Consider the following 57,671-nt stretch of genomic DNA (forward strand, 5'->3'; position numbering starts at 1 on the left):
GGATCCCGATTTACTGCACGACAGTTTGCTATTTTTCTTCAATTCATTTCCAGAGAAATGGACGATTCCCGAAGGGATGGCTTTTCTGCTCAGTTATTCTTCTGCTTATTCCGTTGGGGATCTACAAATACCTTCCCACGCTGCTATCAAAGACATGGGCGACGCCCTTGGAGGCAATTGGGCTGCCTCTTGGAATATCCTTTTTCACCTTTCAGGCCCTCAGCTATTTGGTAGACGTTTCTCGCCTCTCTATTTCTGCGCGACCTCGATGGATGAATCTGTTCCTTTATCTGCTGTATTTTCCCAAAATGCTTGCGGGACCAATTGAAAGAGCAGGAAGCTTTTTTGAGCAACTCGATCGGAAATCATCTAAATCATCTAAATCATCTATTTCTTACGACCAATCACGAAGTGGATTTTGGCTCCTCAGTCTCGGCTTTTTTAAGAAATATGCTTTGGCCGATCCTCTCTTTCCATTGGTCGACACGATATTCCGGAATCCTCAAAACTCGAGTTTTGGAACGATTTTGATGTGCCTTGTGCTCGCTCGTTATCAGATTTTTTTCGATTTTTCCGGATACACTGATATCGCACGTGGGATATCGAGGCTTTTGGGTATTGAGCTGATGTCCAACTTTGATGCTCCTTATCAAGCAACCAATATATCTAGCTATTGGCGTCGATGGCATATTTCTCTTTCCAGTTGGATTCGTGACTATGTCTTCGTGCCCCTCGCACTTTACTGCAGGCATAAGTGGCAGATCTGGCTCATTGTCGTCTTTAGTTTTATCGTCCTGGGCCTGTGGCACGGACCAAGTTATAACTTCATTATCTATGGATTGATCCAGGGCCTTTTGATTGCCGGCTTCGAGTTAATTAGGCCTATTCTGGACAGATTTAAAAACAAAGTTACATTTCCCTTCTCGAAAGCGGCCTACTCAGTGATGGGATGGGGAGTTACATTCTTTCTATTCGTTTGCCCGCCCGTCGTTTTTTTCTGGCTCAGAGATCTCGGAATGATTAAGGACGTGTACACACAACTGTGGATAAGCTTGATCTCCAACAAATTGCCGAGCCCATCTAATCTCGCATGGCATCAAGATTTTTATAGGTTTTTTATTTTTATTTTCTTTGTCGAAGCAATGCAGTTTCTTCACCGACGCCATCCGATAGACACTTGGCTAAAATCACAGCCCCTCCTTATTCGCTGGGGAATCTATTGGCTTGGCCTTGTCTTGTTCTTCCTTTTTGTTGACCTCGGAAGTCCAATGACATTTTCATATTCGCGCTTCTAGATGCAGAAATCCGAACGGGACCGCGGCCGATGTTCCCAGGCGTATTCCCAGATATGTTCTCCAATGCCCCTTCTATGTATTCTGTCACGAGCTCATTGATTCTCTTAGCAATCAGGCGATGACCTGCATCGACGTAGTGATTTGGGTCAGAATAGACCTGTTCGTGGTGAGGATTAAATAAGCAGGTAAAATCATGAAAGTTGGCCTTTTTTGAATCCCTAATCTCATCCCTTAAAATAGAAAATATCTTTTGAGAACTAGAGATATAGTCATTCCAGCTTAGCTTCCACACCTCCCGCTCGAAAAATGACTTCATCGAGTTTTCACTTTCAAGAAGAACTTCACCAGAGCAAATATCCATCTGAGGATTTAGTACCCATAAAAAGTCAGCGCCCACAGATCGAGAAACAGCCTCCATTTGGATAATTTTCGAAATAAAGAGTGAGCCATAAGGCATTTTTGGATAGTTACTTTGTCGGTATCCGTAAACGGCTTGGTGCGATCCCTTGATAAGGTAGCTCAAAAAGACTGACGTGTAGGGAAGTATATTCAAGGGCATAAATATAGTGTCAATTTTTGAAGCCTCTAAAAGAAGCCTTTGGGAGAAATGGGTCGAAAAATCAACAGAGTTGCCGAAAAAATTCAGATGACTCTTTGTCGGGCCGTTAAACGAAATGACCAAGTGAGGATTCCAGTAACTTGTTTCCGCCGATAGTCTTAATACCTCTTGCGCAACATTATGGGAAAACACGGTGGTGTTAAAAACATAGACTCGAGAGATTCCCTTTCGTTTCAGCAATTCAAGGTTGGCGTTGAGGAGACGGTGAAGCTGCGAAGGCCAGGTATTTTCGTTGTTAGATGCACCCCAAATCGAAGTTGAGGAGCCTGAAATAATAACTCTAAAAACTGAGGGGTCTGAAACAATTTTGGACAAATCGTAATCTTGATCTTCGATTTTAGACGTGTGAGAAATCAAACCATATTTGTCGGTACGAAATCCATTCGGAGAGTAAATCGCCTTCCCATTCTCATTTGGAATGATTGCGAAGACCTCGGCGTTTGACTTGAAACGAATGCCCAGGATAGGATCTACGACAAAATAATCCATTCTCTTCCTATTTAGATCTGAAGTTCTAAGTAGCGAATTGTAATTTTTCTCTGTGAAATCTACGATGGGCGTACGATGAGCCGATGAGGGCGCATTTTGTCGACCAGTCGGAGACCAATAGAACCAAACGGCAGATCCCAATTCAATGAACACAAGAACCACGAAAACGGCAGCTAGAAAATTGATAATGACTCTGAATAATTTCATCCATAGAATTTAACATGCTTTTTGTCAGCGGCCAGTTTTTAATTTTTCTTACGGTCGTAATCATTTTGTTCATTCTTATCCCGTGGACGAAGGGACGGCGACTTTTGCTGCTCGCGGCCAGCTACTATTTTTACGGTTGTTGGGGATTGCGATTCATTGTCTTTCTGTCTGTTATCACTCTTGTTTCTTATGTGACAGGTCATCTTGCCCTTCGCATGGAATCCTCGAGGACGAAGTTTCTCATCAAGGCTGTGGGAATAGGCATTGTTGTTCTGGTCGTGTTTACCTGTAAAATCCCATCTTCAATCATTGACGCCGCGTTTGAGTTTGCCAGTCCGACCTTCGATTCCAAAAGATTGTCTCTCCTCTTTCTCCTTCCGGCAGGGCTCTCATTCTACTCTTTTCAGGCGATCTCCTATATTATTGATCTTGAGAAAAAGGTGCCAAAGAATCATAGCTTTCTCGATTATGCTCTTTATCTCAGTTTTTTTCCTCAAATCCTTGCTGGACCCATTGAAAAGCCTGACAATATCATCAGCCAATTGATCGGCCCAATGCAATTTTCAAGACACGACTTTTATGCTGGCCTCGAAATTATTCTTCTTGGTCTATTTAAAAAAGTGGCGATTGCCGATCAACTTTTGTTTCTCACTCAACCACGATTGGCCTCCTACTCTAGCCTATCCCTGCTTGAAGCCTGGGAGTTGATGATTGCATTTGCCCTTCAAATATATTTTGATTTTTCTGGATACACCAACATAGCAAAGGGTGTAGCTCTGATGTTTGGCATTCGTTTATCAAACAATTATTATGCCCCATATATGGCAAGAAACATTTCTATCTATTGGCAAAGAAGACACATGACACTTTCTCGCTGGTTCCGCGATTACCTGTACTTTCCGTTGGGTGGCAATCGCAGAGGTCCCATTCGCCAAGTGGGAAATATTTATTTTATCATGCTGCTCTCTGGGATATGGCACGGTTTCCAAATGGGGTACGTCGCTTGGGGTTTACTTCATGCCACAGGCATTTCTCTAAATAAGATTTACTCCAGATTCAAAACCACCTTGATGAAATCACCGAAGGCAGTCGCACGGAGGGGAGCCGCATTTAGACTATTGGGTTTTCTGGGACCACAAATTCTTACATTTCTCTTCGTTGTCTCCTTTTTTTCCTTCTTTTCCGCAGTTAAATTCACAACAGGATGGATGATATTTGGAGATTTATTTTGGAACGATCGATTGGGTGATTCTCGTCATCTTTTCACTATTTTCGGTCTCATGTTCATCCTCTACGCCATGGACCTCCCCGCCTTGTTTAAAAAAGATGAATGTTTTACCCAATATCTTTCAGCCCCATCTCGCATCGCAGTGAATGGTTTCATGCTCATTGCGACCGTTTCCTCGCTGGGTTTTGGAGCCCCTCCAGGCCGATTTATGTATTTTGATTTCTGACCACCATCAAAGATGAGGAGAATATGTTGAAACAGATCATTTACCCAACTTTGTCTCTCGCTTTCTCAATTGCTGTTGCTCTTATCGGCGCAGAGATTTTTGTGAGATTAATTTCTCAATATCATCGGATGTACTCAATCGAAATGTTGCGTTATTCAAACCAATTAAAGGTACCCAGTTCAACACCTGGCTTGTCCCACGTGCATAAAAAGGACCAACTGGCCGAATTAATGGGGGTCTCAATAAAAACAAATGCTCTGGGAGCAAGGTCTGAGTCGATGAATACACTTAAGAACAGTAGGCTTCTCGCATTTTATGGAGGATCTATTACCCTGGGATGGGGAGTTTCTCAGGATAAGAATTTTTCTTCTCTGGTCGTCTCCAAGCTAAACGATTCACTGGGAACCCAATTCCTACCAATTAACTTTGGGGTCGGAAATTACAATTTGGAATCTTCGCTCAGGCTCTTATTAGAAACCTCAAAACAATACAACGCAGAACATTTTTTTGTTTGTGTCTATCCCGATGATTTTACGGCCAAGAACCAGGGCGGAAATTCCTATTTCTTCCGCCTTTCTTACTTGGGCAACTTCCTGTTCTATCGCTTTCATCAGATTTCAAATCCTCTTCTACAAGACTCAGAGAAGAGCCAACAGTCCTCTCATGAGGCGGTCCTGAGCAGCGTCCTCCATGGGCTCATCGTTCAAACACATGAATACCTTAAGTCGAGAGGTGCAGGCTTAACATTTGTTTTTTTGCCGAGTTTACTTCTGGGTAGTGAAAACAATGTGGAGGGAAAATCCTTGGCAGAATTCTCTCAAATGGCTAAGGAATTGAATTTCTCCATTTTTGATATTCGAGGGATCCTCTCCAAGCTTAATGATAAAAGGAGCCTGTGGGTGGCTCAGGACGACCCACACCCAAATGAGTTGGGCCACCAACTCATCGCCAATGCCATTTTTGATATGCTCATTCAAGAAACAAATCGTGACCAACACACAAGCCGATTTGAGATGAAATCCCATCACCTGTCGAATTGATGGGACTTTAAAAAAGAGCTATAAACCTACAATTTCTTTGATTAGGCCTTTTGAAAATTCAGAATCGAATTTGTCGTAAACAGGCTGCATTGCCGAACGAAAACGCTGCCGTTCTTTCTGAGACATTTCAACAATTTTTACGCCTCGTTTTTGAATCTGACTGCGAATTTCAGCAGTATCGCTCAAAGTTGTTGCCCGCTCATCACGTCCTGCCTGGATTGCCGCCTTTTTGAGACTTTCCTTGTATTTTGGAGGAAGTTTCTCGTAAAAAGAATTATTAACGAGGATGCCTGTTAAGAATAGTGTATGGAAAGTCTCATTCATGACCGGAGCTTTAGATTCCAAGTCAGAACTATACCGAACATAGGTCGTCTCCAACCCATCGAGCTTTCCCTTTCCGGTCAATTCAGCTCCGGCATCAATCGAACCGGGAACTGAAACTGCGCCGAGACGCCGATAAACTTCTTCGGTAACAGGACTCAAAGCTGTTCTCACCTTCAGACCTTTGAAATCCTCATATCGACTAATCTTCTTTGTCGCAGTTGGAACGACGCGATAGCCACCGCTGTAGGTAAACGCCAGTCCGCGCATGTTATGGGCGACCAGACTCTCCATGAGCCGATTGCCCGTTGGTCCTTCGAGCACACGTGCTGCATGCTCATGGTCTCTGAACAAAAATGGAAGATCGAGCACATAAAAGGATTTCTCCAGCTGGCCCATCTGAAATGTATATGTTTGCGTCATTTGAATCTTGCCGGCCTGTATATCCTTGATCAAGCCTTCGATGGTGGCTCCTTCACCCCCATACTCTTTGAGAGTCATTATCTTTACACTCATCTGTCCTTTGGTTTCATCTGCCAATATCTTTTGAAAATGTACTGCAGCATGCCTGAAAACTGAAGATGGTTCATGGGCAAGCACCCACTTTATCTCAATTTTCTCGGGTTGAGATTCCGCCGCCCAGCCAAAACCAGATCCAGCAATAACAAAAAATAATGCGATCCACAAAAAGCTCAATTGTCTCCCTACTCGATTCTCCATGTTTGCCCCCCAAAAAATTCCAACACCTGACAAGATGCCAAATGCCCGCCACGAACCCATAGATTCTTCTATAAATAAATTCAAATGCCAACAAACAACTTCATTCAGCCTGTTCAGACTGTGCAAATAAGTTCTTTTTTGCCATTGATCCACGAGAGGTTCTAGATCTTGGTCCTGTTTTACCAGAGCAAGGGACAAGTGTTGCTCTGGTCATCCGAATTCCAACTATCTCGCGCGAGAGCTGGTTTTCGTCTTGTTCGGCGCAGATTTTTTATCCGTTTGCTTACGCGTCATCCAGAAAGGCTGCTTAGTCCCATCACTTTTTGCCACATTTTTGCGCGACGAGTCTATGTCTCTCTCGCCGAATAGGCCTTTCTCCTTCTGACGACTTTCAGGCTTTGCGTCTGAATCACGGTAAACAGGACCTCTCCGGCCAATAAGACTTCCCTCTCGACTGATTCGAGCAGTGGTCCGCCCATTCTCTGATCCCCTGCTACTCTCTTGCCCCCGCCAGGCCCCCCCGCCGCTCCTCGCATCACCGCTGCTGCGGCCCTCGGAACGAGGAGACCCACCCAAAAAGGGCCTGCTTCTGCTGCCAGAAGCCTGCTCGCCCCTCCGATGAAGAGGGCGATCTTCACGTTGCTCACGCCCACCCTCTCCGCCCAGAGGGGGGGTCCTAATGTTTCCCCGAGTGTTGCTGTCCCAACCAGCTCGGCCGCCGCTCCCTCGAACGCCACCACGATCCTGGGGATGAGGATGAGATCCGCGGGTTCGGAATTGCTCTCTTCTGGGCTGAAAACGATGTGCACGCTCAGCTTCGCCGCTAATGCCCTGATTTCGATGGCCCCTCTCTCCAGAAGGCCGGTAATCTGCCGATGGTCTCTCTCGGCGCTGACCTCCCGCTGGTCTTTCTACATGATTTTTTTCATGAGAGCCTGATCGTCCTCCCATTGGTAAATCTACACCTTGAATTCGATACTTTTGAGCAATCACTCTCCAAGTTCGCACTTCGTTAGGAAGAACAAAGGTGAGTGCCTCACCGCTCGCTCCATTACGACCTGTCCGGCCAATGCGATGAACATAGTCCTCATCGACCATAGGGAGATCATAGTTAATCACATGCTCGATCGAGGGGATATCCAAGCCTCTTGCCGCAACGTCCGTAGCGCACAAAATTCTAAATTTTCCCTCTCGAAATCCACGAATAACTTGATTCCTCTGTCCTTGAGTGCGCCCGCCATGAATGTAAGAAACTTCGTGACCATAATCCTTCAGAAACTTCGCCAATATGTCTGTCTTTCTTTTGGTCTTAAGAAAAATAATGACAGAACCCTTGCGCTGATTCAATTCATCAAGAAGTTTATCGTTTTTCTCCCCAAGGGTCGTTTGGATGACCGATTGTTTGATGGTCGTGACAGGACGAGAAATCTGCCCAGCAGAAATACTCACAGGCAGATGTAAATAGGACTCTGCCAATTTGCGAACCTTTGGTGTAATGGTAGCCGTAAAAAACAAGGTTTGCCGTTGCTTTGGAAGAAACTTCAAGATCTCATCTAACTGGGGAGCGAATCCCATGTCGATCATGCGGTCCCCCTCATCAAGAACTAAAACTCCCGTGCTTAAGAGATTTATTGATCTCCTATTGAGGTGGTCGATCAGCCTACCTGGAGTCGCAATGACGATGCGAGGCCCACGTTTAAGCGAAGTCAGCTGTCTTCTGATGTCGGCCCCACCTACCAGGGTGCTAGAACTGACTTCCCTCATGTTTATCGTCAAGCGTCTGATCACATCAGACACTTGCTGAGCAAGTTCCCGCGTGGGCACCAGAAATAGTGCGTTTTTCTTTGGATCACTTAACACGCTCAAAATAGCAGGCAGACCGTAGGCAGCTGTTTTTCCTGATCCAGTTTCAGCGCAAGCGATGAGATCCTTCCCTTCGAGAGCGGGGGGTATCGCCTTTGATTGAATTTCAGTTGGCTCAATAAAATTTAGATCCTTTAGCGCCTTTTGTAGGGGCGCCGGGAACGGCATACTTTGAAATGTGGACATTTTTACCTCTGTTTTAGACATTAAGCCGCAAAAAAGAGGTCTGCTGACAAATTGAGCGAACTCTCGATAACGACAGTGCAACCTAACGTGATATATCGCGTCATGTCAAACAGCATTTTGTGTAATCGTAGAAGGTTGAATTGACTTATATTCACCCCATTTTGGCACCTTAAGATGGGAGTTGATTTGAACCAATTTCGATTTGAAGTAAACTTTTTGGGCAAACCGGAAACTTCCTTAAGCTCTCGAGAAAGATCTCGTAAGCGGGACGAAAAAGGCTCACGTAAGTCCTTATGAGTTCGGGGGACATTCCCTCACGTCCCGTCGCCACCATCGCTTCCTCTGCTCTTATCCTCCAGTTAGATATGAAATCCAAACTCTTGGGAGACAGTAGAATAAAACAATCCAACATTTTGTACCAGACTTCATATTTTGGCAAAAATCCGTTGATGGCCCTCATGTGAACCTCGGATATTTGAGAAGAAGCAAGTGGTCTGAAGCCAAGCATCCAACCTTCAAGAAACACAAGCCTCAAAGGTCCTGTCACCTTCGGCCACTCTCCGGTGGATCGACGATCTCCCAATCCTTGAAAAGCCGATTTATCATAACGAGGAATTTGAACCGTACCGGCCTTCCCAAGACCTTTGAGATCGCTCAGCACTTGAAGGCCCAATTCAATGTCATGAGTCCCAGGATATCCTCTCATCTGGAGATACGGATTATCCTTATGTTCTCTCGCCAATGCCACCTGCTGATCTCGACGAAGATAAAAATCGTCAATAGATAAGGATATTGCGTTCTCCCCATCAATTTCAAAGCACTGACATAAGGCCTTCGTCAATGTCGTTTTTCCAATTCCCTGAGGACCATTCAAGCCAACAAACATCGGATAGTTAGGATCGTGATCTCGGAGCATCTTGCGACACCAAAAGTAAACCGGCAAATAAAGTTGAGCGGCCCTCTTCTCAAATTGATCAGACTGATGAGATGGATCAACTTTGGATCTGAAGGACCGCAGAAACCGATCAAATTTCTCCCTTCCTATGGGAGAATCCATTTCAAGTGATTCCAAAAGAAGCCTCACTTGCTGAGACAAAGCCATGCTCAATTGATCCTCAGATTTAGACAATTTGTGCCTGCATGATCCACCGGCTTCGTCCCCTTTCAAAGATTTCCTCATCAATACGGATGGACCAGCCCAACCTCCGCAACTCAGTGCGAACGATTTCAGGTGATTTATTCGGCCCCAATACTAAATTTAAATGCCGAGCCGGTTCCAAACCTGACAAAAATTTAACAATGAGATGAGCGCCAACCCCAGATATCACAATATTTGCTCTCTCTGATGGCATTGCCATTTTTAACATATCCCCAACCCTCAGTTGAAGTGAGGCTCCAAGACTCAGCAGGTCGTACTGATATTTGTTCAGCAAATTCCTCAACGGGCCCAACGCAAGTTCTGACTTATCAACAAATATCACACCGGGAAACCGTCCCGACATCAAACATCTTCTCCCCACCAACCCGTGGTCACAACAAAGGTCCCACACTTCGTAGGCGGGGTCCAATAGTTGATAGATTCTCTCCAATCGTTTACTAAGTGAAAGCCTCCTAACCTCAGTCCTAACCTCAGTCCTAACCTCAGTGCTCTCCTTCAAACTCTCCATTCTGGGGCTACCTCGTTCTTCTCCGTTTCAGCTGGCACTATTCAAAGCCCCCTAGTATATCATTTTTAGCTTTCTATATCCAAGGCTCGGTGTTTTTCCTTATCTAAAAATTCCATTTCTGCAAAAAAACTCTCACTTCATTCAAGATTCGCCACGATCGCAAAGCAGGTTCTGCTTGTTTCTGTAAGCGATCGTGCCCCTCTAATGCCGCTATTACTCCGTAATAGCCCTTATTAAAATCAACAAAGGGATACCAACCAAAAACCCCCGGACACGAACGAACGTTCAGTGTTGAGCAGCCATCTTTGCCACCGGGTTCGCATTCAATCCAATTTCCGAGACCAAAATGATAATTCTTCCCCAAAAGGGTTTTCATTGGAGATGCGTCCAACAACGTGGATATTGAAAATTGGTCTGACATCATTTTGTCCACCAAAGTGTCCGAAATATATCCTTTTCTCTCCGCAATGATTGCTTTAAGAACACGAACATAGTCCATCATGTTGATCACCAAGCCTTCAAATCCGGACGGATTCATTTCACCCTCACGATCAATTGGATCAGTGAAATAGGTTGTCTCAGGCTCCAAGTCCAGTGGCAATATCAGCTCGCTGTTCACTATGTCTTTCCATTTTTTTTCCGTTGCCTTTTCAGCCATAGCCATTGCAACCTGGATGTGAGAGGGGCCATAAGAAAAGGTCTCTCCCTCTTTGCGCAATGGAATTTTTTCCTCATAAAGATTCTTTTTTACTTCCACCGCACAGCCCTGGAGTGTGCGATCAGAACGATTAAAACAATTGAAATTCTCGATTCGCCCTGGCAATCCTGATGTCATACTCAACAACCCACGAAGCGAAATCTTCCCTGCTTCGCCGGCCCATCCCAAGACGGACCCTGTCGTACTGCTTAGCTTCAAATATCCCTTGTCCACTAACCTCAAAAGAACAACCGTTGAAATCCAAACAGAAGATGACCCTGCCGGGATCAAATCGGTCCCAGAGAAAGGCCGCTGCCCGCTCGGACTCTCATTGTGACCAAGAGCTTTTGCAAATATCAGTTGCCCATCTCGACGAAACAAAAACAAGCCCACACCAGTTCGTTTTTCTTTACCCATTTGATCCACGAGGAGAGCTGTCAATTCATCTTTAAATTTCTGATTATCCACTCGGGCTATTTGAGTGGATCCTCCACGACGATGTTTAAGCCATCCTTCGGCTTGCTCTTCTCGCACAGAATGACAAGACAATAGAAAATGAAACAATATTACGGATAAACTGAGAAGAGATCCATTCAAAATATTTTGCCCCTTTTTAAGTTCCTACTGGTTTCCAGGTCATTCCCAACGAAAGAATTTTATCAATAAGCATCGTGTAGCTGAGGCCATAAGCAACTGCTGATGCAGCAAAATCCTCCCCGTTTCCAATATCCGGGTTTGGATTGGCTTCAATGACATAAATATTACCTGCGGCATCCATGCGCATATCGATTCGTGCATAGCCACTCAATCCCAAAGCCGAATATGTTCTCTTCGCCACTTTTTGCATGCAGGTCATAAGGGACTCGTTTAGGTCTTGAGCAGGTCCAGTATCTATTCCAAATTTTCTGCGATACCGAGAGTCCCACTTCACCCTGCGGGTCGCCACCTTTGGCACTCGCTCCGAGGTGTTCTTAAAAGTGAGTTCCCATGGCGGGAAGACCTGAAGTCGTTTATTGCCAATGACTCCTACATAAAATTCTCTTCCGTCTATATAAGATTCTACGATGACATCCGAATCTACTTTTTCTGAAAAATAGGATATTCTCTCTCGTAAATTCGCTTCATTCCAAACAATACTATCCTGAGTGATTCCCATACTGGCCTCTTCGGTCAGCGATTTAACAAACAACGGATATTGCAACTTTTTGGGGAGACGATGGGGGCCCGATTTTGAAAAAACCAAAAAATCAGGTGTTGGAATCCGATGAAATCTCATCAATTTTTTCGCTAAATCCTTGCTCCTTGCGATAACCAATCCACGCGGATTGCAACCCGTATAGCTAACACCTAACATTTCAAGGTAACTCACCACATGTTGATCAAAAGTCGCTTGTCCCGCAAATTCCTCAAGAAGATTGAAAATAATATGAGGATCAAAACTCTGAATTGTCTGACGAATCACATGGGTATCATCTCTGACACCAAGAAGACTGACTTCATGGCCCGCTTCAACGAGGCCCTCCCGAACATCATATTCTGTCTTCCAAGAAACTTCGTCCAAATCCTGACCAACTGAAACCTTCTCCGGAGGAACAAGGTCTTCATGGACGAGCACAAGAACCCTTAATCTTTTCATAGAATTATATGGTGCCGCTTTCCTTCAAAGTCATCAAGGGCCTGAGCCGTTACTATGTCCAGAATAGGACCTATTTTTTGATCTGGAGCGGCCCTCAAGCCAAGCTCTCTCGCTCGATGGGTCAAGCGCCGAATCACTTGATTCACTCGATATTTGTACTCTCCCAACCCCTCAGCCACCTGACCGCAAAGATAGGATCGATGTTCCATGATGAATTGGTCCACCTTTGGTCCATTCAAAGAGGATCGACTAAATGCACTCGATAATTTCTCGTCGAGATCCATGAACTTATCAATACTGAGTTGACGCCGTTTCTTCACAAAATACTGGCCCAAGGTAAGCTGGCTACGATGAAGAGGCTCATAGGTGTTCTTTAGTCGATTTTTCGGCGTACGTCCCTTGATGCTGTTCATTATGGTGTCCATAGCTTCAATTTTCTTGAGAGCAGACCAGCCGATGTATTTGGTTCTCCAGTCTGAAGTCGGGTCTAGCCAGACCGCGAAGGTTTCTGCAAAGTCCTCATCGGGATGACTTTGAGCATAGTTATTTGCCAAATGTCGGACAAACTTCCGACTGTATGGCTTCGGCAAATAAGAGCGAGGGTAGGGAGTCCGAGAGGAGCCAAAGACCTCAACTCTCAAGCGATCCTTGCGGAGTCCGTAGGCATTCTCAATGGCGTGCCCTGATTCATGCCTCAATACTCTCAGAAGTTCCAAAGGCTTTTCTCCCTCAGCAAATCCGATAAATCGCTTTTCTAATTCCAATAATCGAGAATTCAACAGATAGAACGGAATTGAAATTCCTGGAATATAATCGGGACAAAACCACTCTTCTCCAATCCAAAAATGAGGTGCAAATACCAAACCCTTTCTTTGCAACTCACTACGGAGAATTCTTATGCCGCGAACAAGGTTCGGTGTCTCCAGGCTTAACTCAAAGGACCTCAAGGGCTTGCGCAAAAGCTCCTGATCTGAACCTTGAACTCCACTTTGCACTTGCCGACACTTCACAGCTTCTCCTGTTGCCATTCCCATTCCAGGCCACACGCGACCCAGCTCAGACATTGACGATTTAACTCGACCATGTCAGCTGATCAAGTGCGGAGAATCTACCTCTCCCTGGCAAGGACATATCAGGTGCCCAATTGAAAAATTTATTCATTTTTTGATGATCCAAAACACATCTCTTTTGAAAACGATGAAGAGATCTGTTCTGGCGAACTCCAGCCCGGGGAAATTGATATCGTTTCATTTAAAATCGAATGCCTGATTTCGTCGCCCAATCTGTATCAACAAATGGCCCTCATCTCAATGAGGCACTGAATTGTATTATTTTGAGACCCGCCTGAACCCTGGTAGGTCTCCTTAGGGCCCAATACATTGCTTTCATGGATCAACAACGATACCTTCAGAGGAGCAAATAGAATGTCGATAAAGATTCGATGGGTAAAACTAAGACCAAAGTTCTTGTGGCCTCGACAGATCCCGGTTTCCTTCAAGAAACAATGGGCCCTCTCAGGGCTGACTATGATGTCCAGGTGGCTACTTCGACCGAAGCCGCGACTTTTTTAATCAGAGAATGGGAGCCCCTTATCCTATTGATTGACGGCGATTCTCTCATCTTTAATTCTCTTCCTCAGATTCGCCACTTGGTGCCTATTGCTCAAATGGGAATAATGGTTTTAAGTTCTTCCCAAAATCCGGAAAAAGAGGAGAAATCCTTTCGAGACGGTTCGGACTATTTTCTATCATCTAACTCATCGCCCAAAGGATTGCGCCTTAGGATCTCGTCACTTTTGAGAAGAATTTCTTCTGGAAACCCCTCTTTTCCAATTGGCAGCCCTCCTTTATCGATGGGATGGTCCCAGCATGCTGAAAATAATATGATTAATTTTATGGATATCCTCGTTTACCCCAACGATTTCTTGGTCAAAAGAAAAAGTGAAATCATCAACACTACGCCAACTCAATTTAGGTTACTTTTGGCCTTTGTTTCTCGGCCCGACCATCTTCTGTCGCGCCAGTGGTTAAAGGAAAATGTATGGGAGAATGCAAGCATTTCCTACCGGTCAATAGATGCGCAAATCTCAAAGCTAAAACGTCAAATTCCGGAGCTTGAGAACATTTTGATAAATATTTACGGAAAAGGCTACATACTCACGAAGCCTCAAAATCTGGCGGCCTAAGGAAATCTGATCACTTTGGACAAGTGACATCTACGCTGACCGTCGTTCCTGGTGGTGGCTGAGGATTGAAAGTCAATAATCGCTCACTATTTACATTAAAATTTATTTGAGTCCCTGGGGTGGGGGAAAAGGTCACATTGATTTTATCACTGGCCGGCACACATGGAAGTACTTTTATATTGGCATTTACAGCTGCAAGACTTCCGATATCCCCCATTTGGGCACCATAGTCTCCCGCACAAATACTACCTGAACGCCCTGCAAGAAAGCCGGAATGTGCAGCCTTTAACTCAGCATCTTGGTTGGCATTTGCAAGTTTAGCGTATTGATAGCCATAATACCCTTTCACTCCTGTTTGACTATTTTGAATGTTAAAGCAAGAAGAGTCTCCCGGTTGAATAATAACAGTATGAACACTGACCGTTTTATTCGAACCCAACTGAGTATGAACCTTTTGTGCAAAGGTCAGTGGAAGGTCATAGGTTTCAAGCGAATACCCCGATATATTCCCCCCATTTGTCCTTTCATCTTCGTCCGACAAAATCACAACAGCCAAATGTGAATCCTTACGGAAGAATTTCTCATCAACTCGATCCAAGGCCATATTGAGGGCATAAATTCCACGTTCGTCACCAGATGGACACGCACTCCCTGTCGCTGTATCACAGGCCAGGGTTTCGGGACGTTTTATTGTATCCCTAAAAAGCTGAACCACATTTGGAGTCACAGCACTAATAACAGTGTCACCATTAGAAAACTTCAGAAGTTTTCCATCCTGAAAGGCACCGTTACCATTTGCTGGGCGAGGATTACCATTACCTGGGCTGGAGGAAATATCCGTCGTGATAACGGCAATCTGATAATCAAGGCCTGAAATCTCGTCCAGCAAGTTTGGAAACCGATCAGCCATAGAGGTCTGCTCGACATACATGGAACCGGAATTGTCATCAACGAAGAGTATATCCATACGACCAACCTTGAATTCAAAATGGTAGTTCAGCGAACCTGGCGCCTCAAAACAGGAACTGCTGGCCGGATCACTATTTGCTTCCGCACATTGATCACTCGGAACCGACTCAAATTTGACCTCGGAGCATCCCACATAAATCATAATTGCGGCCATTACTATAAGGTGTCTGCTGTATTTTCTAATAAAACTCATATTTGAGCCTTCCTGCTATTACACCTACCTATGTCCAATTGTTGTGCCATTCTCGCGTATTCTGTAACATTCCGTTTTTACTGATGTTTTTCAAACTATCTGAAGTGGACAGGACAAATCAGAGATGTAAACAAACATAAAATGAGCCAATAATTGTCCCATATTAGGACGAGATTTTTCTCCCTTTTGTTCCATTTTGCTCCCCTTCCCCCGTTTCACTACTTCTCGGGGCGAACAACAGCTAGTTGCCATCTCTACTCAACCATTCACCTTGTTAGATGCGTCAGCCAGATCATTGAGACCTAAGTCCGTTCTAGCGGAGTTGGAGCTTGGCATTCTAAGGTACAATTGAGAAAATTAGTCACCACTCCAGCAAGAAAGAGAAGATATCTACAATGCCCAGTTCACAGCTTCTCAGAACTTTGAAAGCAGTTAACAGCATTGCTCCACCCATAGTTATCTTTCTCGCACTCGGGTGGACCTTGAGCTCGCTCTTGACTCAAGCTCAATTTCTGAACTCAACTCAGGTCGAAAGACTCCAATCACTGTGGAACCAAGATGTCGCTAGTTTAGAAAATGTAAAAGCCCTTCCTGAGGGGTGGTATCATATCAAAAGCATAGAATTCTACTCAGGAGACGATGGGGCCCAGAAATGGATCAATGAAAAACTGCGCCCACCACAAAAAACTCAAGATAATGGCACTCACAGATTGGAGATTCTGCTGCTATCGTTTGAAGATGAGGGCAAAATTGGAGCCATCGTCCAGTACAATCTGGTTGATATAAAAACTCAAAATATGGAATGGGAACTCGGTCGAACATTCTACCTAAATAGCAAAAAAAATGAATGGATTGAATGGTTTGAAACTCAAAGGGACAGTATCCAAAATCATTTATCCCACTTTCTTCCCATTACTCAGCAGCCATCAAATCAAAATTCTTCAAAAGCTCATCCATTAGCTCCAAAACCACCAAACACATCGCCATCAAAGAATTCTCCACCGTCAGCAGAAAAAAAAACTCCAAATAATATCTGACTTCATATTCAAAAAGAAATTTTGGACATAAAAAAACCCAACCGATTTTCACCGATTGGGTTCAAAAAAAAGAGCTGGCATCGTGCTACTCTCCCACAGGGTTACCCCTGCAATACCATCGCCGCTGGCGGGCTTAACTTCTGAGTTCGGAATGGGATCAGGTGTACCCCCGCCGCTAGAGACACCAGCAAAACTGCTTAAATTGCCATATTCAATTGTACTCAAGTCATTCTTAGCAAGAATATACCTAAAGCTATAAAAAAAGCCTCACGAACAATTAGTACAGGTCAGCTTAACACGTTACCGTGCGTATACCTCCTGCCTATCAACCTTCTAGTCTCGAAGGAGTCTTAAGGGGGCCGAAGCCCCAGGGAAATCTAATCTTGTGGTTGGCTTCCCGCTTAGATGCTTTCAGCGGTTATCCGTTCCAAACATAGCTACCCTGCGATGCCGCTGGCGCGACAACAGGAACACCAGAGGTTTGTCCATCCCGGTCCTCTCGTACTAAGGACAGCTCCACTCAATTTTCCTACGCCCACAGAAGATAAGGACCAAACTGTCTCACGACGTTCTGAACCCAGCTCGCGTACCTCTTTAAATGGCGAACAGCCATACCCTTGGGACCTGCTCCAGCCCCAGGATGAGATGAGCCGACATCGAGGTGCCAAACACCGCCGTCGATGTGAACTCTTGGGCGGTATCAGCCTGTTATCCCCGGAGTACCTTTTATCCGTTTAGCGATGGCCCTTCCACGCGGGACCACCGGATCACTTTGACCTGCTTTCGCACCTGCTCGACTTGTAGGTCTTGCAGTTAAGCTCCCTTATGCCAATGCACTCGACGCCTGGTTTCCGATCAGGCTGAGGGAACCTTCGTACGCCTCCGTTACTTTTTTGGAGGCGACCGCCCCAGTCAAACTCCCCACCAGACAGTGTCCCTCGCCCAGATAATGAGCGCAGGTTAGATCTCAAAGCCAACAAGGGTGGTATTTCAATGATGCCTCCACCAAGACTAGCGTCCTGGCTTCAAAGGCTCCCACCTATGCTACACATATTGAATCTAAGATCACTGCCAAGCTAGAGTAAAGGTTCACGGGGTCTTTCCGTCCATCTGCGGGAACGCAGCATTTTCACTGCGAGTTCAAATTCGCTAGGCACCTGGTTGAGACACCGGAGAAGTCGTTACGCCATTCGTGCAGGTCGGAACTTACCCGACAAGGAATTTCGCTACCTTAGGACCGTTATAGTTACGGCCGCCGTTTACTGGGGCTTCGATTCTCTGCTTCGCCGAAGCTGACAAATCCTCTTAACCTTCCAGCACCGGGCAGGCGTCAGCATGTATACGTCGTCTTGAGACTTTGCACATGCCTGTGTTTTTGATAAACAGTCGCTACTCCCTAGCCTCTGCGACCACCGAAAGCTTCAGCCGTAAAGGCTTACACTCGCGATGGCACACCTTATCCCGAAGTTACGGTGTCAAGTTGCCGAGTTCCTTAACCAGGTTTAACCTAATCGCCTGAGAATTCTCATCTCACCCACCTGAGTCGGTTTACGGTACGAGCAATCCTGAAAACATACCGAAGATTTTCTTGGAACCATAGATTCTACCACTTCCGGGGATAACCCCCTCGCATTCACGCCTCAGAGTTAATGTGGAGCGGATTTGCCAACTCCACCTCTTACACGCTTACACCTGAATCCAATAACAGGCTGGTATATCTTAGTCCGTCTCTCCTGTACTTACATCAAAATCGGTAACGGAATATTAACCGTTCATCCATCGACTACGCCAATTGGCCTCGCCTTAGGTCTCGACTAACCCTGGGAGGATTATCCTTGCCCAGGAACCCTTGAGTTTTCGGCGGACGGGTTTTTCACTTGTCTTTAAACGCTACTTATGTCAGCATGATCACTTCTAGTTCGTCCAGCCGTCCTCACGGTCGACCTTCAGCCTACGCTAGAACGCTCTCCTACCGCTTATAGAATAGTTTCTATAAGCTCGCAGCTTCGGTAACATACTTTAGCCCCGTTAAATCTTCCGCGCAGAGCCACTAGACCAGTGAGCTATTACGCTTTCTTTAAAGGCTTGCTGCTTCTAAGCCAACCTCCTGGTTGTCTCAGTAGCTCCACAACGTTTACCACTTAGTATGTATTTTGGGACCTTAGCTGGCGATCTGGGCTCTTTCCCTCTCGTCTCATGACCTTATCACCCTGAGACTGCCTCTTGGGATAACTATCACCGGCATTCGGAGTTTGATTGGGTTTGGTAATCTGGTAAAGACCCCTAGCCCATTCAGTGCTCTACCTCCGGGATAGAATTTCCCAAGGCTATACCTAAATATATTTCGGAGAGAACCAGCTATCACCCGGTTTGATTGGCCTTTCACCCCTAATCACAGCTCATCCAAAGAGTTTTCAACCTCAACTAGTTCGGGCCTCCACGTGGTGTTACCCACGCTTCACCCTGGCCATGATTAGATCACCGGGTTTCGGGTCTATTACTGCAGACTAACGCCCATTTCAGACTCGCTTTCGCTACGGCTCCACCTAACGGCTTAACCTAGCGCCTGCAACAATAACTCGCTGACTCATTATGCAAAAGGTACGCGGTCACACTGGCACATTTGTGCATAGTGCTTCCACTGCTTGTAAGCCTATGGTTTCAGATTCTATTTCACTCCCCTCTCGGGGTTCTTTTCACCTTTCCATCACTGTACTAGTGCACTATCGGTCATCAGGGAATATTTAGTCTTAGAGAGTGGTCTCCCCAAATTCCCACCGGGTTTCACGTGTCCGGTGGTACTCGGGATCCTTTCCAGAGGCTAAAGCTTTTTATTTACAGGGCTATCACCTTCTTTGGCCGATTTTTCCAAATCGTTCTACTAAACTTTAACTTTTAACTCTGCGAAGTCATCCTAGCGACTTCCGAAAGTCCCGCGACCCCTCCTGTACAACGCCTAGGAGCTTTAACATACAAGAGGTTTAGACTTTTCCCCGTTCGCTCGCCACTACTGAGGGAATCTCGTTGATTTCTTTTCCTGAGGGTACTGAGATGTTTCACTTCCCCTCGTTCGCTTCTTGAAACTATGTATTCGCCTCAAGATACCAGTAAAACTGGTGGGTTTCCCCATTCGGACATCTCCGGATCAAAGCGTGTGTGCCGCTCCCCGAAGCTTATCGCAGCTTACCGCGTCCTTCATAGCTTCCTGATGCCAAGGCATCCACCATAAGCTCTTAGTAGCTTCATAACTTAATAGGTATTTACCTTGCTAAGAATTACTTGAACTCAATTAAAAATATTACTCAAATTAAGCAATTTCTAATATCTAATTCATAATCTATTCAGTTTTCAAAGATCAATCAAAACTCTTCAAGCTCATCATGTAATTGTCCAAAATAAATTGGCGAATTACATGGTGGGCCTGAGAAGACTTGAACTTCTGACCCCACGCTTATCAAGCGTGTGCTCTAACCAACTGAGCTACAGGCCCACTACAATACCAAGCGAAACCCATCCGAGAAGATTTACATCTCAAACGGAGCCTTGATACGAGTTCACTCTCTCAAAACTAAACAGCTAGTCAGAGGTCTTGGGTTGACCATAGAATGGAGGTTCTCTCTCGAAAACCCCAGCATCCTTAGAAAGGAGGTGATCCAGCCGCAGGTTCCCCTACGGCTACCTTGTTACGACTTCACCCCAATCATCAGCCGTACCTTGGGCGCCTGCTTCCTTGCGGTCAGCACAGCGACTTCTGGTACAACCAACTTTCATGGTGTGACGGGCGGTGTGTACAAGGCCCGGGAACGTATTCACCGCGGCATGCTGATCCGCGATTACTAGCGATTCCAACTTCATGGAGTCGAGTTGCAGACTCCAATCCGAACTTAGATCGGCTTTTTGGGATTTGCGAGATCTTGCGATTTTGCTTCCCTTTGTACCGACCATTGTAGCACGTGTGTAGCCCTGGACATAAAGGCCATGAGGACTTGACGTCATCCCCACCTTCCTCCGACTTAACGTCGGCAGTCTCTCTAGAGTGCCCAACTTAATGCTGGCAACTAAAGATAGGGGTTGCGCTCGTTGCGGGACTTAACCCAACATCTCACGACACGAGCTGACGACAGCCATGCAGCACCTATATAGCGGCCCGAAGGCGACCCTGTCTCCAGGTGTCTTCCACTACATTTCGAGCCCAGGTAAGGTTTTTCGCGTTGCATCGAATTAAACCACATGCTCCACCGCTTGTGCGGGCCCCCGTCAATTTCTTTGAGTTTTAACCTTGCGGCCGTACTCCCCAGGCGGGATACTTAACGCGTTAGCTTCGGCACTGAAGGGGTCAATACCTCCAACACCAAGTATCCATAGTTTACAGCGTGGACTACCAGGGTATCTAATCCTGTTTGCTCCCCACGCTTTCGGGTCTGAGCGTCAGTGTTGGGCCAGATAGCCGCCTTCGCCACCGGTATTCCTCCTGATATCTACGTATTTCACCACTACACCAGGAATTCTACTATCCTCTCCCATACTCAAGCCAACCAGTTTCAAAAGCACTTCCCGGGTTGAGCCCGGGGCTTTCACTTCTGACTTAGTTGGCCGCCTACACCCGCTTTACGCCCAATGATTCCGAACAACGCTAGGACCCTTCGTATTACCGCGGCTGCTGGCACGAAGTTAGCCGGTCCTTTCTTCTGCGGTACCGTCATTTATTTCTTCCCGCAGAACAGAGCTTTACAACCCGAAGGCCTTCATCACTCACGCGGCGTCGCTGCATCAGGGTTTCCCCCATTGTGCAATATTCCCTACTGCTGCCTCCCGTAGGAGTCTGGACCGTGTCTCAGTTCCAGTGTGGCTGATCATCCTCTCAGACCAGCTACCGATCGTCGCCTTGGTAGGCCATTACCCCACCAACTAGCTAATCGGACGCGGACTCATCTTTTGGCGATAAATCTTTGACCCCTATATCCGGAGATATTGTGGTCTCATGCGGTATTATCTAATCTTTCGACTAGTTATTCCCCACCAAAAGGCAGATTATCCACGTGTTACTCACCCGTGCGCCACTAGTACTCATTCCGAAGAACTTTCCCCGTTCGACTTGCATGTATTAGGCACGCCGCCAGCGTTTGCTCTGAGCCAGAATCAAACTCTTCAGTTAAAAAATGAAATTCAAATTTCAACATCAAGAGCGTAATCTGCCTCCAAATTTTTGGAGCTTAATATACGCTTGCTTAAAAAATTGACCCTTACAGTTGAAGCTATTTCTAGCTACTCCTGAAGGGACCCAAAACCATTATTTGACTAGCTATTCAGTTTTCAAAGATCGAAATTCGAGAGGCTGAGAAAATAGGGCAATGAGGCGATTAGGTCAATAATCTTTTTTATTATAATTGGAATTCCGAAATATTTATTTCTGAACCACACCACATTTTTTATAACCATAAGTAACTAGCTGAATTTACAATAATTTATCAAATATTTTGTGGGGAGCGAATTCGAGAGCGGTGAGTCGTTTACCCTCGACATGGTGTGTTTTCTTGCGACTTTTGCGATCTTTTGAGCGGTTCTCTTAATTGCTCGATGTCGCATTTTTTTATTTTTTCAATTTTGCTGAGACTCATAGCTCAAGCTTGAAACGCGATCCTCATCTGCTTTGGATAGATTGGATGGAAGGGAGTGGGAACGAGAGATGTGCGCTTGCTTAAATGACAAATTTTGCAAATTGGTGACATTTTATGGGAGTCCAATCATATGCCACCGCATTTTCCGCCTAAATGAGAATCCTGACTTGAATTGCAGATGGGCCCTCTTTTGCAGTCTAACCCGCAAGCAACCCTTTTTTGATTTTGAGGACGACATGGTAATCGTGGAACCGATGGTCTTAAAGCTCGCCCGTGCGGCAGTTTGTCTCATTCTTTGTCAAACTGGTTTGGCCGAAGAACAGGACAAAAGCCCCATCCAGGAAAAAATCCCTATCGTTATTAAGAAGGTTGGTGAACCCGTTATCATAGAGTTGCCGAACGGCAACTCTGTTGAACTTAAACAAGTGGAAAGGCTGATCCCCTTATCGTCAACGATAACTCTCTCTGAAAATTCTTGTTCCAGCAGACTCGGATTGAAGTGGGGATATGTGGTTCCGGTGATCGTGAGGAGCTTGATTCCCGTCTGGAAGTCCCACCCCACAAAACGAGGTGAATCTGTAACCAGATTCAACACTGATGAAAAAAGGAATGAGGTCGTATCTGAAACCTCACTGCAGTCGAGAAATGGCAAAAGTAGTTTTTTTGAAGCGGACTTGGCAAGAATGATTTCACGAGACATACAAGTTCAAGAGATTCAAAGAATCGCCGTTGAAAATCCTTCTGCCGTAGGTTGGTTTGAATGTAAAGAATCATGTGAAGGCGTCTTGCCAAGAGACGTCACGGCACTTCTTTGGGACGAGAATTTCGAGATGGCAAATCCCGAACTCGACCTAACCCGAAAGTCACAGTCCACCGCAGTCAATCAAATCACGAGTCGCTTTGAAGGCATACCACTAAAAGTCAGTGGCAACCGGATCGAGTTCGGTCGTCCACGCAAAGGCTATGGCGGGCTCTCCGCATTTCTTCCTATGGGCATAACTTATCAAATCCAGCTCAGCTTCCAAGCCCCAAATCTCTTTGATCCGGACGATAATCTCTGTGAGATGAAATGGGACATGGATTTTACAAGCATTTTCACCCAGTTTACGCAAGCGATTGACCAAGTCAGAGACTCCGAAAGGATTAAGCTACTGGAGTTAACAAATTACTCATTTCGAGCCGAGGACGAAGCAAATTATTCCTTCAATGGGTTATTTTCAGATTGGACGTTCAGAGGAGAGGAGTACAAGAAATGAAATTCCTCATTTCTTTCGCCGTGGGTTTGGTGATATCTACCTCATCTGTTGCCAAGCCGTTGAGCGCGGAAGGCTACCTCACCAAAATTTCGGAACGCTTAACAGGAAAATGGCCCTCACCACATGAGTTTTCAAGGCTCAAAAACGAAAAGCTGCGAACGGGCTGTTCTCAAGTGCCTTGCCTACAAGACTTCTTTCGGACGTATATTGGCGAAAAAATGGATACCGGCGATTTTTACTCGGAAGCCGTTCTTAAAACTTACGAACGTTTTGGGCTGAGAGCGCCCGAGCGCCCGCCGTTTCCAATAGATGGGAATGGAATCACTTCTTTTGATAATGATTCGACTGAAGATCTTCTCGTCTACCGCGTCTTTAAGCTCAATCGTCCAATTGATGAGTTATTCACGAGTCAGGTGTATTGGCGCAGATTCGTCCCTGGTGACAGCCCCCTTTCCGGCTTTATTGGATTTGAAATTGACGGCAAGCGCGAAAGTGCCATTCAGGAGATGAGCGAGGACGAACGGAAGCGGTATCCGGAAATCAGCAGTCTTGTTCCTCAGGTGATAGACCTCAATGGTCATCCCAATATAGCTGGACTCTTTTCCACCAAGCGCTTTTTAGAACGCTACTGGAATAGTCCGGCCAATGGCAATCGCAAACGTGCGGCTGCTATCTTCAAAATCATGCTCTGTGACGAAATGGCACCCGCACTCGAGCGTGACCAGCAGCAAGGGCGTGAAGAGGCATTGGCTCTCGGCGTGAGCGAGGCACGAACCACAGTTCGTAGCCTTGAGGAAATTCACCGCACCCGCCACGCCAATCAAAAGGACTGTCGGCAATGCCACATGCGCCTCGATCCGATGGCGCGAACTATGCGCCCTCTTGAACTTGGCGTAGCGGCATTCCCTTCACCTGGGAATCTCAAGTTTTACAATTCCTTTGATGATATCCAAGACATTCCTGTCAAGAATTTCTCGGATCTGATCAGGAAAGCGACCCAGCAGCAAAAATACGTCGATTGCCAGCTCAATTGGCTGGTGACATGGATCATGGGGAGGGACGTGGATATCCATCCCGTCCGGTTTGCGACACTCATTGAAGACTTCGAGAAATCTGGCCGCAATATTAAATCATCAGTTGAAAATCTCCTTTTGTCTCCTGAATTCCAGGGGATTCCCAGCCAATTTGAGGAACCAACCTCATTGACCAAATCGGCAGTAGTATTGGAGGAATGTCAGTTCTGTCACGGATCATTCCTGAAAACTCGGGGTGACAAGTTAAAACTTAACCTCGCAAAAATTGCAGTTGTTTTGGACTTGACCAATGACGGAAGGAACCGAACCATGCCGCCCAAGAGCCATTGGTGGGAACCGACAGCTCAAGAAGTCCAAGATGTGAAGACTTGGATCCAAGAAGGTGCACCGCTCGTTAAGGGAGAACCTCCGATCCTGAACCCCGATGAAGTTCAGCGTCTCTTGCAATATCCAAGGAGTAAAAAATGACAATTGGCCAGTTTACAATGATTTTTTTATCTGCGGTGATCGCATCCCAGGTATATGCTTTTTCAAAAAAGCCAATTCCGAATCAGATACGAAATTCGTTGATAAATACGGCAAGTTTTGAGGAAAGTTTTGAGCGCTTTCCTTCGCCCTATGGAGTGATTCAGCAGTTTAAGCGCATCTTCCCCGTGATGAATGACTCTATCAGGTCATCGTCCTGCTTGAGGATCGATGAAAATCCGCTCCCGTTATCGGAGCCATTGATCCCCTTCAAGGCAGTGCTTTGGAAAAGGAACCCGGAGCCCTTTTTTATCAGTTCTATCAAGATTGTGTCTACGAGGTATCGAAGATGACATTTATGGACCAAACACTTGCACACCAGAATTCGCAATTGATTCTTGGCAATGAACTGGATGCAGCGATCTCAAAGCGCTTGGAAAAACTCCCTTGTGATCAAGAAATGGGATTGGCTGAGGCTTGCGCCTATTCTGATAGACAAGCAAAAAAATGGGCCTTTTGGACTCGCGTACAGTTTCACAGTCTTGATATGGATTTGCGCCTTTCTATGATGAGCCAATTTATCGAATTCCTAATCGGACCAGAAGAGATTCTGGAGGAGCGGAGTTACATCGGCCAGAATACAGTTTTTGGTTTGCCGATCGCAAACAAAGGTGAGCTTGCCCGCTTTATTTTAAAACAACTTGCCGATCTTGAAAGTCGTGACGGAAACGCAAAGTTGCCACTCGTTTATGAAATTTATGCCGAAACTGCGATCTTGCTGCGCTTGGGGCCGGTATTGCAGGTTTGAGAGAGGATTAGTCATGTCAGATCGTCGTGAATTCTTAAAAAATATTGGGGGGCTGACTTGCCTGTCAGCCTTTGAACACCTCGTACCTCCTTCATTGTCTTCGCTTGTTTTAGGGGCGCAACGGGCCTTGGCGTCAGGACAGACTGATCCAAGTGCTCGCTTTGTGCTGTTCCGAGTGCATGGAGCTATGGACTCCACCCTTGGACTTCACCCACATCTTGATTCTGCACAAGGGATTGATCCCCAGGATTTATTTCTTGGATATGAAGGCGAAAACCAACCACTTGAAAAAGTGGATGGCACTCAGATTTCACTCGGTCCATCAGCTCGTGTGATTGCACCTTTCGCCAAAGAGATGGCCCTCTTGCGCGGAATTTACGTTGGACCCAATGATCTTGGCCACCCATTCGCTATTCAGCACATGTCGAGTGGCCGCACTCAGGAGTCCGCACCTCACTTTAGCGCCTATATCGGAAATCACTTCGCAAGCACTGGCGCATGTGTCGTAACCAATGCCCCCCTTCAAAAGGGGCACATCGCATCTTTCCCCACGCTACTGACCTCCGTTTTAAGGGAACAATTGATCAACATGGCCTACGGAAAGAAAAGCTCTACCCTGTCGGTATACGCAAACTCAATGGAAAATGTGACCCGCTTTCTCGATCTTCAAGGACAGACCGAGAAGCTGGCTCGTTTTGTTGAGATTCTGGGTCATCAGGATGGCGAATTTGACCAGCAAGAATATGATCAACAAATAAGCAGAGGTGTTCCCTCCGACATGGCCCGTACCAGGGCTAAAACAAAAAGTTTGAAAGATGAGGATCTCGCGTTCGCGAGTCTTTATTCCGGCATCGCAAGGGTCGTTCAAATTGATCTTCGTACGGAAGAGGAAACGACCCTTGATACTCATATCCGTCACGCGGAGACACATCTTGCCGCTCAAAGTAAACGCTGGGAACGCATTGCCAAATTTTTAACCAATTTGCGCCAGCATGATCTCCTGAAACAAACGCTCGTTATGGTCGTCAGTGAGTTCAATCGCACCCCTGGTCTAAATGCGAACGGGGGCAAGGATCATAACTACTCTGATAACGCAGTGGCTATTTTTGGCCGGGGCGTCAACGGTGGGACTGTCATTGGCGATCGGAGCCTGTTTAAGCGAGGCGACGGGTTTCCATACGCTTTCTGGGCGGGGTCCTTCATTGACTTCAACTCAGGGGAGGTCGTGCCAATAAGCAAAGAATTATGGCAATCGAAGGGGCGCGCCACCGCAATACCGCAAAACGTAAATTTGATTCGTCCTGGGGATCTTTGGACTTCGGTGATCCAGAGTCTCGATCCCAAAATGACGCGCCTGGCACCCGACTCTTCACTCAGCATTCCAAAAATCTTTCACCGCAATTAGGGATGCGCCACATTGCGCCAGACTATCGGAGGAATGGCAACCTGGGTTATCCATTCACGCATTTTTTTCTCTGAAATTTCAAGGATTCTTTGGTGGAGGCAACAGGGATCGAACCTGCGACCTTCTGAATGCAAATCAGATGCTCTCCCAGCTGAGCTATGCCCCACTTGTATTTAAGAGACGCTGGCAACATTGCCCAATTTAATCTTCGCGGTCAATAGGAAATAATTATCGTGATAATCGCCTTGTTCCGTTCTGCTTCAATTTTCAAGAAAGGGCAAAAGTGAGGACACAAAAGGCAAATATTCAGGCTGAGTGTTTGCTGTTGACGTGGCTGATTCGGGTCAGCCATATCCTTTCTGACGAGAGATCAAAGCCGATGGCTTCTCCGCCCTCTAGAACGCTTCCAAATACACGTCTCAAAATCTCTAACTCTTCGACTTGGGTCGCCCCAGAACTGAGAGACTCTTCAATGGCGTCAACAACACTGATCAGGTCAGGCGTAGTCACCACGGAAGGTAATTTTGCCATGTCGAGGCCGGGATTCGCTGCAGGCTTGAATCCAACCAAACTTTCAGTCAGTAGAATTTTCTTTCCCGAGTTAAAATTTATCTGTAAAAACGGATTTCCATCAGCGTCAGCTCGCGGAATAACTTCTTCGATCTCGGCCACCGGAAAACTAATGCTCTTGCCATCTGCTTTCTGAAAGATCTTGAGAACAGAATAAGAAGATCCCTGATTAACCAAACCATCGGAATCTTCGATGTAGTCAAGAATTTCAATCGCTGCTGGGTGCGGCCCAGCGGGCTTTTCTCTTTTTTTCAAAAACACAATCTCCTCAAGCAAAAGAATCCTGTCTGTTTTTCGACTTCTGACCCCTAAGACTTGAGGTTTTCTGTTATTTTTGGTTTATTGTCCTGTGTCCAATTACGACGTTTCAAGGTGGAGCAATATTCCTCAAGTTTGGAGTAGCTGATGTTAGTGACAAGATGGCAAGCCGCAATAGTTCCCGACATCAAGCAAATCACTGCGGTATTTCAGGCCGAGGGTCTCGAGCCATTTGAAGAAAGTCTGGATCATGGCTCCGTTATTGGAGATCATCGCCATCCCTTTGACGAGGTTAGAATGGTGGCTTCTGGGCAAATGTTAGTTGATATTTCAGGGGAACAAGCTGCTCCTAAGAGCAGGAGACAGGATTGTTATTCCATCCAACACCAGACACTCAAAAAAAGTGGAAGGCCCTCATGCCTGTGTTTGTATTTGTGCTTACAAGACCTACTGAGCACTCGCTAGGTCTTAGTCAATTTCTATCTCATCTCTCTTTGCATTGCGATTTTTAGATAATGAACTCGCAAAGCATTCTCAGGGCTTAGACTTTCCTTTCATCCAATCTAAGTACTGTTGCATGTTCTTTTCAAAACCACGAGAACAAGGCTCGTAAAATTTATGGCCTATCGCCTCCTCAGGAAGAAACTTCTGGTCAACCCATCCCGTTGGTCCTTCGTGGGAATACGCGTAGCCCAGGCCAAATCCCAGCTGTTTTCCTGCCAAATTATTTTCAGATCGCAGAGATTTTGGAATAGCGAGAGAGCCTGTTTCTCTCACAAAAGACTGAGCCTTCCTGAAACCAAGATAACTGCGGTTAGACTTTGGTGCGCAAGCCAAGTAAGTAACAACTTGGGCCAAATTAATTCCGGCTTCTGGCAATCCAACGGCTTCCACTGCCTGTAGTCCAGAGACAGCCACCCCAAGGGCCCGCGGGTCTGCATTGCCGATGTCCTCAGAAGCCAATACGATCAATCGTCGAGCAATATATACGGGATCTTCTCCACCTTCCAACATTCTTGCAAGGTAGTAAAGTCCCGCATCAGGATCACTCCCTCGAATGCTCTTAATAAAGGCAGAAATTGAATCATAATGAGATTCGCCAGCACGGTCATGTCTCACCAAACTCTGAGAACAAACCGTCCACAGAGATCTCCCATCCAATGGGAAACTCCAATTTTTATCGCAATTGCGAAGTTGAAAGGCCTCCACAAGCTGTTCAATCCATGAAATAAATCTGCGCGCATCCCCATCTGCACTTTCAGTCAGTATTTTTAAAGCTTCCTCTGATAAAACTTCGAGAGAATTGAGCTTCAATAATTCAAATGCTCGCATACTGATTTTATTCAACTCAAGAGCTGAAAGGGGGGCAAAAACAACAAGACGACTACGGCTCAACAGCGAGTTATTTAATTCATACCCGGGATTTTCAGTTGTGGCGCCAACAAGGACGAAGTCTCCTCTTTCCATGTATGGAAGTAGTACGTCCTGCTGCGCCTTATTGAACCGATGGATTTCATCAACAAACAATAAAGTCTTTTGTCGATGCCCAAGCCTCCTATACCGGGACTCCTCGCCGATATTTTTTAAAACTTTAACACCCGTATCCACGGCACTGACTTCTAAGAATTGGGCATTAACATATTTCGCAAGCAAACGACTGAATGTCGTCTTTCCCGTACCGGGCGGACCCCACAGGATGAGATTTGGCACTTCGCCCTTCTCCTCTATCTGTCGTCGGAGCGGAGAATTCTCACCCAGCACGCTTGTTTGCCCAACAAACTCGGTAAAAGACTGCGGCCTCAACCTTTCTGGCAGCGGCTGATTGCTATCCATTCTACTGAGGTTGTCTTGTGCTGAAAAAAGATCCATACCTTGGTGATAGGGCCTGCCAGCCAGAAGTGCAAGACTGTAGCGAAACTCTTTTCTTAGTCAAGGTTTGCGAGTGCTTCCATAATGAGTGTTTGCGCTATTCTGAGACATCTCTTAAGCTCCCCAGGTTGACATTTCGCATTAACACATCTTCCTGCCGACGAACCCACAAATACATTTGAATATGCCACTGAAAGATTTTTAGGGTGCCTCCTCCAAAAATCCCAGAAATAGGTCGATAGAGTACTAAGGGGGGCAGAGGTGATGAACCCAGGTAAACTAACACTTTATGCGCGTATATTTCTTTTGATCTCAAGTCTTTCGCTCGCCCAGTGCAGCAGTGATTCCGGAATTAGCAGCAAAGTTGATTTCGATAATAACCCCAAACAACCAGTTGTTATTGACACTGACTTCATTATCAAGCGAGACGATGGCGATGGCGATCCTACCACTTTCGAAACCGAAACCATAACGGGACCTTGGTTTTTGTTTGGCTACACAGTCAAAAATGGCTCAAGTAAAACAATCACAATCGTCAATTTTAAACTTCTTATCACCGGGAAGAAGGCGGGGCTTGACGTGGAAATTGAAAAGGAATTGTCTCTGAAAGACCTCGGTGACAACGTGACCTTTTTGGAAGAAATTGCCCCAGGGAGTTCAGCTAGCAATTATGTAAATTATCGATGGTATATTGGAGGCCTTCCAGAAATCGACAACTTTGCCTACTCGGTGAAGGTAACGGTACAAGGATGGGTCGGAAAATCGACAGAACCAGAGGAACGCCTTACTGGGTCCTGGTCTTTCACAACTGAATAACCCAAGTGAAGAAGAAATTCATCTCATCATTTATCTCATCCGATTGCGAAATTCATCCTGTCGCATACCTATGATGTTTCGATGTCTCCCTGTTTACCCTGCTCTCCAAAGTTAATCACTCGCGGGGTTAGAAAAATCAGTAATTCGTTTTTCTGAGAATCTCGCTGACGATACTTGAAAAGCCAACCGAGCACAGGGATGTCCTTCAAAACAGGCACACCCGTCTCGCCTTGTGAGGCATCACTTTGATAAACACCGCCAATCACAGCGGTCTGTCCATTGTCGACCAACACTTTCGTTTTTGCCTCCCGAGTATTGATCGCTCTCGCCAATGATTCTGGGTCTACAATCCCTGTCGCAAACTGACGCTTGACGAGAACAGAAAGAATAACGCTTCCTGCAGCGGTGATTTGGGGTGTGACGGTCAAATTAAGAGTAACTGGATTTCTTTCTATAGAAGACTTCTTGTTTCCTGTTGGATCTGTGACCGTAGATCTTGTTAATACCTGTCCCTCTTGAGTGATCTGGGCGGATTCCTTGTTGAGTGTTACAATGCGAGGAGATGAAAGTATCTTAATCGTTGATTCTGTTTCGGCAAGAGATAAGACAGCCCCCAATTCGCCAAGAAAATCAAGTCGACCAACAGTTAGGTCTAAAGCCAATGGATTACCTAGCAGTGAAGCTCGGCTAATTGGGTTGATGCTCAAGCCAGCTCTTAAGTCCAAAGGTCCCCCATTGGCTCCACCGCTAGGGCTGAGGTTCACCTTCTCGCCATCAAAACTCCAGTTAACTCCGACACTCCTCTGAAACTCTTCGGTGGCTTCTACAATCTTTCCCTCAATCATCACTTGAAGCGGAGGAACATCAAGACTTTTAACCAACTTTGTAATTCGGTTTATGATTTCGTCTGTATCAGTAACAATGAGCGAACTTGTACGATTATCGAAAGCGATTTTCCCTCGTTTATCGGAGAGAAATGGTCCCAATTGCTTTGTCAAATTGTCAACATCAGCATAACTAACCGGAATAACTTTTACGCGGACCGGAGTGAGAGATTTTTGAGTTTCGAGAATAGATCGAGATGAGTCCGCCTCGGCCTGTAAAGTTACCAAGGTAGAAATACGAATAACGTTTCCCTGACGAATATATCCCAACCGCTTCGATCGCATGATTGTCACAAGGGCTTGGTCCCATGGAACCTGGCGCAATTTCAATGAAATTGTGCCACTGACGTCATCTGAGATAATCATATTCACACCTGAATATTCGGCGATAAAGTTCAGCGCATCACGAACATCGGCGTCTTTGGTTTGGATAGAGAGACGTCTGCCATAAAACCTATTGTCTCCCGAAAAATACTCTTCCAAAGATTTTGCCCCGAGCGTTTTCTCGTCCCGCTCAGCTTTTTGAACATCATAAGACGATTCCTGTGCTTCCTTTTCTTCTGCGGTTTCCGCATCTTCGGGATTAACAGCATCTCCCGCCTCGGCATCGTCGACAGATGCCGCCAAATTATCAGAGGTTGGAGGTAAAACCAGGATGGAATTCCCTTCTCTCTGAACGAGAGCCTTTCCCGGATTTCGCATCTGCACAACAATCCTTGCCGTTGAAGAGCCCTCTGATTGGTAGGCATTTATCGCTGCAAACTCTCCCTCAAACTCTTTCATAATGTAGGGGCGTTTGAGCCGACTTGGGAGGTTTACGTTGGCAATCTCCAAGACAAACTGATTTGTGGATTCGTTCACCCGAGTTTTATACTTCGCCGGCCCAGTGGCATCAACAACGACTGTTCCACCTGCCTGATTGGCTAAAAATTTAATATCAGAAATAGAAATCCTGCTCTTATTGCTTGTGCCTTCCAAAGGCTCACCTTCGTTACTCGAAGACTCAACTGGAAGTTTTTCAGACGCAATTCCTTGCGGCTCGTCTGGAGCATTTGAAAAAGGGTCTTCTCCTTTTTCGCTCGTATTATCGAGCTCACCATCACCGACCTTCAAATCATTTTTCGCAAATTCTTCATCTTTAAACTCGCTCGAACCTGAGTCCTCGTCAGATGGCGTATCGCTATCAAGCTCATTGGCAACATCATTGTCCTCTATGCCCTCTTTGGCCTTATCGGACGCAAGGCCTGTTGAAGGGTCATCGCCATCTTCCCCGGAAGTAAAATCATCTCCACCTGAATCGAGAGCAAGATCATCTGAACTCGAGGTACTCTTCGGCGATGTCGTGGTACATGAGACCAAACATGAAAGAGCCAACAAAAAAACTAAGAGGCATTTCAATTTTAACTGTATCATCCCTGACACCCCTCTTATCTGTAACAGACTATCTGGAAATTTTCATCACTGTCGTTGTATAAATCACTTCATCCTCTTTGCGAGTGGCCTCAACGATCACAACCTCTCCTTCACGAATCATAGCAATATAACCGTTGTTTCGGCCAATCCTTTCGTTCTTACCTATGATATGAACCGTATTCGTTGGATCAAGGAACATCGCCCGGGGTGATCCAACGTCCCAGATAATTCCCACCAGATGGATCTCATTGAGATCAAATCTCTGCAAAGGAAGCAGAGGGCCTTGCATCTCCCCCTGATCGATCGAATCAATCTCGACGTAGGGCTTGAATGGATCCTTCCGGTTTTTCGGGTCATATATGAAGGGCTCCAGAAAGGTTTGAAAATCAGTAAACCGAGGAACGGGGGCTTTCTCCTCATTTTCTCCTCCCGTCTGAGTAGGAACGGCGGGATCGACCGGAGGAGATCCATCTGGAGCTGGGGCACCAGCAGAAGACTGTGTTGGTTTGATAGACCCATCTGGCGATGCGGTTGTTGTCGAATTTGGATTCGTGGTCAGATTCGCTGGCCCCCCAGAGTTTGGAGTCGTATCACTCCCCTTGGAACTCGGAGGTGGATTCTGAGAAAACGATGGAGTGATAAATTGCGAGGCCAAATAAATGGCCAGGCCAAAACCGACTAAGCCTACACTAAAATATCGAATCGTCCCGGTCATAGAGCCACCCCTCCTAAGGTTCATTTCTTCGCGGGTTCGGTTGACGTAGTTGGCTCATTCTTTACGTATCGGTAACCTTTGATCTGACACCTAAAAGTGATGATAGGTGATTCCCTATCTCCAATCTTTGCCTGACTGACCATGGATAATTGTGAAATAGTTAGAATTTTGTCCAACTTTGTCAAATACGATAGAAACAATAGAATTTGAGCGTAAGTGCCCTGCAGTTCAACTTCAACTCCCAACTCCTCATAGAACTGACGGTCCGCACCAGGCTGTTTGGCCTTGGCCGTCACGTTCTGAAGTTCTCCAATTCCATTCACACTGACCCCGGCCGCTCGGGCCTCAGTTGAGATCATGCGCATAAGCTCAGGTAAACTGAGTTTTTCTGGAATATAGGCGAGAAAAGACTGAAACTCCTCACCAAGGACTTCCATCACTTTCCTCATCGTGGCGATTCGGCTGATCTGATTTTCTAAGGTTTTAATTTCAGTTTCAGAATCCTGGATTTGCTCCTTACTTTTCTCAATGGCCAATTTCAATGAAGACCCATTATTATATCCAATAGAATAGTAAAGACCGGCGAAAAACAGTCCTAGTCCCAGTGCCTTGCCAAAAGTCAATTGCGTTTGGAGACGTTCCGCTAAGGTCATTCCTGCCCCTCAATGGTTGTCGTCAACTCAAAATTCTTTAAGGTACCATCTCTCGACGTCGTTTCTTTCGCTTGCAAAAGGACAACTTCAGAGAAAAATGAACTCTTATCCAGAGCCTGAATCAAATCGGTCAAATCATCATCGGTTAGGGCTAGGCCTTTCAATCGAAACTTTTCATCGATATAATCCAAACTATTTAACCAAACTCTTTCAGGTATCATTGTTTGCAAAAAATCAAGTGCCTTCAACTCTCTCAGCCTTGTTCTCGAAAGAGCCTTCATTATCTTCATCTTATCTTCAAGCTCTTTTCCCTGCTTTTCAAATTCAGAAACTTTGCTTGCTTCTTCCTTTAACTTTTTGACCTTGGCTTGTGACTCTTCAAGCTGTATGGCAAGAACCTGTTCTTCCTTTTTTAAAGTGTCTACGTTATTGCTTTCAAAGAATACAAGTATCACGGTGAACACTGACATCAGCATGATTTTGACGACGGCTTCTTTTTGGACTTCGCTTCCAGCCCCTTTTTCAACTGTAATAGCATAAGTGGTATCGCCGCCGCTCGCTATCGATCTATTTTTAAGCAGGTTTATTCTAATCATTTTTCCTCTGACTCACTCAACCCAAATCGGAATTTCTAAGATCACTTCCACTGTAAAGCGTTCTGCTGGATTTGCTTGGCCCCCTCAATGGCAGGCATTAAATCAAAATCTCTTAAAATCATATCTTCTGAATTCACATTTTTTCCCTCCGTTGGAGGGCACTCACAAGACTTTCGCTTCTTGTCTAAAGATTGAATCAGATCCGCGAGATCAGAATCAGTGAGGGCCACGCCCTGAAAACAAAATTTCTTATCGGTGTATTCAAAGTTTGTCAGCCAAACTCGTTGGCGCACAATTTTTTTTCAAGAAATCCCAAACATTCAAGTCTCCCTTTGAAGTCTTTGAAAGAATCATTATGACCCTAATGATCAACAGAAATGTGGTGAAGACAGAAATCAAAATAATCTTCAGAGAATTCTCTCTCTTGAGTCCAATTACTTCCCTCACATCAGCCGGAATATGGGAGGAATGAAGATCACCATCTCCGCCTGCCGATTTGTCACTAAGCAGATTCAGTCTGATCATGAATCCCCTATCTCCCGCATTCCAAGCCCGATTGCGACAGCCGAAAAATCTCGAACCTGTGAGATGTAGTTTGGCGAAAAAACCCGATCATTGTAGGTAATGGAAATAAAGGGATTGAAATTCTCGATTCGCACACCGATCCTCTTAGATAAGGCATCCACCAAACCGCCAGTTCGCGATCCACCACCAGTCACAAAACATTGAGTTATCGCCCCAGAATTCGAAGTATTCCTAAAGAAATCAAGACTGGCCTGGACCTCATCGCAAACAATATCGTGGGTACTGAGAATGATCTTGCCCAATTCATCGGGTCCCGGCTGCCCGGAAGAAAACGCAATCTTCAAGGCCTCCGCCTCCTCAAGTGTGACTCCCATTGCCTTTTGAATCTCAGCGTTATAAGTTCCGCCGCCCACGGGCACATCTCTACAAAAAACAACTTCTCCATTTTCAAAAACCACATAATTTATTACACTCGCGCCAATATTGAGCAAACAAACAACCTGCCCTTCCATAATCCCGTAGTTTTTCTCAAAACAATTGGCTAAGGCAAATCCGCCAACATCCAAAATCGAACAGATCAGGCCGGAGCTCTCAACGATCTCGGCATACCTAAATACATGTTCCTGCCGAGCTGCGATAAGAATGATATCCATCGTTTCAGCGCTCTGATTGATCTTCTCTAAAACCTTGTATTCCAGGTTAACGTCATTCACATCAAAAGGAATGTACTGTTCAGCTTCCCATCTGATCTGCTCGGCGACCAAACTCTCATCCATGCGTGGAATCGTAATTTTCTTGACGATGACCGAGGATCCCCACAGTCCGGTCGAAACGTGACGACGCTTTGTTTTTACCTCGCCCATCATTCTGCGAATTGCATCCGCAACGATTTGAGAATCCAATACTTCGCCACTTGATACTCCGCCGGCAGGAGTCGGCGTAAGTCCAAAAGAAACTAATTTTGCTCCCGAACGACTCACATCAAGTTCAGCAATCTTGATTGTACTGGTACCAACGTCGAGGCCGATGATCTTTTTGCTCGAGAAAAACATTTCTAGCTACCCTTTAAAAGTGATGCTTCGGCGCAGTAAATACGCTAATACTTTAGAGATTAAATCGAACGACACATTAAATGTCAATTAGGGGGAAAAAGGCTTGGCAGAAAGAACCCAAGGTACCAGCGCCCGATACTTTCTCCGCCAAAAATGTAAAGTATTGCTGAAAACGCGAGGTAGGGACCAAATGGAATCGTGCTCTTTAGCCCACCCTTTCTCCTGACTGCTAAGGCTATACCGACAAGGCTACCGATTATGCTGGAAGCCAGAATCACAAATGGAACGCTTTGCCAACCTAAAACGGCTCCAATCCAACCCATGAGCTTAATATCTCCGCCTCCCATTCCTTCCTCTTTGCGCAAAACCAGGTAGACATAGGCCACAGCCCATAGAAATCCAAATCCCATCCCAAATCCAGCCAAGGATTCATAAAAGCTTCTTTCGGGAGAAATAGCAGCTCCCAAAAGCCCGAGCGCAATTCCAGGCCAAGTAAAAACATCAGGCAAAAGCATATGATCGTAATCAATGAAGGAGACAACGATTAATCCAAGTGAAAATAAAGAATACTCTGCAAGAGTCCAAGAAAATCCTAGACGAAGGTATAAGCTTGCCAAAAGAGCCCCTGAAAGGAACTCGACAAAAGGATATCTGAAGGAGATGGACTGCTTACAACTTCGGCACTTTCCCTTTAGCAACAGCCAGGAGAGAATCGGAACATTGTCTCTCCAAGAAATTGAAACACCACATTTTGGGCAGGCGCTTCCAGGCCAGGCGATATTTTTTTTTATTGGCACTCGGTGGATTAAAACATTCGCAAAGCTCCCAAAAATTGAACCAAACAAAAAAATAGAAACAAAGACTATCCAAGTTTCAGGGCTTGCAAGCTCAGGCAAAATCTTTTCTCCGCAAAATGATCGAAGTGAGTGTCAAAAGAAGAATAAACCAAGAAAGAGAATATCCAAGTGCAGCAATGACCTCAAATCCGCTTATCTTTTCTTGGTATATAACTGCCGAACGCCAATTGAACTTCTCTAGGTTCGGAAGGAAGGAAGAAACCAAATCACTAAATCTAAGAAAGGCTTCGGACTTACTTTTGCCGGCAAAAAAATTCAAATCGTTGAGCCAGTGGCCAATTAAAAAAAATCCAATCGAAGAAGTTACGACCATAGCTGGACTCGCAAAACTGCCAAAAAATATCGTCATCCCCAAGAGAACAAAAGATTCCAAAATAATTCCGAGGAGAGCCGTAAGATATTGAATATCAATGGGAACGCTCAGCCCCAAAAAAACAAAACACAGCATGACGGCCAATCCCATAACAACCGTCAAAGTGACCATTGTGAGCCCCAAACATTTGCCCAAAAGGAATTGAGGGCGCGACAAAGGACGTGCAAGAAGAGTAAAAATAGTTTTCTTGTCCAATTCCTTGGCCACCAAGGTACTTCCAACAAAGATGCTCAGCACGACCATGCTGAGATGAATCGCTGTAAAGCCAAAGTTAGCCGATATTCGGGACTGTTCCGCAAAGCTCAATTGTCCAAGAGCAAGACTCAAACCGATCAACAATACAGCAAAAACCAAAAGACCATACAAAATGCGGTCCCGAATCAACTCAAGGAAGGTGTTTTTAGCCAAAACCCAAACGCTGTTCATGGTGAGTTCTCTCGCATTGCCATACGAACAAAAGCCTCCTCAAGGCTTATCCTTTCCTGCCTCACCTCAAAAATCTGCGCACCCCCTTTGAGCAAATGAGCCAACTTCGATTGAATTTCACTCGGGCTTGATGCAGCGAGAACCTTCTTATGTCCCTGATCAAAATAGGTGATTGTTGCGGCGCTCTCCATACTCCCCAAAAGGGCTTCGGTCTTTCCCTGGTACACAACCTGGCCTGATTTCAAAATTACCAAGTCTTCGCAGAGTCTTTCAGCATCCAATAAATGATGGCTGCTAAAAAATACGGACTTGCCCATTTTGGCTGTATCCTTAATTATCTCGGCCAAGTAATATCGACCATCAGGATCCAGCCCACTCATTGGCTCATCAAGAATGATAAAATCCGGGTCATGAATAAGAGCCTGAGCGACGCCAATTTTTTGCAACATTCCCTTAGAATATTCGCGCAATTTTCGATTTTGTGCATAAGCTAAATCCACCCGCTTCAAAAGACTCTCAATCCTGATTTTTAGATCCTTTGCCTTCAGGTTTGCAGATAATTCACCATAAAAGCGAAGAAACTCAAACCCGGTCAGATAGTTATAGAAATAGGGGTGCTCCGGGAGAAAACCAATCCGTTTTTTTATGTTCTGCGAAATCGGCTGACTGCCAAAATATTCTATCTCTCCTGAATCGGGAAACACGAGGCCAAGAAGACACTTCATGGTCGTTGTTTTACCCGCACCATTTGCGCCGAGAAACCCCGTTATGGTCCCCTCGGCCACGTCAAATGACATTCCCTTTAAAACTTCATGTCTTCGAGGAATGAATCCCTTCTTAAAGGATTTCTTCAAATTTCTCACAGCAACGACTGACATGAAATCATTGGATCACAATCAACTTCAACAAGCAACGGAGGTAATAAGCCAACAAGGCAGAAAAATCCAAGCTGGATCGCACTCAAGTCACTAGAATTCGCTCACCAGGACCTTTGTCGGGAGTGCTTAAACTAAGCTCTGTGGTTTTGGTAAGGAGAAAACATCAAAATCACCCGAGTGGTGTTTCCTAAGAGCGATCAAAAATGCTCTTACCGCGTCACTTTCGGTTATGCACGGAATAGAATAATCAATACAACTGCGCCGAATTCCAAAACTGGTTTCGATGGATGGCCTTCCTGATGTCGTATTGATCACCACCGCCACTTCTCCCGAACGTATGCGATCGACGCAATGAGGCCGGCCCTCTTGAACCTTCTTGACGACAGTAACAGGGAGGCCCAGGGACTTTATGAATGTGGCCGTGCCCGAGGTTGCCGAGAGCGTATAGCCCATGTCACACAAATCACGAATGACAGGAGCGAGTTCCGTCTTATCCTTGTCACGCAAAGATAAGAAAACCTCGCCATCCATTGGGAACGTCATCTGACTTGAAAAAAGAGCCTTAAGGAGCGCTTCTGAATAATCCGCTCCTCTCCCCATGCTTTCCCCCGTTGACTTCATTTCTGGACCCAGAATTGAATCAGCTTCAGCAAACTTTTTAAATGGAAAAACGACTCCCTTCACCGCCACATGCGAGATATCCCTCCAGTTGAAACGCTCAGGTCTTACGCGAGCTCTTTCCCAACCAAGAAGCGCCAGCACGCCAAGGTCCACCAAAGGTATTCCTGTGGCCTTGGCAATAAAAGGAATGCTCCGAGAGGACCTTGGGTTTGCCTCAATCATGAAAATCTCATCGTCTTTGATGGCCAATTGAAGATTCAAAAAACCAATGACTCCAAGACGTTCCGCAAGTTCAAGACTGAGCTGCTCGATCCGTTCCAGAGTATCATCCCGCAACCTTTGAGGAGGAATGACTCCCATACTGTCTCCACTGTGAACTCCAGCCGCCTCAATGTGTTCAACCACACCTCCAATCAAAGACCAGTCCTTGCCCCGCACCAAATCGACATCAACCTCAAGAGCTCGATCAAGAAATTGATCCATGAGACAAGGAATTTTTGATGATATGTAGGCTCCGTGACGAGAGAAATAGGATTTTAGTTCATCCTCTTCTTCGATTATCTCCATCCGTCTACCACCCAACACATAACTCGGACGACAGATGAGAGGATACCCTATCTCCTGCGCCACGCTGAGCGCACCTTCCAGGTCGCTTACCATCGCCGATTTAGGAATTTGAAAGGCAAGTTCTGTACATACCTTCGCAAAAAGGCCCCGATCCTCCGCCAGATCTATCGCCTCCAAGGTCGATCCAAGCAAATGAAATCCATTTTCTACAATCATACGCGCCAGAGAAATCGGAGTCTGTCCGCCCAGTTGACACACGACACCTTTAGGATTCACGTAGCGTAGAATTTCTAGCACATGTTCTTCGTTCAATGGTTCAAAATAAAGCTCATCAGAGGTGTCGTAATCAGTCGACACCGTTTCGGGGTTGGAATTGATCATCACTACATGACAGCCAGCTTTTTGTAACTGGGCCACACTTCGCACACAGCTGTAGTCAAATTCAATTCCTTGACCAATGCGATTGGGGCCACTCCCCAAGATCACGACAGCGTCTTTTGTCTGCTCTCTTGGGCTCTGAGAGCTCCAGTAGCTTGAGTAAAGATAAGGTGTATTGGAAAAAAATTCTCCCGCACAAGTGTCCACGTTAAAATAGGCTGGGTGAATCCCATATTCATGCCTACGATTCCTCATCTCAAATTTATCAACGCCCGCCAATCGTGCGATGGCTGCGTCTGAAAACCCCAGACGCTTTGCCTTGAGCAAAACATTTTCGTCAATCACAGAAGTTGTTAATAAGGCCTCATAGTCAGCGATTTCCTTTATTTGCTCGATGAACCAAGGAGTTATCTGAGTCAGTCTGCAAATTTCCTCAACAGACATACCTTCACGCAGAGCCTGAAAAACCTGAAAGATTCTCTGACTATTGGGATAAGTTACCAAATCTTCATTAAACGAAACAACTGGAAATCCCACATCAGATTCATCCAATGAATGGATGGCCTTATGAAATGATTCCTTGAAGGTTCGCCCTATGCTCATCACTTCACCGACGCTCTTCATTTGAGTACTAAGAGAATCCTTCGATCCAGGAAATTTTTCAAAAGCAAACCGAGGAATCTTGGTGACAACATAATCAAGAGCTGGCTCGTAACAAGATGGTGTTGAACCAGTGATGTCGTTACGCAATTCATCCAGCGTGTATCCAACAGCCAGCAACGCAGCAATCTTTGCGATAGGAAATCCTGTCGCCTTGCTGGCAAGAGCAGAAGATCGACTCACTCGGGGATTCATTTCAATGACAAGTCGTTCCCCCGTTTCAGGATGAACAGCGAACTGAATGTTCGCGCCCCCCGTCTCAACCCCGACGGAGTCAATGATCTTTCGAGCCTCGTCCCTCATCTCTTGGTATTGGCGATCAGTGAGAGTCTGCTGGGGAGCTACCGTAATACTATCACCCGTATGAACTCCACAGGGATCCAGATTTTCAATTGTGCATATCACAACAAAAGTCCCGTCTTTATCTCTCATCACTTCAAGTTCAAATTCCTTCCAACCAAGAATACTCTCCTCAACCAAGCACTCTGAGGTGGGGCTTTCATGTAGGGCCCCCGCTATTTTCATTTTGTACTCTTCCAATGAATAGGCAATACCGCCACCGCCTCCACCAAGAGTATAATTGGGACGCAAAATAAGTGGAAACCCTAAGTCATCAGCCGCCCTCAGTCCCTGTTCAAAAGTGCGGACCATTTCACTCCGCGGGTACTTCGCTCCAATTTTATCAAGAAGGGATCTAAAGATTTCTCTGTCCTCTGCTGCCTTTATCGATTCTACTCTTGCACCCAAAAGTTCAATATTCAGTTCCTTTAAAATCCCCTCACGATCAAGATCCAAAGCCAAATTGAGAGCCGTTTGTCCTCCCAATGTCGGAATGATAGCCTCTGGACGCTCCTTCTCTAGAATCCTTCTTACAAAAGGAACTTTCAGCGGTTCAATGTAAACCCGTGTCGCGAGCTCTGGATCGGTCATGATCGTCGCAGGATTAGAGTTTATCAAAATAACCTCATATCCCTCTCTCATCAAAGCTTTGCAGGCTTGAGTTCCTGAATAGTCGAATTCACAGGCCTGTCCGATGACAATGGGACCAGAACCAATCAGAACAATCCTCTTTAAATCTTCACGTTTTCCCACTTAAATTCTTAACCTCGGCTTATTGGTGTAGATCTCCTGAAGATCAACATGTTTATACTGCTCGATTTTGTATCGCATCCTGAATAACTTGATAATCAGAGATTCCTGTTCGCGGGCCCGCTCTTCAACATCCTTCAGTTTCCGCACTCTTTTGATTTCCTTAACAATATAACGAGCCGCTCGAGGTGGATGAAAACAAAATGAAGTCCCGAAAACAAAGGTGTCCCCGTAGGGGAAGAGACGGGATTCAAACAGTTGCTCTTTTTCAAAGCCCACCGTCACCAACGAATTTTTAATCACTATTTTTTCGTTGGCCAACAAATCCTTCAAGTAAATATCTTTGTTTTTTAGTTTCAAAAACTCGAAAATACTGTGACGTCCGCTGCCCAGATGTTTGAGATCCTGACTCGTGTACTCATTTGAAAAAAAGTCGCCCTTCTCTTGTCCTATCATTTGAATAGGCGAAAGGCCTGTCGACTGCAATGGCCTCGTAAAAATATACCAATCAATAAACTGAGTCATTTTTTGTTCAAAACCGTCTGATTCTTCATCAAAGACACCGGCTAAGTCGAAAAACTGTTTTTTTGCACCGACAACTTCATCGGAAAAAACACCAGATGAGAAATGCTGTAGAACTTCGTCTATTAATGGCTCGTAGGTCATACTAACTGCTTTATAAAATAATCAAATAGGCCTTCAGCATCATGAGGGCCGGGATGACTCTCAGGATGAAACTGAACGCCCCAACATTTTTTTTCAACACAAGCTATTCCACTCACGGTATCATCATTGAGATTTACGTGGCTAACGATGACCCCCTCCGGCATTGAGCTTGGATCCAGAGCATAACCGTGATTCTGACTTGTCACATAAATGCGATTTAGGAGTTTATCACGGACAGGATGATTACTCCCCCTGTGTCCAAATTTTAATTTATATGTTTTCGCTCCGAGAGCCATTCCCAAAATCTGATTTCCCATGCAGATACCAAAAATAGATCTCCACCCCAAAAGGGATCTCACTGTTTCTACAGACTTCTCCACCAAAGCTGGATCACCAGGTCCATTCGAAAGAAGAATTCCATCGGGTTCCCACTGACGAATTTCGTCGACCGAGACTCGAGAAGGGAAGATTTTCACTTTTGAACATCTTTTTCTTAATTCCCTCAAAATGTTATTCTTACACCCAAAATCGATAACTGCCACTCTCGGCCCACCAACTCGATCTCCCAATAGTTCCTCTGATACCTTTCGAGAAACCAAATTTACCCAATCACCATCAATATCACGCCCTTTAGATATGAGGCCTTTTGCCTTATTCCGAGCTGATGTTTCGTCTCCCGCCCGAACCAAAGCTCCCCACTTCGTTCCGCTCTCACGCAAAAACAAGGTCAACTGTCTCGTGTCAATCTGATCAACGACAGGCACCCCTTGAGAAACAAGTTTCTGCAACCAACTCGAATCCCTCCGTGAATTTTGCATTTCAAGACACACGAAACCGTTAATCCACAGATTGGAAGACTCCCAGACTTTATCATCCACACCGTAATTACCCTGCATTGAAGCCGTCGTAACTATGATCTGTGAAAAGTAAGAGGGATCCGTGGCCATTTCTTCGTAACCCGTGTGAGAGGTGTTAAAAACCACCTCTCCGACCCTCTCTTCACCACCAAGCCACTTCCCCGAAAAGCACTGACCTGATTCCAAAACCAAAAACGCCTTTTCTTTCAATCTACACCTCTAAACCAAGAATTAAAGAATAGAGAGCCGCTCGAACAAAGAGCCCATTCGTCACTTGCTCCAACACCAAACAACGCCGGTCTTGTAACACATCTGAGGAAAACTCAACACCACGAATGACGGGTCCCGGGTGAAGTATAATCCCTTTGTCCGACAGACATTCTAAATGAGCTTGGTCCACACGATACCGATCCCATATTTCATTGGCAGAATTAGCAATGCCCACTTCTTCATGGCGTTCTTTCTGAATTCTCAATCCCATTAAAACTTGACACCAAGAAATCCCAAGCCTCAGATCTGAGATTCTCTTTACATCTTTCCAATCACCGTGAGCAGAAGGTAACATGACCTCTGGACCACAAATACCAACCTCTGCTCCCAGCCTGGTTAACAACTGAATATTGGAATTTGCTACGCGACTGTGTACAACATCGCCAACCATCAGAACCCTTTGACCCGATATCGACCCACGCGCCTCAAGAATCGTAAAGGCGTCTAAAAGGGCTTGTGTTGGGTGTTCTCCAGTGCCACTTCCAGCACTTATCACCGGACAATTCATTGTCTCTAAAATACCCTCCACTTCTGGAGAATTCCCGTAGCGGACGACCATCAGATCAGGCAACATTGCTGAAATATTTCTCAGAGTGTCGTATTGGCTCTCACCTTTTTGCATACTTGAAGAGGTCGCACTATCAAAAATTATTGTCCGAAAACCAAACCGATATGCGGCCGCCTGAAAACTCACTCTCGTACGAGTACTTGGCTCGAGAAATACCATCGCCACAACAATCGGCCGATCACTGTTACAGCGAACAAGGTGATCGAATCTTTTCGATTTACGAAACTCCTCCTTGAATGCTTTCGACCTCGAGAATAGGAGTTTAATATTTTCGGTATCAAGATTCTGGATACTGAGAAGAGACTTTTCGAAAAATGACATCGGTCGAAACTATACACAAGAGGTGCCGTCGGAGTCAATCAACTGACTGGAAGAGTCGGGGCCAGCGAACTTGAGGAAGCCAGGAACCTCGCTGATCCTCCCATCCCAGCGAGAGCCAAATAAAGCCTAGTTTTGCCTCTAGGCTCCTCACGGCAACCACCCCCCAAGACCTGGAGTCCTCTCCTTGGTCCCGGTGGTCACTCATGACAAAGACATGGCCAGGAGGAACAATCGTTGGTCCGAAATTCTCTGAGTCCCTCCGAGGTCCAACAAGGATCTTATGGCTCACATTTCCCAGTGTCTCCCTAAGGGTAACATTGTAATTACCAAAGCCCTCCAAAATTTCTGTCTCCCCCTCAACTCTGCTATATTGGGCAGCTTCCCCATTTACAATCAGCCGCTTGCCACGAATGACCAGCCGATCCCCCGGGAGTCCTATGATCCGCCGGATACAACTTGAGTCAGGGATGTTTGGACACGGAAATATCGCTATATCTCCCCTTCGCAAAGGCCCTCCTCCCAGTTTTACCTTTTCCATCAAAGGGATAGAAATGCCGAAAGGAAGCTTGTAAGCGAATATGAAGTCCCCAGGAAAAAGAGATGGCATCATACTTGTGGTGGGAATTCGGTAAGCAGACACAATAAAAGTTCTAAAGAAAAGTGCTAAAAGAACGGCGTAAAAAAGAGCCTCTGCATAATCTCGAAGAAGATGCTTAAGTGAAGTCTCAATTTTAGAGGCATTGAGCTTGGATGGTTTCAACCTGTCTCCTCTAACCTATTGAATAATATGAAAGAAGCGCCTCCAACGAATTTTGGCCGGATCGCAAACAAATGGCGCCGTGACCAAGGTGTCCGTGCAGCTCAGCCAGACGAGGGAAGCTCTTCCTAGAAGATTTTCAAATGGAAGAGTGCCCCAAATTCGACTGTCTCTCGAATTATCTCGGTTGTCTCCCATAACAAAAATGTGTCCTGCAGGAACTTCGACCTCCGTCTCCGACCATCGATAAGAATTCGATATGAGCATCCCAAGGTGTGTTCGATCTCCAAGAGTTTCTTCAAAAAACTCAAAGCCATTTAGCTCGCCACCAATATCTTCGGCAGTGAGATTATAAAAGGAAGCCTTATTGCCTCCTAATTGAGGCTTCTCTAAGGCATGACTTTCGAGAGGAATCCCATTGACGACAACTCGGCCTTTTTCGTCGACACGAATGATATCCCCGGGGAGCCCAATCACTCTCTTAATCATATACAGAGAATCCTCCTCCAGCGATCTAAAAACAACCACATCGCCCCTTTTGGGATATGAAAACTTGATTATCCACTGCTTGGTAAAAGGGATTCGCAAACCGAAGGCAAATTTGTTCACCAATACGTGATCATGGATCAGAAGACTCGGGATCATGCTCCCAGAAGGAATGACGTAGGGTTCCGCAACGACCCATCTCAAAACCAGAATCATTAAAATAGCCCCAAAAAAACTCAGAAGCGACCCTGCCAAAGATGCCCTTCGATTTGGTAATTTGCGTGTGCCCTTTTCTGGATCAACCGATGATTCAATGGACATTGTGAAAAAACCGATTCCACCTGATTGTAAGTGGATTACATAAGAATGAACTCGAAGAAAAAGTCTCTTCGCAACTGAACCATACGAACATCGCCCGACCTACCAAAAACTCGCGAGGCACAAATTGCTTGCCTCTCTCCCAGAATCGACTGTCTTGGGAGTTGTCACGATTATCTCCCATTACAAAAAAATGTTTATCTGGGACCTGGTAAGGACCGTAAGCCACATTGGTCTGATTTTCGCCTTTCAAAAGAATACTATGAACATGATGGTCCAAAACCTCCTGCCAATGAACATACCGTCCCCTTGCTCCAGGTCCATCCCCCGGAAAGTGCTCGTCGCGCAACCAGGTAAATTCAGCCATTAACTCTTGGGGAACCTGCTTTTCGATCAATTTATCATTGATAAAGAGGTTTCCGTTTTCATAAAAAATTCTATCCCCCGGGAGCCCAACGACCCTTTTAATATAGAACATGCTTGGCCTTTCGGGGTACTTAAATACAACGACCTCCCCACGACTGGGACTTGAAAACTCTACCAACCAGTCCGTGGTAAATGGGATTCGAAGACCATAAATGATTTTGTTCACAAAAATATGATCATGGACAAGTAAAGTCGGGAGCATGCTGCCAGAGGGAATGACATATGCTTCAATAAGAGCCCATCGAAGAGTCAAAGCAACTAAAACGGCCAACAACAAAGACCCTGTGCCCTCTGTCCAAAATTGCCGTCCTCTCTTCAAACTCAGTCCTCCACCTTGAGGATAGCCAAGAAGGCCTCCTGGGGCACCTCAATGTGACCGATGGCCTTCATTCGCTTTTTTCCTTCCTTCTGCTTCTCCAGAAGTTTCCGCTTCCGACTAATATCTCCCCCATAACATTTGGCTGTCACGTCTTTTCTCAAGGCCCCCAGAGTTTCGCGAGCAATAATTTTGGCCCCTATGGCCGCTTGAATGGCCACCTGATATTGCTGTCTGGGAATAAGTTCTTTGAGCTTCTTAACCAATTGACGACCTCGCCAATCCGCCTTTGTTCGATGCACAATTATTGATAGCGCATCGATAGGTTCGCCATTTATCAGAATATCCATCTTGACAAGATCTGCCGCCTGAAAATCCGCAATCTCATATTCCAGAGAGGCGTATCCGCGAGAAATTGTTTTCAATTTGTCATAAAAATCCATCACCATTTCATTGAGAGGCAATCTATACTCTATGATGACCTTTGTGTCGGTGATGTATTCCATGCGCTGCTGAATTCCGCGCTTATCTTCACACAATTTTAAAATCCCGCCAATAAACTGGCTGGGAGTATGAATGATAACCTTGACCAAAGGCTCTTCTAGGCGTTCAATCCGCGTGAGATCAGGAAGTTTGGCCGGATTTTCGAGTTCTATGACGGTCCCATCGTGTAGAAAAACTCTGTAAATAACAGTTGGCGCCGTCGTGATGAGGTCAAGATTGAATTCTCTCTCCAGCCTTTCTTGAACGATTTCCATATGAAGAAGTCCTAGAAAACCAACTCTGTATCCGAAACCCAATGCAACGGAGGACTCGATTTCGTAGCTAAGGCTCGAGTCGTTGAGAGATAGCTTATCAAGGGCAACTTTCAAATTTTCATAATCAGCTGAAACGATCGGAAATATACCGGCAAAGACCATGGGCTTTATACGGCGAAACCCAGGCAAAGACTCCGTTGCACCATTTTTGGCAACTGTTATTGTGTCGCCAACTTTGACATCCCGAATATCCTTAATGCCACAAACTAAAAAGCCCACTTCGCCCGCGTCCAATTCCGTCAAATGTCGCGCAAAAGGAGAAAAAACTCCCAACTTAAGCACCTCATAATCCCGGTTTGTCGCGAGGAATTTAATCTTGTCCCCGACCTTTATCTTCCCATCGACAATACGACAGAGGGTCACAACACCCTGATAGGAATCAAACCAAGAATCAAAAATAAGCGCCCGGAGGGGAATGTTTCGGTTCGCTTGAGGCGGAGGAATGAACTTAACTATCGCCTCCAAAATATCCTCGATCCCCTTCATCTCTTTGGCGCTTGCGAGAATTGTATTTGATGTATCAAGTCCAATCGCATCTTCAATCTGGCGTTTGACTCCCTCAGGATCTGCGGAAGGAAGATCTATCTTATTTAGAACGGGAATGATTTCAAGATTGCTCTCAAGGGCCAAATAAACATTTGCCAAAGTTTGAGCTTCAACTCCTTGGGCAGCGTCTACCACGAGAATCGCTCCCTCACAGGCCGCCAAGGAACGAGAAACCTCGTAGGTAAAGTCAACATGGCCGGGGGTATCGATGAGATTCAGCTGATAAGTTAATCCATTTCTTGCTTTGTAACTCAAGCGAACAGTTTGAGCCTTTATCGTGATCCCGCGTTCTCTCTCGAGATCCATGCTATCTAAAAACTGCTCTTTGGATTCTCTATCCGACAGAGAACCCGTATATTTGAGAAGGCTGTCAGCCAAAGTTGATTTACCGTGATCAATATGAGCTATAATAGAAAAATTGCGAATAAGTTCAGCCGAAGTTTGTACCAATTCCACTTCAATTTCCATGTCTCCACTTTATCAGTGGGCTTCATCCGTGGGTACCTGCAAAGGCCAATCAGTCAACCACCCTTGTCCACATAGTGCGATCGCGAGTTCTATCAAGAAAGGGCCTTTACTGCATCCTTTATAGCCTCGACCTTGTCCGTCTTCTCCCAAGTAAATTCTGCTTTATTGCGACCAAAATGGCCATACGCAGCCGTTTTCAAGTAGCGTGGCTTTAGCAGATCAAACTGTTTTACAATCTCTGCTGGTTTCAAATTCCAAACTTCCCGCACAGCCTGAGAAAGAATCTCTGACGACACTTTGCCAGTTCCATAGTCGTTAACCATAACACTCACTGGCTCTGCTACGCCAATGGCATAAGCCAACTGCACGAGAACTCTATCTGCCAATACCGCCGCAACAATATTTTTAGCTACATGTCGGGCCGCATAGGCCGCTGATCGATCCACCTTAGAAGGATCCTTACCAGAGAAGGCTCCGCCTCCGTGGGCACCATGTCCACCATAAGTATCAACAATAATTTTACGTCCGGTAAGACCACAATCCCCAAGAGGCCCCCCTACGACAAACCTGCCTGTAGGGTTAACAAAAAACCTTGTGCCCGCATCAAGAAACTCACGGGGAACCACTCGAGGGATGAGTTCCTCCTGCACAAAGGATTTAATCGTGGCCTGATCAACGTCGGGACTATGCTGGGTACTTAAAACGATTGAATCAATTCTGGCCGCTTTGCCATTGATATATTCTACCGTTACCTGGCTCTTGCTGTCTGGACGTAAAAAAGGGACTCTTCCGCTCTTACGCAAACTGGCCAATTCACGGACCAATTTGTGGGCCAAAGAGATCGTGAGCGGCATATACTCAGGGGTCTCGTTGACGGCATAACCAAACATAATGCCTTGGTCACCGGCACCCTGCTCTCGCTGATCGGAGCTATCCACCCCGCGCGCAATATCCTGACTCTGGCGATCAAGAGCCACCTGAACAGCACAAGAGTCCGCATCAAATCCTATTTCGCTGTTCGTATAACCAATATCTCGAAGTGTTTTTCGCACAAGCGTAGAAATATCCACCTGCACCTTCGAAGTAATTTCGCCGGCCAACATGACGAACCCAGTAGAAATCATCGTTTCACAAGCCACACGAGAATTTGAATCACCGGAAAGAAATGCGTCAAGAACAGCGTCACTGATTTGATCAGCCACCTTGTCGGGATGGCCTTCCGAAACGGACTCACTTGTAAATAGAAAATTTCGCATGCTAAGACCTCTCTGGGCAGAATTGAAGTGCAACCTTGGAGAGGTGATTTCTTAACAGGAACAAAATCCCTAGGTCAACACAATCCAGGGCCGAATCAGGACGCTCAGCTCGATGAATGGCCCATCTCCTTTCAACTGAGAATCCTTGTCTTAACCCGCCTTCTTGCTTTCCACATTGAATTCCTGGTCCATCTCAAGCCGTTCCTGCATCTCAATTTGTTCCTGGAGTTTCCTTGCTCTGTGCCCCCTGGTATATTCAGGCGAATGGTGATTCTTTTTTCTTTGTTTGTGTTTAGACATCTGCCTTTGAAGTTTCAATGCCACTTGGTCAACAACTGCCTGAAAACTCTCTCCCTCACCTCGAGCAGCAATGGATGTCGTTCCTCCCAAGATGTGCATCTCCACTGTTTTACTATGGCGCTCCGCACCGTATGTGACGTGAATATGCACGGGTTTCATCTCAAATTTGACCAGCCTCTGAAGTTTTTCCTCTGTGTATTGAACAAGGCTTTCTGACCAATCCAAACTCTTGAACTGATAACTGATTTTCATCCTCAAACCTCCGGTTTAACTCCTAAAACCCTATTTCGCTTCTCTGGAATTTACTTTGATAATATGTGAGCAAGGTCCACCGACCTTGTCTGTGAAGGGAACTGAGCAACAGGCCTCTCCGCTCGATATTTCCCACAAATGAACAAAACTTGACGTCCAGCAAATCATCTGAACACTTGTCGGACTTTCCACACCAAAGTTGAGGTTCTGCCTCCTGTTTCTAAATTTGATACAAACTGCGACAAAAAATCTAAAAATATTTCTTGCGTTTGCTGGATGGCAAAATTTTAAGTACGTCTCGATACTTCGCTACGGTCCGTCGAGCAATTTTAATTCCGTCCTTCTTTAATAGTTCGACGAGCCTCTGATCTGAAAGAGGATCCTTTAAATCCTCTTGGTCAACAAGCGATTTGATTTTCATTTTGACCGATTCACTTGCGAGCAATTCTCCATCCGTCTTATTTATTCCCGAATTAAAGAAATACTTTAACTCGAAGATTCCACGCGATGTATGAAGGTACTTATTTGTGGTAACACGACTCACTGTTGATTCATGCATTCCAATATCATTGGCTATATCACGAAGAATCATTGGCCGAATAAACCCCGATCCCTTATCAAAAAAATCTCTTTGATAACGAACGATACTCTCAGTCACTTTATAAATCGTTCGCTGACGTTGAGCGATAGATTTGATCAACCAGAGCGCCGAGCGAAGTTTGTCCTGAATGTAAGCCTGGGCTTGAGGAGTAGTCGACTGATCACTCCCACCCTTCATCACATTCTTATAGAGATTGGAAATTCGCAATCGCGGCAATCCATCCTCATTAAGAGAAACGATGTATTCATCCCCAACTTTATACACATAAACGTCTGGAGTAATGAACTGAGTCTCTTGAGGAAGATAAGCTCGCCCCGGTTTCGGATCCATAGACAAAATGATTTTACAAATGTCTACAACAGTTTCAATATCCAAATTCATCGCCTTTGCGATTGCAGGATAATTCTTTTTTTCCAGATCTTTCAGATGATCATTTATCAAGCGCACCAAATCGTTCGTATCCTCTTCAATGTATTTGGCCTGAATGAGCAAACACTCGCGCAAATTCCTGGCTCCAACTCCGGGCGGGTCAAACTCCTGAAGAAAGGGCAACATTTCCTCCAGCTCACTTGCACTAAGACCTTCCTCTTCAGCAATCGCCTCAAGTGGAACCTTTATGTAGCCATCATCATCCACATAGGAAACCAACACTGAGACAAGCGAGTACTCTTCTTCATTGAACCCAGCTAAACCGGCCTGCCACATCAGATAATCATGAAACGATTGATGGGTTGAAATCAGATTCTCGTAATTCATGATCTCTTCGCTGCCACCGCCAGAAGCCTGTGGTGGCTTATATTGATTATCAAAGTAATTGTCCCAATCAAACTCATCCTGTTTTCTCGGATCCTGTGAACCTTCTTGAGACTCCGGAGTGACTGTGTCTGACCCCAGTTCTGAGTCTGCATTTTGCAAAGTCTTCGGAATAGGTTCGTCATCTGTGGATTCCTGCACTTCTTCCAAAATGGGATTTTCAGTGAGTTCCTTGCGAACTTGCGTTTCTAATTCAAGACGCGATAGTTGAAGCAATTTTATCGCCTGCTGGAGCTGCGGAGTCATCCGGAGCTGCTGAGAAAGCTTCATGCTCATTTTAAGATGCATCGCCATATTGAAGTGCCTCCTACAATCTAAAACCTTCACCCAAATAAAATTTTCTAGCTACAGGAGATTCTGCTATCTCCATCGCGCTACCTTGTACTTCTATCCTACCATCTTTTAGAATATGAGCGCGATCACATATTCCAAGAGTCTCTCGAACATTGTGATCAGTGATCAAAATACCGATCCCTTTGGTCTTTAAATCCCGAATAATTTCTTGAATATCGCCCACTGCAATTGGATCAATCCCTGCAAAAGGTTCATCGAGAAGCAGAAACTTGGGTTTACCAGCCAAGGCGCGTGCAATCTCGACCCGTCGTCTTTCTCCTCCGGACAAAGAATACCCATAACTGTTTCTAACGTGGTCTATCCGAAATTCCTTTAACAATAGATCCAACCTCTCGTGCTTGTCTGACCCCGTATATCCGTGAGCCTCAAGGGCCACTAAAATATTCTCTGCTACGGTAAGGCGACGAAAAATACTTGCTTCCTGAGGAAGATAACTCAAGCCAATCCTCGCTCTCTTGTACATTGGCAAATTTCCGATGGATCCATCGTCTAACAATATCTCTCCCTCGTCCGGGTTTAAGAGGCCCACAACCATATAGAAACTGGTTGTCTTTCCAGCTCCATTTGGACCAAGAATTCCCACGATTTCACCAGATTGAACTTGAAAAGAGACTTCCTTTACCACTTGGCGCAACTTGAATCGCTTGGAAATCTTATTTACAATTAACGCGCTCAATTTGCCTTCTCCAGTTCCTGACTCTCCACATTCGCCCTTGCCTTAAAGACTTCAACTTTTTTACCACCCTCAAGAAAAACAATTTCCTCTCCCTGAAGCTCGTCATTGTTCTGAACTACCCTTGGATTGCCACTAAACACATAGCGATCCTTATCAAAATTCACGCTCACTTTCTGCGAAGTCACCCATTTTTCTAGATCACTCACTCGCACTCCGCCAGAGACCTGAACGGATTTGACCAGATTCTGCTCCCTCCCATATTCAAATACAGCCTCTGGACCCGTAATTCTCATTGTTTCGAAATCCATCACAACGTCCTCGCTAAAACGGGCAAGATTAGATTTGCCGCTGAACGCAGCTTTCTGACTTCGAATCAAAAGTCTGCGATCTCCTTTGAATACCTTTTCTCCCTTCACCCCTCCATTGACCGTCATCGAAGAATTGTTCAGGTCAGCTGCCAATGAATTCCCGCGCAGGATCAACGAAAAACCCTCCCCATCCTTTGGGCCCCGCATGAAAACCGGGAGAGGCGCTACAAATTGACGTTCCTTAGAATGATAAATCATCTTTTCCGTTTCGAATGCATAGCCGTTGGACGAGCGAATGATGACCTTCCCTTTCACATCCATGTCCTTGGTCTTTACGTCTATCGATCCCTCATCACCTGTCACAATGAAGAACACCCCATCCTTGCCAAATAATCTTGTTTTCACTTTGCGCAAAGACCAGGTTGGTTTTGACTTGTAAGCAACTGCCGACTCCGCCCACAGCTCCCACTCTTTTTCTCCCTCTCTGGTCTCGACAAGATGAGCTCCCCGCATAATTTGTTCAATTCCCTTACTCACTCCAGCATCTGGCTCACTGGGCCCGGACTGGGGTCTTGCCTTATCATCCAGGTCTCGGGGAAAAATCACAATGATTTCGACAATTAACACTACAAGCAGTACCCCCAGAAGGAACTTCCCCAATTTAACACTCATATGCTTACTACCATGCATACCCTCTCCTGGCATTGTAACATAGAATTGGCACGGAATTAGCATGATTTCAAAATTTGTTTAGCTTTATTTTTTATCTTGCCTTTACAAATTGAGAAACAGCCTTCCGTATTTTCATTAAGGACTCTAAAGTCAGCGTCTTAAAGAACCGATAGCAAAGTATGGTCATTCAGTGGTTCTTGAATAATGACGAGGACGTTTCTGGGCCTTTTTCCACAGAGGATATCCAAAAGCAGATTGAGAGAGGTCTGCCCAAGGACTGCTCCATTTGGGGCAAAGCGCAAAAGGATTGGATTACGGTTCATCAGTGGAGCCTGTCTTTGCCCACCTTGCTTCAGACTCCCGATAGAAAATTGACCTCATTGAAATGGCATATGGCCCGCGAAGGCAAATCTGAGGGGCCCTTTACGCGCGAGGAACTTTTGACCGCTTTGAGTGACCTCAGCTCTCTAGAAGGAATTATGCTGTGGAACAAGGAAATGACGGGTTGGGTGTCAGTTTTTGATTTTCATGATCTTATGGAAGAAATCGGAGTTGATCGCAGACACACCCCCCGGGCAAAAATCCGCGGAACTGTGAAAATAACAAGTGGGGATAGTGCATCAATTGGTCAGATTCAGACTATCAGCGAGGGTGGACTTGGGATTATTGGGTTAGAAAATGGATTTCCCGGACAAGAATTACAGTTGGAAATAAGAGCCGCCGTACTCGGCGAGCCCATCAGAGCAAAAGCCGAAGTTAAATATATCACAAAATCCGGTTTTACGGGACTCCATTTTACTCAAATCTCAATGGAAGCAAAGTCCACTCTGATTGACTATATCCGACATACGACCCACCCATCTTACGGGAAAGCAGCCTAGACTTGGCCATTTCCTTGTCCGGCCCTGACGCCCAATTCTTCCTTCAGTTATCAATGCGTCAACTTCCTTTGGGAGGGTCTGGCAGTTTTATCACCGCAAAATTGATTTCGGCGATTCCGGCCTCTGTCACCGTGTACATGATTTTCTTGACCGTAAGAAAATCAACCTTTTTATCAGCTTGAATTGTGATTTTCTTATACTGAGGAATCTCATTGGCATCAGGATCATCACCAGACTTTGCTCCTTCGATGGCCTTTCGAACTTTGTTGCCCAAATTCGATTCTGCTATGCGGCCCTCCTCAATCAACTTTATGACTCGGCTCTTGAGAAGCTCTACCTCCCAATCATTTTGTTCTTTCACCGTCCGAAACTCAGCAATAAACTCACTGTTGAGCATGATCTTATCGGGGGCAATCACAACGACGTTTGAAGGTTTCAATTCTTTAACAGTGTGAGCCTCAGGTAATTTGACTTCCTTTGGAAGCGCAATGACCTCCCCTGTACTTGCATAATTCTGAAGAAGAAAAACTGTCAATACCGTGAACATATCGACCATCGCAGTGAGTGACAACACAGCCACTGCATTTCGCTTGACTGGCTTTTTTTGCCGCCCGGAGCGATTGCGATGTCCCGGGACATGAATGGGCATTATTTAACTCCTCCCGTTGCGACCGATATTTCGGGAAACCCCGAGGTCAATAGAGCATCCATACCTTTTATGAGGTATCCGTATTCAAGGTCATCGGACATGCTGATAATTGCATCGACCTTTTCTGGGTAGAGATCCTTAACCATCTTCAATTCAGCCACTAATCTCAAATCATCATACTCTCCGCTTACTTTTGGCACCGAGACGTTTTTTTGTCCGACAACAACAAGATACCCACCTTCTTTGACATCTAACCGAAATGGAATTTCCGCTCGAGGGGGTGGCTTTACAGACTCAATATCTTCTGCTTTTTTACCGTACAAGGAACTCCCTATTTGAATCATAGAAACCTGGGACCAAACAGCTGTGATCAGGAGAAAAATAATACATACACTCATCAAATCGATAAACGGAACCAAGTTGATATCAACAGCTATCTTTCTATCATCTCCCCCAGCATCATCTATATGGCCCATACATTCCACATCCTCAGATTAGGTGTTAGTACTTAATCTTGTCTCGATTCGATACAATTAAATTCATCAGATTCATGCTGCTCTCAAGCATGTCATTGATTGCACGTCCAATTTTAATCTGAAAAAATCCAAATGAAACAATTGCCACGATCGCGACCAGAAGACCGAAGGCCGTGCAGTTAAGAGCCTCAGAAATCCCCAGAGAAAGTCGTTGCGCCTTGGTTGCGGCATCTGCCTCCGCAACACCTGAAAAGGATCGAATCAAACCAACAATCGTTCCAAAAAGCCCAATCAGAACCGAAACGTTGCCAAACACTGCAAGAAAGGAAGTCCACCCTTCCAGTCGCGGTGTCTCTCGCAGCACCGCCGCATCCATCGCCACCTGTACTTCTTCATCTGGGCGCTTATTCATGACCTGAACCAAACCTGACTTTAAGGTATTGGTGAGAGGTGTTGGACGGCTATCACAAAAGGCAATCGCCTGCTTGATATCTCCGCGCAACAACATACTGAACAAGTTTTCATTGAGGCTGATTTTGTCCAGCGTTAGCTTAGAAAGACTCATCGTTCTTTCTAGGATGAGAAAAACTGTTAATATCCCGACAAGCAGGATTAAATACATCACGGTCCCGCCCTCGCAAAAGGCGCGCCCTATAAAATTCCCGTATTCAGCACAATGGCTGACGACCGCCGTTGGTTGATTCAATTTTCATCCCTCCCCTTTTATTGTGAAGTAAAAACAAACGGATACGTCACCCGACCCACTTGATCTGGCGGCGGCTCCGGAAATCTCCAAGTTTTCAAACGTTGAACCAGACAATCGACAACTGATTTGTCTCCCAGGCTTGTGCTGACTACGACCACATTGGACACTCTGCCCCGTTCCTCAATATCCCACTGAACAACAAGTTTCCCATAAAGATCTGGACTGCGAGCGAGTGTCATTTCATAACAATTTCGAATGACTCTCTTTTCTGCCAAGATCACTCGCCGAATAGCTTCTCTGTCAATCGATCCAACAAACTCCGCATCCTGACCTCCCACCTGCACCTCTACCCGACTCTTCTTTCCAATACCGCCTGAACCGTATCCAAAAGCGCCACTTGTTTTTCCGGTCGTTCCCACACCTGCTATCCCAACTGTGGCACTTCCTTTGCCACCCACACCCGTACTTTTGAGCTTTGATCCAATATTGTCGCCAGCCCGATCCTCCGCCTGCCCAGCAAAACCCGTTGCTGAGTCGGCAAGACCG

50 protein-coding genes, 1 tRNA gene and 3 rRNA genes (2 of these 54 cut by a window edge) are annotated in these 57,671 nt (G+C 45.6%); 12 read left to right on the plus strand and 42 right to left on the minus strand.

Annotated elements, in window-relative coordinates; translation table 11 throughout:
- On the plus strand, positions 1–1,295 hold the 3' portion of the coding sequence (locus tag IPJ71_13440) for an MBOAT family protein (GenBank protein ID MBK7844671.1). Its footprint begins 163 nt before the window's first position; only the last 1,295 of its 1,458 coding nucleotides appear in the window; the start codon falls outside the window, past its left edge; its stop codon occupies positions 1,293–1,295.
- On the opposite strand, the gene IPJ71_13445 is transcribed toward IPJ71_13440, so the two are convergent.
- Complete coding sequence (locus tag IPJ71_13445) at positions 1,201–2,610, minus strand: hypothetical protein (GenBank protein ID MBK7844672.1); 1,410 nt, start codon at positions 2,608–2,610, stop codon at positions 1,201–1,203. The two genes, IPJ71_13440 and IPJ71_13445, sit on opposite strands and share 95 nt — an antisense overlap.
- A 14-nt stretch (positions 2,611–2,624) precedes the next feature.
- Between IPJ71_13445 and IPJ71_13450 the strand changes: the two genes are divergently transcribed.
- Positions 2,625–4,064, plus strand: a complete 1,440-nt coding sequence (locus IPJ71_13450; protein MBK7844673.1) for an MBOAT family protein — start codon at positions 2,625–2,627, stop codon at positions 4,062–4,064.
- Between the two features lie 23 nt (positions 4,065–4,087).
- Entirely contained in the window at positions 4,088–5,104 is a 1,017-nt protein-coding gene (locus IPJ71_13455) for an SGNH/GDSL hydrolase family protein (GenBank protein ID MBK7844674.1), read from the plus strand.
- A gap of 18 nt (positions 5,105–5,122) precedes the next feature.
- On the opposite strand, the gene IPJ71_13460 is transcribed toward IPJ71_13455, so the two are convergent.
- From IPJ71_13460 to IPJ71_13490, 7 genes are all read right to left on the minus strand, one after another.
- Positions 5,123–6,145: a TRAP transporter substrate-binding protein gene (locus IPJ71_13460; GenBank protein MBK7844675.1), complete on the minus strand. Its 1,023-nt coding sequence runs from the start codon at positions 6,143–6,145 to the stop codon at positions 5,123–5,125.
- Between the two features lie 225 nt (positions 6,146–6,370).
- Positions 6,371–8,215, minus strand: a complete 1,845-nt coding sequence (locus IPJ71_13465) for a DEAD/DEAH box helicase (GenBank protein ID MBK7844676.1) — start codon at positions 8,213–8,215, stop codon at positions 6,371–6,373.
- Positions 8,216–8,363: 148 nt separating this feature from the next.
- Positions 8,364–9,323, minus strand: a complete 960-nt coding sequence (locus IPJ71_13470; protein ID MBK7844677.1) for a hypothetical protein — start codon at positions 9,321–9,323, stop codon at positions 8,364–8,366.
- Positions 9,316–9,861 (minus strand): tRNA (adenine(22)-N(1))-methyltransferase TrmK, encoded by a 546-nt coding sequence (locus IPJ71_13475; GenBank protein ID MBK7844678.1) that lies wholly within the window; start codon positions 9,859–9,861, stop codon positions 9,316–9,318. Before IPJ71_13475 ends, IPJ71_13470 begins: the two co-directional genes overlap by 8 nt.
- Positions 9,862–9,964: 103 nt before the next feature.
- Positions 9,965–11,155 (minus strand): beta-lactamase family protein, encoded by a 1,191-nt coding sequence (locus tag IPJ71_13480; protein MBK7844679.1) that lies wholly within the window; start codon positions 11,153–11,155, stop codon positions 9,965–9,967.
- A 16-nt stretch (positions 11,156–11,171) separates the two neighbouring features.
- Positions 11,172–12,194, minus strand: a complete 1,023-nt coding sequence (locus tag IPJ71_13485) for an ATP-grasp domain-containing protein (protein MBK7844680.1) — start codon at positions 12,192–12,194, stop codon at positions 11,172–11,174.
- On the minus strand, positions 12,191–13,258 hold the full coding sequence (locus tag IPJ71_13490) for a putative zinc-binding metallopeptidase (GenBank protein MBK7844681.1): 1,068 nt from the start codon (positions 13,256–13,258) through the stop codon (positions 12,191–12,193). The genes IPJ71_13485 and IPJ71_13490 overlap by 4 nt, the downstream gene beginning before the upstream one ends.
- Positions 13,259–13,635: 377 nt before the next feature.
- On the opposite strand from IPJ71_13490, the gene IPJ71_13495 reads away from it, so the two are divergent.
- Positions 13,636–14,379 carry a response regulator transcription factor gene (locus IPJ71_13495; GenBank protein ID MBK7844682.1) on the plus strand — a complete coding sequence of 248 codons (744 nt, stop codon included), beginning with the start codon at positions 13,636–13,638 and terminating at the stop codon, positions 14,377–14,379.
- Positions 14,380–14,389: 10 nt separating this feature from the next.
- Here IPJ71_13495 and IPJ71_13500 read toward each other — a convergent pair whose 3' ends face one another.
- Entirely contained in the window at positions 14,390–15,541 is a 1,152-nt protein-coding gene (locus tag IPJ71_13500; GenBank protein ID MBK7844683.1) for a hypothetical protein, read from the minus strand.
- A gap of 395 nt (positions 15,542–15,936) precedes the next feature.
- Here IPJ71_13500 and IPJ71_13505 point away from each other — a divergent pair, with 395 nt between their 5' ends.
- Positions 15,937–16,578: a hypothetical protein gene (locus IPJ71_13505; GenBank protein ID MBK7844684.1), complete on the plus strand. Its 642-nt coding sequence runs from the start codon at positions 15,937–15,939 to the stop codon at positions 16,576–16,578.
- A 72-nt stretch (positions 16,579–16,650) separates the two neighbouring features.
- Here the strand turns inward: IPJ71_13505 and rrf are convergent.
- From rrf to IPJ71_13525, 4 genes are all read right to left on the minus strand, one after another.
- Positions 16,651–16,767 (minus strand): 5S ribosomal RNA (gene rrf / locus IPJ71_13510).
- Between the two features lie 67 nt (positions 16,768–16,834).
- Positions 16,835–19,825, minus strand: a 23S ribosomal RNA gene (locus tag IPJ71_13515).
- Between the two features lie 166 nt (positions 19,826–19,991).
- Positions 19,992–20,068: transfer RNA gene (locus IPJ71_13520), tRNA-Ile, on the minus strand.
- 151 nt (positions 20,069–20,219) lie between these two features.
- Positions 20,220–21,733: ribosomal RNA gene (locus tag IPJ71_13525) — 16S ribosomal RNA — on the minus strand.
- The 16S, 23S and 5S rRNA genes sit together here with 1 tRNA gene alongside, the layout of an rRNA operon.
- A gap of 699 nt (positions 21,734–22,432) precedes the next feature.
- Between IPJ71_13525 and IPJ71_13530 the strand changes: the two genes are divergently transcribed.
- The 4 genes from IPJ71_13530 (at position 22,433) to IPJ71_13545 (ending at position 27,164) form a co-directional block, all read left to right on the plus strand.
- On the plus strand, positions 22,433–23,452 hold the full coding sequence (locus IPJ71_13530; GenBank protein MBK7844685.1) for a hypothetical protein: 1,020 nt from the start codon (positions 22,433–22,435) through the stop codon (positions 23,450–23,452).
- The gene (locus tag IPJ71_13535; protein ID MBK7844686.1) at positions 23,449–24,954 is read left to right on the plus strand and encodes a DUF1588 domain-containing protein; all 1,506 of its coding nucleotides are present in this window, start codon (positions 23,449–23,451) and stop codon (positions 24,952–24,954) included. Before IPJ71_13530 ends, IPJ71_13535 begins: the two co-directional genes overlap by 4 nt.
- 355 nt (positions 24,955–25,309) lie before the next feature.
- Positions 25,310–25,759 (plus strand): hypothetical protein, encoded by a 450-nt coding sequence (locus tag IPJ71_13540; protein MBK7844687.1) that lies wholly within the window; start codon positions 25,310–25,312, stop codon positions 25,757–25,759.
- A gap of 13 nt (positions 25,760–25,772) precedes the next feature.
- Positions 25,773–27,164: a DUF1501 domain-containing protein gene (locus IPJ71_13545; GenBank protein MBK7844688.1), complete on the plus strand. Its 1,392-nt coding sequence runs from the start codon at positions 25,773–25,775 to the stop codon at positions 27,162–27,164.
- Positions 27,165–27,470: 306 nt separating this feature from the next.
- Here IPJ71_13545 and IPJ71_13550 read toward each other — a convergent pair whose 3' ends face one another.
- The gene (locus IPJ71_13550) at positions 27,471–27,989 is read right to left on the minus strand and encodes a hypothetical protein (protein MBK7844689.1); all 519 of its coding nucleotides are present in this window, start codon (positions 27,987–27,989) and stop codon (positions 27,471–27,473) included.
- Positions 27,990–28,139: 150 nt separating this feature from the next.
- On the opposite strand from IPJ71_13550, the gene IPJ71_13555 reads away from it, so the two are divergent.
- Positions 28,140–28,457, plus strand: a complete 318-nt coding sequence (locus IPJ71_13555; protein ID MBK7844690.1) for a hypothetical protein — start codon at positions 28,140–28,142, stop codon at positions 28,455–28,457.
- A 69-nt stretch (positions 28,458–28,526) separates the two neighbouring features.
- On the opposite strand, the gene IPJ71_13560 is transcribed toward IPJ71_13555, so the two are convergent.
- Positions 28,527–29,825, minus strand: coding sequence for a replication-associated recombination protein A (locus tag IPJ71_13560; protein ID MBK7844691.1), 1,299 nt, complete (start codon positions 29,823–29,825; stop codon positions 28,527–28,529).
- Between the two features lie 300 nt (positions 29,826–30,125).
- Between IPJ71_13560 and IPJ71_13565 the strand changes: the two genes are divergently transcribed.
- On the plus strand, positions 30,126–30,677 hold the full coding sequence (locus tag IPJ71_13565) for a hypothetical protein (protein MBK7844692.1): 552 nt from the start codon (positions 30,126–30,128) through the stop codon (positions 30,675–30,677).
- 68 nt (positions 30,678–30,745) lie between these two features.
- Here the strand turns inward: IPJ71_13565 and pilQ are convergent, their stop codons facing one another.
- The 23 genes from pilQ to lptC form a co-directional block, all read right to left on the minus strand.
- Positions 30,746–32,974, minus strand: coding sequence for a type IV pilus secretin PilQ (gene pilQ, locus IPJ71_13570; GenBank protein ID MBK7844693.1), 2,229 nt, complete (start codon positions 32,972–32,974; stop codon positions 30,746–30,748).
- 28 nt (positions 32,975–33,002) lie between these two features.
- The gene (locus IPJ71_13575) at positions 33,003–33,689 is read right to left on the minus strand and encodes a pilus assembly protein PilP (protein ID MBK7844694.1); all 687 of its coding nucleotides are present in this window, start codon (positions 33,687–33,689) and stop codon (positions 33,003–33,005) included.
- Positions 33,690–33,709: 20 nt separating this feature from the next.
- Positions 33,710–34,342 carry a type 4a pilus biogenesis protein PilO gene (gene pilO, locus IPJ71_13580; GenBank protein MBK7844695.1) on the minus strand — a complete coding sequence of 211 codons (633 nt, stop codon included), beginning with the start codon at positions 34,340–34,342 and terminating at the stop codon, positions 33,710–33,712.
- Positions 34,339–34,938: a PilN domain-containing protein gene (locus IPJ71_13585; GenBank protein ID MBK7844696.1), complete on the minus strand. Its 600-nt coding sequence runs from the start codon at positions 34,936–34,938 to the stop codon at positions 34,339–34,341. Before IPJ71_13585 ends, pilO begins: the two co-directional genes overlap by 4 nt.
- A gap of 41 nt (positions 34,939–34,979) precedes the next feature.
- Entirely contained in the window at positions 34,980–35,168 is a 189-nt protein-coding gene (locus IPJ71_13590) for a hypothetical protein (protein ID MBK7844697.1), read from the minus strand.
- A gap of 31 nt (positions 35,169–35,199) precedes the next feature.
- Positions 35,200–35,463 carry a hypothetical protein gene (locus IPJ71_13595; protein ID MBK7844698.1) on the minus strand — a complete coding sequence of 88 codons (264 nt, stop codon included), beginning with the start codon at positions 35,461–35,463 and terminating at the stop codon, positions 35,200–35,202.
- Positions 35,460–36,515 carry a type IV pilus assembly protein PilM gene (pilM, locus tag IPJ71_13600; protein ID MBK7844699.1) on the minus strand — a complete coding sequence of 352 codons (1,056 nt, stop codon included), beginning with the start codon at positions 36,513–36,515 and terminating at the stop codon, positions 35,460–35,462. Before pilM ends, IPJ71_13595 begins: the two co-directional genes overlap by 4 nt.
- Positions 36,516–36,598: 83 nt before the next feature.
- Complete coding sequence (locus tag IPJ71_13605; GenBank protein MBK7844700.1) at positions 36,599–37,381, minus strand: prepilin peptidase; 783 nt, start codon at positions 37,379–37,381, stop codon at positions 36,599–36,601.
- A gap of 22 nt (positions 37,382–37,403) precedes the next feature.
- On the minus strand, positions 37,404–38,171 hold the full coding sequence (locus IPJ71_13610; protein ID MBK7844701.1) for an ABC transporter permease: 768 nt from the start codon (positions 38,169–38,171) through the stop codon (positions 37,404–37,406).
- The gene (locus IPJ71_13615) at positions 38,168–39,049 is read right to left on the minus strand and encodes an ABC transporter ATP-binding protein (GenBank protein ID MBK7844702.1); all 882 of its coding nucleotides are present in this window, start codon (positions 39,047–39,049) and stop codon (positions 38,168–38,170) included. The genes IPJ71_13610 and IPJ71_13615 overlap by 4 nt, the downstream gene beginning before the upstream one ends.
- Before the next feature lie 126 nt (positions 39,050–39,175).
- The gene (carB, locus tag IPJ71_13620) at positions 39,176–42,367 is read right to left on the minus strand and encodes a carbamoyl-phosphate synthase large subunit (GenBank protein ID MBK7844703.1); all 3,192 of its coding nucleotides are present in this window, start codon (positions 42,365–42,367) and stop codon (positions 39,176–39,178) included.
- Positions 42,368–43,030 carry a hypothetical protein gene (locus IPJ71_13625; GenBank protein ID MBK7844704.1) on the minus strand — a complete coding sequence of 221 codons (663 nt, stop codon included), beginning with the start codon at positions 43,028–43,030 and terminating at the stop codon, positions 42,368–42,370.
- Complete coding sequence (gene carA / locus IPJ71_13630) at positions 43,027–44,097, minus strand: glutamine-hydrolyzing carbamoyl-phosphate synthase small subunit (protein ID MBK7844705.1); 1,071 nt, start codon at positions 44,095–44,097, stop codon at positions 43,027–43,029. The genes IPJ71_13625 and carA overlap by 4 nt, the downstream gene beginning before the upstream one ends.
- A gap of 1 nt (position 44,098) precedes the next feature.
- Positions 44,099–45,046, minus strand: a complete 948-nt coding sequence (locus tag IPJ71_13635) for an aspartate carbamoyltransferase catalytic subunit (protein MBK7844706.1) — start codon at positions 45,044–45,046, stop codon at positions 44,099–44,101.
- A gap of 34 nt (positions 45,047–45,080) precedes the next feature.
- A complete protein-coding gene (gene lepB, locus IPJ71_13640; GenBank protein ID MBK7844707.1) occupies positions 45,081–45,806 on the minus strand; it encodes a signal peptidase I in 726 nt (241 codons plus the stop codon).
- A 15-nt stretch (positions 45,807–45,821) separates the two neighbouring features.
- Positions 45,822–46,610 carry a signal peptidase I gene (gene lepB, locus IPJ71_13645; GenBank protein ID MBK7844708.1) on the minus strand — a complete coding sequence of 263 codons (789 nt, stop codon included), beginning with the start codon at positions 46,608–46,610 and terminating at the stop codon, positions 45,822–45,824.
- The gene (lepB, locus tag IPJ71_13650) at positions 46,600–47,358 is read right to left on the minus strand and encodes a signal peptidase I (GenBank protein ID MBK7844709.1); all 759 of its coding nucleotides are present in this window, start codon (positions 47,356–47,358) and stop codon (positions 46,600–46,602) included. Before lepB (IPJ71_13650) ends, lepB (IPJ71_13645) begins: the two co-directional genes overlap by 11 nt.
- On the minus strand, positions 47,355–49,181 hold the full coding sequence (gene lepA, locus IPJ71_13655; GenBank protein ID MBK7844710.1) for an elongation factor 4: 1,827 nt from the start codon (positions 49,179–49,181) through the stop codon (positions 47,355–47,357). The genes lepB (IPJ71_13650) and lepA overlap by 4 nt, the downstream gene beginning before the upstream one ends.
- A 92-nt stretch (positions 49,182–49,273) precedes the next feature.
- Entirely contained in the window at positions 49,274–50,437 is a 1,164-nt protein-coding gene (locus IPJ71_13660) for a methionine adenosyltransferase (protein MBK7844711.1), read from the minus strand.
- Positions 50,438–50,587: 150 nt separating this feature from the next.
- Complete coding sequence (gene raiA, locus IPJ71_13665) at positions 50,588–50,989, minus strand: ribosome-associated translation inhibitor RaiA (GenBank protein MBK7844712.1); 402 nt, start codon at positions 50,987–50,989, stop codon at positions 50,588–50,590.
- A 250-nt stretch (positions 50,990–51,239) separates the two neighbouring features.
- A complete protein-coding gene (gene rpoN, locus IPJ71_13670; GenBank protein MBK7844713.1) occupies positions 51,240–52,697 on the minus strand; it encodes an RNA polymerase factor sigma-54 in 1,458 nt (485 codons plus the stop codon).
- Between the two features lie 13 nt (positions 52,698–52,710).
- The gene (gene lptB, locus IPJ71_13675; GenBank protein MBK7844714.1) at positions 52,711–53,433 is read right to left on the minus strand and encodes an LPS export ABC transporter ATP-binding protein; all 723 of its coding nucleotides are present in this window, start codon (positions 53,431–53,433) and stop codon (positions 52,711–52,713) included.
- Positions 53,430–54,431, minus strand: a complete 1,002-nt coding sequence (gene lptC / locus IPJ71_13680) for an LPS export ABC transporter periplasmic protein LptC (GenBank protein MBK7844715.1) — start codon at positions 54,429–54,431, stop codon at positions 53,430–53,432. The genes lptB and lptC overlap by 4 nt, the downstream gene beginning before the upstream one ends.
- 161 nt (positions 54,432–54,592) lie before the next feature.
- Between lptC and IPJ71_13685 the strand changes: the two genes are divergently transcribed.
- A complete protein-coding gene (locus tag IPJ71_13685; GenBank protein ID MBK7844716.1) occupies positions 54,593–55,294 on the plus strand; it encodes a PilZ domain-containing protein in 702 nt (233 codons plus the stop codon).
- 58 nt (positions 55,295–55,352) lie between these two features.
- Here the strand turns inward: IPJ71_13685 and IPJ71_13690 are convergent, their stop codons facing one another.
- The 4 genes from IPJ71_13690 to IPJ71_13705 all read right to left on the minus strand — a co-directional run.
- Positions 55,353–55,943, minus strand: a complete 591-nt coding sequence (locus IPJ71_13690; protein ID MBK7844717.1) for a biopolymer transporter ExbD — start codon at positions 55,941–55,943, stop codon at positions 55,353–55,355.
- A complete protein-coding gene (locus tag IPJ71_13695) occupies positions 55,943–56,419 on the minus strand; it encodes a biopolymer transporter ExbD (GenBank protein ID MBK7844718.1) in 477 nt (158 codons plus the stop codon). The genes IPJ71_13690 and IPJ71_13695 overlap by 1 nt, the downstream gene beginning before the upstream one ends.
- A gap of 25 nt (positions 56,420–56,444) precedes the next feature.
- Positions 56,445–57,041, minus strand: coding sequence for a MotA/TolQ/ExbB proton channel family protein (locus tag IPJ71_13700; GenBank protein ID MBK7844719.1), 597 nt, complete (start codon positions 57,039–57,041; stop codon positions 56,445–56,447).
- 101 nt (positions 57,042–57,142) lie between these two features.
- A protein-coding gene (locus IPJ71_13705) for an AgmX/PglI C-terminal domain-containing protein (GenBank protein MBK7844720.1) crosses the window boundary here: on the minus strand, positions 57,143–57,671 show its end. The gene runs 1,586 nt beyond the window's last position; 529 of the gene's 2,115 nt are visible here — the last part of the coding sequence; its start codon lies off the right edge, out of view; the stop codon is at positions 57,143–57,145.

Source organism: Bdellovibrionales bacterium, assembly GCA_016714165.1.
Classification (GTDB): Bacteria; Bdellovibrionota; Bdellovibrionia; order Bdellovibrionales; family UBA1609; genus JADJVA01.

Coding starts and splice junctions, on each gene's coding strand:
- IPJ71_13465 (MBK7844676.1), bottom strand. CDS start 8,215: ATGTCTAAAACAGAGGTAAAAATGTCCACATTTCAAAGTATGCCGTTC.
- raiA (MBK7844712.1), bottom strand. CDS start 50,989: ATGAAAATCAGTTATCAGTTCAAGAGTTTGGATTGGTCAGAAAGCCTT.
- IPJ71_13635 (MBK7844706.1), bottom strand. CDS start 45,046: ATGTCATTTTTCGAAAAGTCTCTTCTCAGTATCCAGAATCTTGATACC.
- IPJ71_13475 (MBK7844678.1), bottom strand. CDS start 9,861: ATGGAGAGTTTGAAGGAGAGCACTGAGGTTAGGACTGAGGTTAGGACT.
- IPJ71_13575 (MBK7844694.1), bottom strand. CDS start 33,689: ATGACCGGGACGATTCGATATTTTAGTGTAGGCTTAGTCGGTTTTGGC.
- IPJ71_13565 (MBK7844692.1), top strand. CDS start 30,126: ATGAACCCAGGTAAACTAACACTTTATGCGCGTATATTTCTTTTGATC.
- IPJ71_13690 (MBK7844717.1), bottom strand. CDS start 55,943: ATGCCCATTCATGTCCCGGGACATCGCAATCGCTCCGGGCGGCAAAAA.
- pilO (MBK7844695.1), bottom strand. CDS start 34,342: ATGACCTTAGCGGAACGTCTCCAAACGCAATTGACTTTTGGCAAGGCA.
- IPJ71_13495 (MBK7844682.1), top strand. CDS start 13,636: ATGGGTAAAACTAAGACCAAAGTTCTTGTGGCCTCGACAGATCCCGGT.
- IPJ71_13455 (MBK7844674.1), top strand. CDS start 4,088: ATGTTGAAACAGATCATTTACCCAACTTTGTCTCTCGCTTTCTCAATT.
- IPJ71_13500 (MBK7844683.1), bottom strand. CDS start 15,541: ATGAGTTTTATTAGAAAATACAGCAGACACCTTATAGTAATGGCCGCA.
- IPJ71_13595 (MBK7844698.1), bottom strand. CDS start 35,463: ATGATCAGACTGAATCTGCTTAGTGACAAATCGGCAGGCGGAGATGGT.
- IPJ71_13700 (MBK7844719.1), bottom strand. CDS start 57,041: ATGTATTTAATCCTGCTTGTCGGGATATTAACAGTTTTTCTCATCCTA.
- IPJ71_13615 (MBK7844702.1), bottom strand. CDS start 39,049: ATGTCAGTCGTTGCTGTGAGAAATTTGAAGAAATCCTTTAAGAAGGGA.
- IPJ71_13625 (MBK7844704.1), bottom strand. CDS start 43,030: ATGACCTACGAGCCATTAATAGACGAAGTTCTACAGCATTTCTCATCT.
- IPJ71_13450 (MBK7844673.1), top strand. CDS start 2,625: ATGCTTTTTGTCAGCGGCCAGTTTTTAATTTTTCTTACGGTCGTAATC.
- IPJ71_13695 (MBK7844718.1), bottom strand. CDS start 56,419: ATGGGCCATATAGATGATGCTGGGGGAGATGATAGAAAGATAGCTGTT.
- IPJ71_13560 (MBK7844691.1), bottom strand. CDS start 29,825: ATGGATAGCAATCAGCCGCTGCCAGAAAGGTTGAGGCCGCAGTCTTTT.
- lepB (MBK7844708.1), bottom strand. CDS start 46,610: ATGTCCATTGAATCATCGGTTGATCCAGAAAAGGGCACACGCAAATTA.
- lepA (MBK7844710.1), bottom strand. CDS start 49,181: ATGGAAATTGAAGTGGAATTGGTACAAACTTCGGCTGAACTTATTCGC.
- IPJ71_13485 (MBK7844680.1), bottom strand. CDS start 12,194: ATGAAAAGATTAAGGGTTCTTGTGCTCGTCCATGAAGACCTTGTTCCT.
- IPJ71_13505 (MBK7844684.1), top strand. CDS start 15,937: ATGCCCAGTTCACAGCTTCTCAGAACTTTGAAAGCAGTTAACAGCATT.
- IPJ71_13685 (MBK7844716.1), top strand. CDS start 54,593: ATGGTCATTCAGTGGTTCTTGAATAATGACGAGGACGTTTCTGGGCCT.
- IPJ71_13555 (MBK7844690.1), top strand. CDS start 28,140: ATGTTAGTGACAAGATGGCAAGCCGCAATAGTTCCCGACATCAAGCAA.
- IPJ71_13460 (MBK7844675.1), bottom strand. CDS start 6,145: ATGGAGAATCGAGTAGGGAGACAATTGAGCTTTTTGTGGATCGCATTA.
- IPJ71_13445 (MBK7844672.1), bottom strand. CDS start 2,610: ATGAAATTATTCAGAGTCATTATCAATTTTCTAGCTGCCGTTTTCGTG.
- IPJ71_13610 (MBK7844701.1), bottom strand. CDS start 38,171: ATGAACAGCGTTTGGGTTTTGGCTAAAAACACCTTCCTTGAGTTGATT.
- IPJ71_13535 (MBK7844686.1), top strand. CDS start 23,449: ATGAAATTCCTCATTTCTTTCGCCGTGGGTTTGGTGATATCTACCTCA.
- IPJ71_13530 (MBK7844685.1), top strand. CDS start 22,433: ATGGTAATCGTGGAACCGATGGTCTTAAAGCTCGCCCGTGCGGCAGTT.
- rpoN (MBK7844713.1), bottom strand. CDS start 52,697: ATGGCGATGCATCTTAAAATGAGCATGAAGCTTTCTCAGCAGCTCCGG.
- lptC (MBK7844715.1), bottom strand. CDS start 54,431: ATGCATGGTAGTAAGCATATGAGTGTTAAATTGGGGAAGTTCCTTCTG.
- IPJ71_13540 (MBK7844687.1), top strand. CDS start 25,310: ATGGACCAAACACTTGCACACCAGAATTCGCAATTGATTCTTGGCAAT.
- pilQ (MBK7844693.1), bottom strand. CDS start 32,974: ATGATACAGTTAAAATTGAAATGCCTCTTAGTTTTTTTGTTGGCTCTT.
- IPJ71_13660 (MBK7844711.1), bottom strand. CDS start 50,437: ATGCGAAATTTTCTATTTACAAGTGAGTCCGTTTCGGAAGGCCATCCC.
- IPJ71_13585 (MBK7844696.1), bottom strand. CDS start 34,938: ATGATTAGAATAAACCTGCTTAAAAATAGATCGATAGCGAGCGGCGGC.
- IPJ71_13490 (MBK7844681.1), bottom strand. CDS start 13,258: ATGTCTGAGCTGGGTCGCGTGTGGCCTGGAATGGGAATGGCAACAGGA.
- pilM (MBK7844699.1), bottom strand. CDS start 36,515: ATGTTTTTCTCGAGCAAAAAGATCATCGGCCTCGACGTTGGTACCAGT.
- IPJ71_13545 (MBK7844688.1), top strand. CDS start 25,773: ATGTCAGATCGTCGTGAATTCTTAAAAAATATTGGGGGGCTGACTTGC.